This is a genomic window from Streptomyces abyssomicinicus (assembly GCF_008974245.1).
GTDB lineage: Bacteria > Actinomycetota > Actinomycetes > Streptomycetales > Streptomycetaceae > Streptomyces > Streptomyces abyssomicinicus.
The window spans coordinates 171,934-228,768 of the sequence record NZ_BBZI01000008.1; the positions used below are offsets into that span (position 1 = coordinate 171,934).

Annotated in this window: 51 protein-coding genes and 1 riboswitch (2 of these 52 cut by a window edge); of the genes, 23 read left to right on the top strand and 28 right to left on the bottom strand. The window is 74.0% G+C overall.

What is annotated here, in order from left to right; genetic code table 11:
• The 5 genes in view from GBN72_RS17720 to rsmH are tightly spaced (at most 46 nt apart) and all read right to left on the bottom strand, a layout consistent with a single transcriptional unit that may run on beyond the window.
• Window positions 1-1,158: the 5' portion of a UDP-N-acetylmuramoyl-tripeptide--D-alanyl-D-alanine ligase gene (locus GBN72_RS17720; protein ID WP_151772824.1), read on the bottom strand. It extends 261 nt beyond the left edge of the window; 1,158 of the gene's 1,419 nt are visible here — the first part of the coding sequence; it begins with the start codon at window positions 1,156-1,158; its stop codon lies beyond the left edge, outside the window.
• A 4-nt stretch (window positions 1,159-1,162) separates the two neighbouring features.
• The gene (locus tag GBN72_RS17725; RefSeq protein WP_174887155.1) at window positions 1,163-2,848 is read right to left on the bottom strand and encodes a UDP-N-acetylmuramoyl-L-alanyl-D-glutamate--2,6-diaminopimelate ligase; all 1,686 of its coding nucleotides are present in this window, start codon (window positions 2,846-2,848) and stop codon (window positions 1,163-1,165) included.
• A gap of 46 nt (window positions 2,849-2,894) precedes the next feature.
• Entirely contained in the window at window positions 2,895-4,901 is a 2,007-nt protein-coding gene (locus tag GBN72_RS17730) for a peptidoglycan D,D-transpeptidase FtsI family protein (protein ID WP_151772825.1), read from the bottom strand.
• On the bottom strand, window positions 4,898-5,458 hold the full coding sequence (gene ftsL, locus GBN72_RS17735; protein ID WP_151772826.1) for a cell division protein FtsL: 561 nt from the start codon (window positions 5,456-5,458) through the stop codon (window positions 4,898-4,900). Before ftsL ends, GBN72_RS17730 begins: the two co-directional genes overlap by 4 nt.
• Window positions 5,459-5,495: 37 nt before the next feature.
• Window positions 5,496-6,461 carry a 16S rRNA (cytosine(1402)-N(4))-methyltransferase RsmH gene (gene rsmH, locus GBN72_RS17740; RefSeq protein ID WP_151772827.1) on the bottom strand — a complete coding sequence of 322 codons (966 nt, stop codon included), beginning with the start codon at window positions 6,459-6,461 and terminating at the stop codon, window positions 5,496-5,498.
• Between the two features lie 428 nt (window positions 6,462-6,889).
• Between rsmH and GBN72_RS17745 the strand changes: the two genes are divergently transcribed.
• The 5 genes from GBN72_RS17745 (at window position 6,890) to GBN72_RS17765 (ending at window position 13,974) form a co-directional block, all read left to right on the top strand.
• Window positions 6,890-7,435: a beta-class carbonic anhydrase gene (locus GBN72_RS17745; protein ID WP_151772828.1), complete on the top strand. Its 546-nt coding sequence runs from the start codon at window positions 6,890-6,892 to the stop codon at window positions 7,433-7,435.
• Between the two features lie 267 nt (window positions 7,436-7,702).
• Window positions 7,703-8,686 (top strand): AAA family ATPase, encoded by a 984-nt coding sequence (locus tag GBN72_RS17750; RefSeq protein WP_151772829.1) that lies wholly within the window; start codon window positions 7,703-7,705, stop codon window positions 8,684-8,686.
• Window positions 8,686-10,074, top strand: a complete 1,389-nt coding sequence (locus GBN72_RS17755) for a DUF58 domain-containing protein (protein WP_151772830.1) — start codon at window positions 8,686-8,688, stop codon at window positions 10,072-10,074. Before GBN72_RS17750 ends, GBN72_RS17755 begins: the two co-directional genes overlap by 1 nt.
• On the top strand, window positions 10,074-12,410 hold the full coding sequence (locus tag GBN72_RS17760) for a transglutaminase TgpA family protein (protein WP_151772831.1): 2,337 nt from the start codon (window positions 10,074-10,076) through the stop codon (window positions 12,408-12,410). Before GBN72_RS17755 ends, GBN72_RS17760 begins: the two co-directional genes overlap by 1 nt.
• Before the next feature lie 337 nt (window positions 12,411-12,747).
• Window positions 12,748-13,974 (top strand): cytochrome P450, encoded by a 1,227-nt coding sequence (locus tag GBN72_RS17765; protein ID WP_151772832.1) that lies wholly within the window; start codon window positions 12,748-12,750, stop codon window positions 13,972-13,974.
• A gap of 236 nt (window positions 13,975-14,210) precedes the next feature.
• Here the strand turns inward: GBN72_RS17765 and GBN72_RS17770 are convergent, their stop codons facing one another.
• The 8 genes from GBN72_RS17770 to GBN72_RS36065 all read right to left on the bottom strand — a co-directional run bounded on the left by GBN72_RS17770 (window position 14,211) and on the right by GBN72_RS36065 (window position 23,440).
• Window positions 14,211-15,473, bottom strand: coding sequence for a cytochrome P450 (locus tag GBN72_RS17770; protein ID WP_151772833.1), 1,263 nt, complete (start codon window positions 15,471-15,473; stop codon window positions 14,211-14,213).
• A complete protein-coding gene (locus GBN72_RS17775) occupies window positions 15,470-16,087 on the bottom strand; it encodes a GTP-binding protein (RefSeq protein ID WP_151772834.1) in 618 nt (205 codons plus the stop codon). The genes GBN72_RS17770 and GBN72_RS17775 overlap by 4 nt, the downstream gene beginning before the upstream one ends.
• On the bottom strand, window positions 16,068-16,424 hold the full coding sequence (locus tag GBN72_RS17780; RefSeq protein WP_151772835.1) for a DUF742 domain-containing protein: 357 nt from the start codon (window positions 16,422-16,424) through the stop codon (window positions 16,068-16,070). The genes GBN72_RS17775 and GBN72_RS17780 overlap by 20 nt, the downstream gene beginning before the upstream one ends.
• The gene (locus GBN72_RS17785) at window positions 16,421-16,837 is read right to left on the bottom strand and encodes a roadblock/LC7 domain-containing protein (RefSeq protein ID WP_151773291.1); all 417 of its coding nucleotides are present in this window, start codon (window positions 16,835-16,837) and stop codon (window positions 16,421-16,423) included. The genes GBN72_RS17780 and GBN72_RS17785 overlap by 4 nt, the downstream gene beginning before the upstream one ends.
• 111 nt (window positions 16,838-16,948) lie before the next feature.
• Window positions 16,949-18,859, bottom strand: a complete 1,911-nt coding sequence (locus GBN72_RS17790) for an ATP-binding protein (RefSeq protein WP_151772836.1) — start codon at window positions 18,857-18,859, stop codon at window positions 16,949-16,951.
• A gap of 693 nt (window positions 18,860-19,552) precedes the next feature.
• A complete protein-coding gene (locus tag GBN72_RS17795; RefSeq protein ID WP_174887156.1) occupies window positions 19,553-20,164 on the bottom strand; it encodes a TetR/AcrR family transcriptional regulator in 612 nt (203 codons plus the stop codon).
• Window positions 20,165-20,175: 11 nt separating this feature from the next.
• Window positions 20,176-22,260, bottom strand: coding sequence for a YhgE/Pip family protein (locus tag GBN72_RS17800; protein ID WP_151772838.1), 2,085 nt, complete (start codon window positions 22,258-22,260; stop codon window positions 20,176-20,178).
• On the bottom strand, window positions 22,232-23,440 hold the full coding sequence (locus GBN72_RS36065) for an ATP-binding cassette domain-containing protein (protein WP_369695891.1): 1,209 nt from the start codon (window positions 23,438-23,440) through the stop codon (window positions 22,232-22,234). The genes GBN72_RS17800 and GBN72_RS36065 overlap by 29 nt, the downstream gene beginning before the upstream one ends.
• A gap of 223 nt (window positions 23,441-23,663) precedes the next feature.
• Here GBN72_RS36065 and GBN72_RS17810 point away from each other — a divergent pair, with 223 nt between their 5' ends.
• The 4 genes from GBN72_RS17810 to GBN72_RS17825 all read left to right on the top strand — a co-directional run bounded on the left by GBN72_RS17810 (window position 23,664) and on the right by GBN72_RS17825 (window position 27,356).
• The gene (locus GBN72_RS17810) at window positions 23,664-24,122 is read left to right on the top strand and encodes an SAV_6107 family HEPN domain-containing protein (RefSeq protein WP_164540708.1); all 459 of its coding nucleotides are present in this window, start codon (window positions 23,664-23,666) and stop codon (window positions 24,120-24,122) included.
• A gap of 75 nt (window positions 24,123-24,197) precedes the next feature.
• Window positions 24,198-24,959: a class I SAM-dependent methyltransferase gene (locus GBN72_RS17815; RefSeq protein WP_151772840.1), complete on the top strand. Its 762-nt coding sequence runs from the start codon at window positions 24,198-24,200 to the stop codon at window positions 24,957-24,959.
• A gap of 318 nt (window positions 24,960-25,277) precedes the next feature.
• Entirely contained in the window at window positions 25,278-25,679 is a 402-nt protein-coding gene (locus GBN72_RS17820; protein WP_151772841.1) for an SCO2097 family morphological protein, read from the top strand.
• A 168-nt stretch (window positions 25,680-25,847) separates the two neighbouring features.
• Window positions 25,848-27,356, top strand: a complete 1,509-nt coding sequence (locus GBN72_RS17825; protein WP_246212618.1) for a phytoene desaturase family protein — start codon at window positions 25,848-25,850, stop codon at window positions 27,354-27,356.
• 200 nt (window positions 27,357-27,556) lie between these two features.
• Here the strand turns inward: GBN72_RS17825 and GBN72_RS17830 are convergent, their stop codons facing one another.
• From GBN72_RS17830 to GBN72_RS17855, 6 genes are all read right to left on the bottom strand, one after another.
• Complete coding sequence (locus tag GBN72_RS17830) at window positions 27,557-28,411, bottom strand: hypothetical protein (RefSeq protein WP_151772842.1); 855 nt, start codon at window positions 28,409-28,411, stop codon at window positions 27,557-27,559.
• A 41-nt stretch (window positions 28,412-28,452) separates the two neighbouring features.
• The gene (metF, locus tag GBN72_RS17835; protein ID WP_151772843.1) at window positions 28,453-29,391 is read right to left on the bottom strand and encodes a methylenetetrahydrofolate reductase [NAD(P)H]; all 939 of its coding nucleotides are present in this window, start codon (window positions 29,389-29,391) and stop codon (window positions 28,453-28,455) included.
• Between the two features lie 203 nt (window positions 29,392-29,594).
• Window positions 29,595-30,290, bottom strand: a complete 696-nt coding sequence (gene thiE / locus GBN72_RS17840) for a thiamine phosphate synthase (RefSeq protein ID WP_151772844.1) — start codon at window positions 30,288-30,290, stop codon at window positions 29,595-29,597.
• A gap of 131 nt (window positions 30,291-30,421) precedes the next feature.
• Window positions 30,422-30,787, bottom strand: coding sequence for an Rv2175c family DNA-binding protein (locus tag GBN72_RS17845; protein ID WP_151772845.1), 366 nt, complete (start codon window positions 30,785-30,787; stop codon window positions 30,422-30,424).
• A gap of 181 nt (window positions 30,788-30,968) precedes the next feature.
• Window positions 30,969-32,189, bottom strand: a complete 1,221-nt coding sequence (locus GBN72_RS17850; protein WP_151772846.1) for an NAD(P)/FAD-dependent oxidoreductase — start codon at window positions 32,187-32,189, stop codon at window positions 30,969-30,971.
• Between the two features lie 42 nt (window positions 32,190-32,231).
• Complete coding sequence (locus GBN72_RS17855; protein WP_151772847.1) at window positions 32,232-32,582, bottom strand: avidin-fold protein; 351 nt, start codon at window positions 32,580-32,582, stop codon at window positions 32,232-32,234.
• Between the two features lie 49 nt (window positions 32,583-32,631).
• Window positions 32,632-32,744: riboswitch (TPP riboswitch) on the top strand.
• Here GBN72_RS17855 and thiO point away from each other — a divergent pair.
• The 7 genes from thiO (at window position 32,740) to GBN72_RS17890 (ending at window position 40,387) form a co-directional block, all read left to right on the top strand.
• Window positions 32,740-34,029: a glycine oxidase ThiO gene (gene thiO, locus GBN72_RS17860; protein WP_151772848.1), complete on the top strand. Its 1,290-nt coding sequence runs from the start codon at window positions 32,740-32,742 to the stop codon at window positions 34,027-34,029. It overlaps the preceding riboswitch by 5 nt.
• On the top strand, window positions 34,026-34,241 hold the full coding sequence (thiS, locus tag GBN72_RS17865) for a sulfur carrier protein ThiS (RefSeq protein WP_151772849.1): 216 nt from the start codon (window positions 34,026-34,028) through the stop codon (window positions 34,239-34,241). Before thiO ends, thiS begins: the two co-directional genes overlap by 4 nt.
• 1 nt (window position 34,242) lies before the next feature.
• The gene (locus GBN72_RS17870) at window positions 34,243-35,046 is read left to right on the top strand and encodes a thiazole synthase (protein WP_281371842.1); all 804 of its coding nucleotides are present in this window, start codon (window positions 34,243-34,245) and stop codon (window positions 35,044-35,046) included.
• A 71-nt stretch (window positions 35,047-35,117) separates the two neighbouring features.
• Window positions 35,118-37,046 (top strand): Stk1 family PASTA domain-containing Ser/Thr kinase, encoded by a 1,929-nt coding sequence (pknB, locus tag GBN72_RS17875; RefSeq protein ID WP_151772850.1) that lies wholly within the window; start codon window positions 35,118-35,120, stop codon window positions 37,044-37,046.
• Window positions 37,047-37,259: 213 nt separating this feature from the next.
• Window positions 37,260-37,529 (top strand): hypothetical protein, encoded by a 270-nt coding sequence (locus GBN72_RS17880; protein WP_151772851.1) that lies wholly within the window; start codon window positions 37,260-37,262, stop codon window positions 37,527-37,529.
• A complete protein-coding gene (locus GBN72_RS17885; RefSeq protein WP_151772852.1) occupies window positions 37,526-37,963 on the top strand; it encodes a type II toxin-antitoxin system VapC family toxin in 438 nt (145 codons plus the stop codon). The genes GBN72_RS17880 and GBN72_RS17885 overlap by 4 nt, the downstream gene beginning before the upstream one ends.
• A gap of 327 nt (window positions 37,964-38,290) precedes the next feature.
• Entirely contained in the window at window positions 38,291-40,387 is a 2,097-nt protein-coding gene (locus tag GBN72_RS17890; protein WP_246212619.1) for a TerD family protein, read from the top strand.
• Between the two features lie 294 nt (window positions 40,388-40,681).
• Here the strand turns inward: GBN72_RS17890 and GBN72_RS17895 are convergent, their stop codons facing one another.
• Window positions 40,682-41,644, bottom strand: a complete 963-nt coding sequence (locus GBN72_RS17895) for an extracellular catalytic domain type 1 short-chain-length polyhydroxyalkanoate depolymerase (RefSeq protein ID WP_151772853.1) — start codon at window positions 41,642-41,644, stop codon at window positions 40,682-40,684.
• Window positions 41,645-41,916: 272 nt separating this feature from the next.
• On the opposite strand from GBN72_RS17895, the gene GBN72_RS17900 reads away from it, so the two are divergent.
• On the top strand, window positions 41,917-42,285 hold the full coding sequence (locus tag GBN72_RS17900; RefSeq protein ID WP_151772854.1) for a VOC family protein: 369 nt from the start codon (window positions 41,917-41,919) through the stop codon (window positions 42,283-42,285).
• 103 nt (window positions 42,286-42,388) lie between these two features.
• A complete protein-coding gene (locus tag GBN72_RS17905; RefSeq protein ID WP_151772855.1) occupies window positions 42,389-43,261 on the top strand; it encodes a deoxyribonuclease IV in 873 nt (290 codons plus the stop codon).
• A gap of 7 nt (window positions 43,262-43,268) precedes the next feature.
• On the opposite strand, the gene GBN72_RS17910 is transcribed toward GBN72_RS17905, so the two are convergent.
• Complete coding sequence (locus GBN72_RS17910) at window positions 43,269-43,901, bottom strand: sulfite oxidase-like oxidoreductase (RefSeq protein WP_151772856.1); 633 nt, start codon at window positions 43,899-43,901, stop codon at window positions 43,269-43,271.
• Between the two features lie 169 nt (window positions 43,902-44,070).
• Here GBN72_RS17910 and bfr point away from each other — a divergent pair, with 169 nt between their 5' ends.
• Window positions 44,071-44,565: a bacterioferritin gene (bfr, locus tag GBN72_RS17915; protein WP_151772857.1), complete on the top strand. Its 495-nt coding sequence runs from the start codon at window positions 44,071-44,073 to the stop codon at window positions 44,563-44,565.
• A 124-nt stretch (window positions 44,566-44,689) separates the two neighbouring features.
• Here the strand turns inward: bfr and GBN72_RS17920 are convergent, their stop codons facing one another.
• Both GBN72_RS17920 and GBN72_RS17925 read right to left on the bottom strand, forming a co-directional pair.
• Complete coding sequence (locus tag GBN72_RS17920) at window positions 44,690-45,019, bottom strand: (2Fe-2S)-binding protein (RefSeq protein WP_151772858.1); 330 nt, start codon at window positions 45,017-45,019, stop codon at window positions 44,690-44,692.
• Between the two features lie 192 nt (window positions 45,020-45,211).
• Window positions 45,212-46,564 carry a class II 3-deoxy-7-phosphoheptulonate synthase gene (locus GBN72_RS17925; protein ID WP_151772859.1) on the bottom strand — a complete coding sequence of 451 codons (1,353 nt, stop codon included), beginning with the start codon at window positions 46,562-46,564 and terminating at the stop codon, window positions 45,212-45,214.
• Window positions 46,565-46,849: 285 nt separating this feature from the next.
• Here GBN72_RS17925 and GBN72_RS17930 point away from each other — a divergent pair, with 285 nt between their 5' ends.
• Entirely contained in the window at window positions 46,850-48,778 is a 1,929-nt protein-coding gene (locus GBN72_RS17930) for an anthranilate synthase family protein (RefSeq protein ID WP_151772860.1), read from the top strand.
• On the opposite strand, the gene GBN72_RS17935 is transcribed toward GBN72_RS17930, so the two are convergent.
• From GBN72_RS17935 to GBN72_RS17950, 4 genes are all read right to left on the bottom strand, one after another.
• Complete coding sequence (locus GBN72_RS17935; RefSeq protein ID WP_151772861.1) at window positions 48,721-49,740, bottom strand: 2-hydroxyacid dehydrogenase; 1,020 nt, start codon at window positions 49,738-49,740, stop codon at window positions 48,721-48,723. The genes GBN72_RS17930 and GBN72_RS17935 overlap by 58 nt on opposite strands.
• Before the next feature lie 113 nt (window positions 49,741-49,853).
• Entirely contained in the window at window positions 49,854-50,519 is a 666-nt protein-coding gene (locus GBN72_RS17940; protein WP_151772862.1) for a response regulator, read from the bottom strand.
• A 160-nt stretch (window positions 50,520-50,679) separates the two neighbouring features.
• Window positions 50,680-51,858 (bottom strand): MacS family sensor histidine kinase, encoded by a 1,179-nt coding sequence (gene macS / locus GBN72_RS17945; protein ID WP_151773295.1) that lies wholly within the window; start codon window positions 51,856-51,858, stop codon window positions 50,680-50,682.
• 84 nt (window positions 51,859-51,942) lie between these two features.
• Entirely contained in the window at window positions 51,943-52,713 is a 771-nt protein-coding gene (locus tag GBN72_RS17950; RefSeq protein WP_164540759.1) for a lysophospholipid acyltransferase family protein, read from the bottom strand.
• A 167-nt stretch (window positions 52,714-52,880) separates the two neighbouring features.
• On the opposite strand from GBN72_RS17950, the gene GBN72_RS17955 reads away from it, so the two are divergent.
• Together GBN72_RS17955 and GBN72_RS17960 are read left to right on the top strand one after the other, a co-directional pair.
• Window positions 52,881-53,675, top strand: a complete 795-nt coding sequence (locus GBN72_RS17955) for an alpha/beta hydrolase (RefSeq protein ID WP_151772864.1) — start codon at window positions 52,881-52,883, stop codon at window positions 53,673-53,675.
• Window positions 53,668-54,306, top strand: a complete 639-nt coding sequence (locus GBN72_RS17960; protein WP_151772865.1) for a hypothetical protein — start codon at window positions 53,668-53,670, stop codon at window positions 54,304-54,306. The genes GBN72_RS17955 and GBN72_RS17960 overlap by 8 nt, the downstream gene beginning before the upstream one ends.
• A gap of 178 nt (window positions 54,307-54,484) precedes the next feature.
• On the opposite strand, the gene GBN72_RS17965 is transcribed toward GBN72_RS17960, so the two are convergent.
• Window positions 54,485-56,284, bottom strand: a complete 1,800-nt coding sequence (locus GBN72_RS17965) for an AMP-dependent synthetase/ligase (RefSeq protein ID WP_151772866.1) — start codon at window positions 56,282-56,284, stop codon at window positions 54,485-54,487.
• Between the two features lie 326 nt (window positions 56,285-56,610).
• Between GBN72_RS17965 and GBN72_RS17970 the strand changes: the two genes are divergently transcribed.
• On the top strand, window positions 56,611-56,835 hold the start of the coding sequence (locus GBN72_RS17970; RefSeq protein WP_151772867.1) for a metallophosphoesterase family protein. 585 nt of this gene lie beyond the right edge of the window; only the first 225 of its 810 coding nucleotides appear in the window; the start codon lies at window positions 56,611-56,613; the stop codon falls past the right edge of the window.

The window sequence follows — 56,835 nt, forward strand, 5'->3', positions numbered from 1 at the left end:
GGCGTCGTGCTCGGCGAGCGCCTCGTCCCCGAGCTCGGCCATCTGGCCGAGCACCGCCCACGTACGGCCCCCCTTGGCCCGTGCGGACTCACCCATGGCGACGAGCGCGCGCAGGGCGGCTCGCATGGACTCGGGGTTCGCGTTGTAGGCGTCGTTGACGACGGTCACGCCGTCCGGGCGCTCGGTGACCTCCATACGCCAGCGGGAGAGGGAGTCCGCCTCGGAGAGCGCGATGGCGATCTCCTCCGCGGACATGCCCAGCTCATGGGCGACGGCGGCCGCGGCGAGCGCGTTCGACACGTGGTGCTCACCGTACAGGCGCATCGTCACATCGCTGCACCCGGAGGGTGTGTGAAGGCGGAACGCGGGGCGTCCGGTGTCCGTGAGTCGGACGTTCTCGGCCCGAACGTCCGCTTCGTCCGACTCGCCGAAGAAGACCGTCTTCGCCTTGGTCCGGGAGGCCATGGCCTTGACGTACGGATCGTCCATGTTGAGCACGGCGATCCCGCCGTCCTCGGCGGACGGCAGCGCCTCGACGAGTTCGCCCTTGGCCTGGGCGATCTGCTCCCGGCCGCCGAACTCCCCGATGTGGGCGCTGCCCACGTTGAGCACGAGGCCGATCCGGGGCGGGGTGAGCCCGGCGAGGTAGCGGATGTGGCCGATGCCGCGGGCGCCCATCTCCAGCACCAGGAAACGGGTCTCCTCGGTGGCGCTGAGCGCGGTGAGCGGCAGGCCGATCTCGTTGTTGAGCGAGCCCGGGGTGAAGACCGTGGGCGCCTTGCGGCGCAGCACCTGGGCGATGAGGTCCTTGGTGCTGGTCTTCCCGGCGGAGCCGGTGAGGGCGACGAGGGTGGCGCCGAGGCGGGTCACCACGTGGCGGGCGAGCGCGCCGAGGGCGGCCTGGACGTCGTCCACGACGATGGCGGGCACGCCGACGGGACGGGACGCCAGGACGGCGACGGCTCCCGCCTCGACGACCTGCGCCGCGTAGTCGTGGCCGTCGACGCGCTCGCCCGTGAAGGCGGCGAAGAGGCTGCCGGGCGTCACGTCCCGGGAGTCGCGGACGACGGATCCGGTGACCTTGACCGACGGATCCGGTATGTCGTGCGTCTGCCCGCCGACGGCTTCTGCGATCTCGGCGAGGGAGAGGGCGATCACTGGTTCATCCCTGGGTCTTCTGAAGTGCCTGGGTCTTCTGGACGGCTTCGCGGAGGACCTGGCGGTCGTCGAAGGGCCGGACGACCCCGGCGATGTCCTGGCCCTGCTCGTGGCCCTTGCCCGCGACGAGCACGGTGTCGCCGGGCCGGGCGAGCGCGACGGCGGCCTCGACGGCGGCGGCCCGGTCCTCGAAGACCCGGACCTCGCCGCGTTCGTGGGCGGGCACCGACGCCGCGCCCTCGAGCATGGCGGCGAGGATCGACAGGGGGTCCTCGGAGCGGGGGTTGTCGGAGGTCAGCACGGCGGTGTCGGCAAGCCGGGCCGCGGCGGCGCCCATCGGGCCCCGCTTGGTGGTGTCGCGGTCGCCGCCGCAGCCGATCACCACGTGGACGCGTCCCTCGGTGACCATGCGCAGGGCGCGCAGCACCGATTCGACGGCGTCGGTCTTGTGGGCGTAGTCGACGACGGCCAGGTAGGGCTGTCCGGCGTCGACGCGCTCGAGGCGGCCGGGGACGCCGGGCACCGCGGCGACGCCGTCGGCGGCGGTCTGCGGGTCGAGTCCGGCGGCGGCCAGGGCGACGATCGCGGCGAGGGTGTTGGCCACGTTGAACCAGCCGGGCAGCGGGGCGCGGGCGGTGATCCGCTCGCCCTGGGGGCCGACCGCGGTGAACGTGGAGTCCAGCGGTCCGGTCTCGACGTCCTCGGCGCGCCAGTCGGCGTCGGGGCTGCCGTCGGCGGAGTAGGTGATCACCGGGACGCCCGCCTCGCGGGCGAGGCGGCGGCCGTGCTCGTCGTCGAGGTTGACCACGCCCAGGCGGCTGCGTGCGGGGGTGAAGAGGCTCGCCTTGGCCCGGTAGTAGTCCTCCATGTCCGGGTGGAAGTCCATGTGTTCCGGGCTGAGGTTGTTGAAGACGGCGACGTCGAAGACGCAGCCGTCGACCCGGCCGAGCACCAGGGCGTGGCTGGAGACCTCCATGGCGACCGCGTCGACGCCGCGTTCGCGCATCACCGCGAAGAGGGCCTGGAGGTCGGTGGCCTCGGGGGTGGTGCGCTCGGACTTGATGCGCTCGTCGCCGATGCGCGTCTCGACCGTGCCGATCAGGCCGGTGGAACGCGCGGTGCGCAGTCCGCCCTCGACCAGGTAGGCAGTGGTGGTCTTGCCGGAGGTGCCGGTGATGCCGATCTGCAGCAGGGCGTCCCCCGGGCGGCCGTAGATCGTGGCGGCGAGTTCGCCCATCCGGCCGCGCGGGTCCTCGGTGACGAGGACCGGCAGGCCGGTGGCGGCGGCGCGGTCGGCGCCGACCGGGTCGGTGAGCACGGCGGCCGCGCCGAGGGCGGCGGCCTGGGCGGCGAAGTCCGCGCCGTGGGCGCGCGCGCCCGGCAGGGCGGCGTAGAGGTCGCCGGGGCGCACGGCGCGGGAGTCGTGGGTGATGCCGGTGACCTCGGCGCCGCTCGCGGGACCGGGGGCGCCGAGCGATCGGGCCAGCTCCGCGAGGGGGGTGGCGCCGGTCCGTTCGGGCCTCGGCGGCCCCGCGGGTTTCGCGGACGCGGCCTGCGTGTGGGGGGACTGATCAGCGTGTGGCACGGCGGTGAGCGTACCGGGCGCGGGGGTGCCGGAGCGAAGCGAGGGGCCGGGCGGGGCGTGGCCGGATCCGTCGGCGGGACCGGGGCCGGAGGTGATCGTCGTCACGGGCTTTCCTGGTGTTCTGGGCGGTGCTGACGGGGGACGCCGTGCCTCACGGCTTGCGGGCGGCTTCGGGGTCGAAGGTGACGGGCAGTCGGGCCGGTTCCTCTCCGGTGGGCGGGATCTGGAGGGTCTTCAGGGCGAATTCCATGACCTGCTTGTGCACGGGACCGCAGATCTGTCCGCCGAAGTGGCTGCCCTCGGTGGGGTTCTGGATGACGCAGTAGACGGTGATCCGCGGCTTGTCGGCGGGGGCGAATCCGGCGAAGGAGGACGTGTAACCGCGGTAGTTGCCGGTCTTGGGATCCACCCGGTTGGCGGTGCCGGTCTTCCCGGCCACCCGGTAACCGGGGATGCGCGCCTTGGTGCCGGTGCCCTCGCCGTCATCGACCACGGACTCCAGCATCCGGGAGAGGGTGCGGGCGGTCTTCTCGCTGATCACCCGCTTCTTCTCCGGCTCCTCGGCCGCGGTGAAGCGGCCGTCGGGGCCGCGGGTGCCGCGGACCAGGGTGGGTTCCACCCGCACGCCGCCGTTGGCGACCGTCGAGTAGACGGAGGCCGCCTGGAGGGCGTTGACGGAGACGCCCTGGCCGAAGGGGATCGTGTACTGCTGCGAGGTCGACCAGTCCTCGGGCCGGGCCAGGATGCCCGAGGTCGCGCCGGGCAGGCCGAGCCCGGTGGGCTGCCCGATGCCGAACTTGCGCAGGTAGGAGTGGAGGACCTTGTTGGCCTCCCGCTGGGTGTCGCCCAGCTGGCCGGTGGCCATGATGGTGCCGATGTTGCTGGACTTGGCGAGCACGCCGTTGAGCGTGAGGTGCCAGGTCTCGTGGTCGATGTCGTCGCGGAAGAGCCGGTCGCCGCGGTGCAGCCGGTTGGGCACCGTGACGTGGGTCAGCGGGGTGGCCACGCCCTCGTCGAGGACGGCGGCCATGGAGATCACCTTGGCGGTGGAGCCGGGTTCGTAGGCGTCCTCGACGGCGGCGTTGCGCAGGGCGGCGGGATCGGCCTCCGAGAGGTCGTTGGGGTCGAAGCCGGGGGCGTTGGCCATGGCCAGGATCTCCCCGGTGCGGGTGTCCTGGACGATGACGTAGCCGCGGTCGGCCTCGGACTTCGCCACCTGGTCGCTGATGGCCTTCTGCGCGGCCCACTGGATGTCGCGGTCGATGGTGAGCTCGACGGTGGAGCCGGGCACGGCGGGCTTCTCGCTCAGGCCCGCGGTGGGCACCTGGCGGCCGCCGGACTGCGCGTAGCGGATCTCGCCGTCGCGGCCGGCCAGGGTCTCCTGGAGCTGCCGTTCGATGCCGCCGCCGCCCTCGCCCTCGGCGTCGACCCAGCCCAGCACGGTGGCCGCCAGGTCGCCGTTGGGGTAGACGCGCTTGCTGCTGGGGGCGGAGAAGACACCGGCCAGCACGTTGACCACGCCGGAGCCCTCCCTCTCCTGGCGGGCCAGTTCGGCCTTGAGGTCGGCGATCTGCTGCCACTCCTGGGGGGTGCGGCGGCGGGCGAGCAGCACGTACATGGTGTTCTTCGTCCGCAGCTTGCGGGCGATCTCCGCCTGGTCCTCCCCGTCACCGCCGAGGACCTGGGTGAGCAGTTCGGCGGCCTGTTCGGGGGCGTCGTCGACGCCGGTGGCCTTGCGGGTGAACATCGTCGGGTCGGCGGTGATGTCGTCGGCGGCGACGCTGCTGGCGAGGGCGACGCCGTTGCGGTCGGTGATGGCGCCGCGCTCCGCCTCGACCTTCTGGTCCACGTAGCGGTTCTGCTGGGCCTTGGCGGTGTAGGTGCTCGCGTCGACCGCCTGGACCTGGAGCAGCCGCACCAGGAAGGCGGAGAGCACCAGGGTGAGGGCGAGGCCGATCAGGCGCAGCCGCGGGCGGGGACTGCCGAGCCGCAGCGGCTTGGCTCCGGAGGGGCGGCGCGGCGGCGTGGGCCGGCCGCCGCCCCGTGCGCCGCGGCCGCCGGTGCCGGACGGGCGGCGGCCGGCGGCTCCGGCGCGGCCCTGCCGGGCGGGAGCGGGGACGCGGCGTCGCTGGGCTTGCCTGTCGGGCACTTCCGTCACCTGCCGGGGGTCGGAGAACTCGGGTCGGACGCCGCGGGGCTGCCGGACGGCGTGGCCGCCGCGCCCGCGGATCCCGGCGCGGTGGGGGACGCGGCGGCGGAGCCGCGCGGTTCCCCGCTGCCGGAGGGGGCCTGGGTGCCACCGGGGCCGGCGGCGCCCGGTGAGCCGGACGCTCCCGCCGACGGGGGCGGCGCGGTGGCGGGGCCCGGCTCGCCGCGGACGGTTCCGTCGGGCTGCAGGAAGGCGGGGTCGCCGCCGGGCACCATGCCCAGCTCCTGCGCGCGGCGGGCCAGCGCGTCGGGCTGCGCGTAGGCGTCCACGTCGCGCTGCAGGGCCTGCTCCTCGTCGGTCAGCGTCTTGGTCTCGCCCCGCAGGTCCGACAGGCGGAACGACCCTTCGCTGAGCGCCGAGTTGAGCAGCAGCAGGGTGATCAGCCCGCCTCCGAGCAGGGCAACCACGAGCAGCACGAACGGGGTACGGGCGGCCTGGCTGGTCCCGGTGGGCAGCAGCGACGCGAGCCGTGCCGCCCGGCCCCTCAGGCGGGGTTCTCCGCTCATCCGCCCTCCCCGGGGTGCCTGGCGCGACGCCCGGCGCTCATTTGACGTCCTCCCTGATCCGCTCCGCTCCGCGGAACCGGGCGGGGGCGGCCCGCCGGTTCTCGGCGATCTCCTCGTCGGTGGGCAGTTCGGCACCGCGGGTGAGCAGCTTCAGCCGGGGCTGGTACTCCTCGGGCACGATGGGCAGGCCGGGCGGCGCGGTGGTGGCGGCGCCGGCCGCGAAGACCTGCTTGACCAGCCGGTCCTCCAGCGAGTGGTACGACAGCACGCCGATCCGTCCGCCGACGGCGAGCGCCTTCACGGCGGCCGGGATCGCCCGCTCGAGGACGCCCAGCTCGCCGTTGACCTCGATGCGCAGTGCCTGGAAGGTCCGCTTGGCGGGGTTGCCGCCGGTGCGCTTGGCGGCCTGCGGCAGGGCGTCGCGGATCAGCTGGACCAGGCGGGCGCTGGTGGTGAACGGCTCCTTCTCGCGCTCGCGGACGATCGCGGAGACGATCCGCTTGGCCTGCTTCTCCTCGCCGTACGCGCGCAGGATGCGGACGAGTTCGCCGGGCGGGTAGGTGTTGAGGACCTCGGCCGCGCTGATCCCGGTGGTCTGGTCCATGCGCATGTCCAGGGGGGCGTCCTGGGCGTAGGCGAAGCCGCGGTCGGCCTCGTCGAGCTGCATGGAGGAGACGCCGAGGTCGAACAGGACGCCCTGGACGCCGTGCGCGCGGGGGATGCCGAGGCGGTCGAGGACCTCGGGCAGCTCGTCGTAGACGGCGTGCACCAGGGTGGCGCGGTCGCCGAATGGGGCGAGCCGTTCACCCGACAGACGCAGCGCCTCCTTGTCGCGGTCCAGGCCGATGAGCCGGGCCTCGGGGAAGCGGGTGAGCATGGCCTCGCTGTGCCCGCCGAGGCCGAGGGTGCAGTCGACGACGACCGCTCCGGGCCGCTCCAGTGCGGGCGCCAGCAGATCCAGGCACCGCCGGAGCATCACAGGGACATGTCGGCTCTCGCTCAAGGGGCCCTCTCAGGTCCGCGCGGCGCCACGAGCAACCGGGTCCCCGCCCGCTCGCGAAGGGGAGGCCTGCCGGCGCCGGGAGCGTCGGCCGGCCGGGAGCGGGAGGAGGCCGAGCCGCACGTACGCGCCGCGCACGTGGGGAGATCCCGGGCGTGCTCGGCCCGGACTCTCCGGAATTCGGTCCAGCGGGGAGAGTCTCGCGTGTCTCGCCTCCCGCTTCGCGCCACTTTAGTCCACCCTGTCTGCCGGTCAATCAACTGCCCTGCGAGTCGCCCCGTGCCGAGGCGATGGTGCCTCGTTACGGAAGGAATCACCCGTGCGGCGCAATGCACTCCACCCCTGTGGGTTACCTCACACAGAAGATCGACGGCTCTGTTTGTCCTGTTCCGCAAGTGTCGGGACGGGAAGCGGCCAGTAACGTCTTCCCCATGTCGACTTCTGCTTCTGCCGGCTCCGCCTCCTCCGGGGCCGACGTCCGCGGCACCGTGACCGACCGCCTCGTCGATGCGAACCAGCGGTACGCCGCGGCCTTCACCGATCCCGGCATGGACGCCCGTCCGGTGCTGGGTGTGGCGGTCGTCGCCTGCATGGACGCCCGGCTCGACCTGCACGCCGCGCTCGGCCTCGACCTGGGCGACTGCCACACCATCCGCAACGCGGGCGGTGTGGTCACCGACGACGTCATCCGCTCCCTGACCATCAGCCAGCGGGCGCTCGGCACCCGCAGCGTGGTGCTGATCCACCACACGGGCTGCGGCCTGGAGTCCCTCACCGAGGAGTTCCGGCACGAGCTGGAGATGGAGGTCGGCCAGCGCCCGACGTGGGCGGTGGAGGCGTTCCGTGACGTCGACCAGGACGTCCGCCAGTCCATGCAGAAGGTGCGCACCTCGCCGTTCCTGCTCCACACCGACGACGTCCGGGGGTTCGTCTTCGACGTGAGGACGGGTCTGCTGCGGGAGATCGACGCCGCCTGACGGCCCGCGCCGCCGCCCTCCCGACACCGTCCGTCCGGCCCGGCCCGGGGTCCTCCCCCGGGGCCGGGTCTTCGTCGTTCACCTCCAGGGGTGACAAACCCCGCGAAAACCGCACGCGTCGTCCACAGGCCCCGCCGGGCGGCCCGGCCGGTTGTCCACAGGTCATGACAGGCGGGACCTCCGCCAACAACAATGCGGGCGGGGGGACACGGGACTTTCGCCGGCCCTCAGGAGATGTGACGGGGCTGAGGGCTGAGGAGGGCCGGGGTGACGACCTATGACGACCGAGAGAACCTTTTCGATCTGACCGCGACGGTGGAGCGGATACGGAACGCGGTCGAGCAGGTGATCGAGGGCAAACCGGAGGTCGTGCGGCTCTCGTTGACCGTCCTGCTCGCCGAGGGCCACCTCCTGATAGAGGACGTCCCGGGCGTCGGCAAGACCATGCTCGCCAAGGCGCTGGCCCGGTCCGTGGACTGTTCGGTGCGCCGCATCCAGTTCACCCCGGACCTGCTGCCGACGGACATCACCGGCGTCTCGATCTGGGACCAGCAGCGGCGGGACTTCGAGTTCAAGCCGGGCGCGATCTTCTCCCAGATGGTGATCGGCGACGAGATCAACCGCGCCTCCCCGAAGACCCAGTCGGCGCTGCTGGAGTCCATGGAGGAGCGGCAGGTCACCATCGACGGGCAGACGTATCCGCTGCCCAGCCCGTTCATGGTGGTGGCCACCCAGAACCCGGTGGAGATGGAGGGCACCTATCCGCTGCCGGAGGCGCAGCGGGACCGCTTCATGGCGCGCGTCTCCATCGGCTACCCCGGCACGGAGGCCGAGCTGCGGATGCTGGACGTGCACGGCGGGGCGTCCCCGCTGGACGACCTGCAGCCGGTGGCGCACGCGCACGACATCGTGAAGCTGATCGAGACGGTCCGCGAGGTGCACGTCTCGGAGCCGGTCCGCCGGTACGTGGTGCAGCTGGTCGCGGCGACCCGGGCCCACGCGGACCTGAGACTGGGCGCCTCGCCGCGCGCCACGCTGCACCTGCTGCGCGCCGCGAAGGCGTCGGCGGCGCTGGCCGGGCGGGAGTACGCGCTGCCGGACGACGTGCAGGCGCTGGCCCCGGCGGTCCTGGCGCACCGCCTCCTGCCGACCGCCCAGGCGCAGTTGGGCGGTCGGACCGCGGACGTCGTGGTGCGGGAGATCCTGGCGCACACGCCGGTGCCCGCCTCGCCGGGCCCGCGGGGTCTGTGATGGAGCCCGGGGGGCGGACCGCGCGGGGTCCGGCCGGGCTGCGGGTGGCGCTGGCCGGGCTGACCACCCGGGGGCGTTCGTTCCTCGCGGCGGGGATCGCCGCGGGGGTGTGCGCGTACGTGCTGGGCCAGGAGGACCTGCTGCGGGTGGGGCTGCTGCTGGCGGCGCTGCCGCTGCTGTGCGCGGTCGCGGTGCACCGGACCAGGCACCGGGTGACGTCCTCGCGCCGGCTGTCCCCGGCGCGCGTGCCGGCCGCCGCGGAGGCCCGGGTGCGGCTGCGGGTGGACAACGTCTCCCGGATGCCCACCGGGCTGCTGATGCTCCAGGACCGGGTGCCGTACGTGCTGGGCCCCCGCCCCCGGTTCGTGCTGGACCGGATCGAGCCGGGCGGGCGGCGCGAGGTGTCCTACCGGGTCCGGTCCGACCTGCGGGGCCGGTATCCGCTGGGTCCCCTGGAGCTGCGGCTGGCCGACCCGTTCGGGATGTGCGAGCTGACCCGCTCGTTCGCGGCGCACGACACGCTGACGGTGGTGCCCAGGGTGGAGCCGCTGCCGCCGGTGCGGCTGGGCGGCGGGACCCAGGGGTACGGCGACGGGCGGCGGCGTTCGATGGCGGTGGCGGGCGAGGACGACGTGCTGCCGCGTGGCTACCGGTACGGCGACGACCTGCGCCGCGTGCACTGGCGGTCCACCGCGCGCCACGGCGAGCTGATGGTGCGCCGTGAGGAGCAGCCGCGCCGGTCGCGGTGCACGGTGCTGCTGGACACCCGCCGGATCGCCTACCGCGGCGCGGGACCGGGGTCGGCGTTCGAGTGGTCGGTGTCCGGGGCGGCCTCGGTGCTGACGCACATGCTGGAGCGCGGCTTCTCGGTGCGGCTGCTGACCGACACCGGCAGCCAGGAACCCGGCGAGGGCACCGCCTCCTTCGGGGGCGCGGGCGCCGGGACGGCGGAGGCGGCGGGGCTGCTGATGGACACCCTGGCCGTGATCGGCCACTCCGACGGGGCGGGGCTGTCGCGCGCCCGGGACGCGCTGCGCCAGGGCGGTGAGGGGCTGCTGGTGGCGTTCCTGGGCGCGCTGGACGAGGAGCAGGCCCGGATCGTCGCGCGGATGCGGCACCGCGCCGGCGGTGCGGTGGCCTTCGTCCCCGAGGACGCCGACGACGCCGACGCGGGGGGCGCGGGGGGCGCGGACGACCCGGGCGACCCGGGCGGCGGGGGCCGGGTGGGCCCTCCTGTCGGTGGCGCTCCCGCGCCGTCCGCGGCCGAGCGGGTGTTGCGGGAGGCCGGCTGGACGGTGGTGCGGGCGCCGCGCGGCGTCGCGATGGCCACGGTCTGGGAGCGGGCGGAGCGGGAGCGCGTGGGCGCGGCGGGAGGCGGTGACCGGTGATGGGCGTCAGGACCAGGATGACGCTGGCCTCGGTGGCGGCGACGCTGCTCACGGCGACGGCGCTGCTTCCACTGATCGACAGGGGTTCCTGGTATCCGCGGGCGTTCCTGGCGGTCCTGCTGACGGCGGGCGTGGGCGCGGCGGCACGGCGGTTGTCGATGCCCCGGCCCACGGTGGTCGCCGTGCAGCTGGTGGCCTCGCTGGCCCTGCTGTCGTTCTACTTCGCCCGGCAGCAGGCGGTGGCCTGGCTGCTGCCCGGCCCCGACGCGGTACGCCGCCTGGCGGACCTGGCCGGGCAGGGCGTGCGGGACGTGGGCGAATACACGACTCCCGCTCCGCTGACCGACGGCATAGCGCTGCTGCTGATCGGCGGCGTGCTGGTGATCGCGCTGCTGGTGGACGCCCTGGCGGTGACCTACGGTCTGGCCGCCCCGACCGGTCTGCCGCTGCTGGCGCTGTACTCGGTCGCCGCGGGCCTCTCCGACGAGGGCACCCACTGGTTCACGTTCTGCGCGGCGGCGGCCGGGTACCTGGCGCTGCTGCTGGCCGACGGCCGGGAGCGGCTGACCCGGTGGGGCCGGGCGTTCGGCGGCGCGGGCTCGGTCTCCCCGGCCCGTTCCGGACAGCGGACCGGCCGCCGGATCGGTGCGGTCGCGCTCGGGGTTGCGCTGCTGGCGCCGGTCGCCCTGCCCTCCCTGGGCGGCAGCCTGATGGCGGGCGCCGGTTCCGGCGACGGCCCGGGCGGCTCCGGCCCGGTCGATTCCGTCGACCTGCTGGTGGAGCTGCGGGACAACCTCAACGAGACCGACGACCGCACGGCGCTGACCGTGCGCACCACCTCGCGGCGGACCGACGACCTGTACCTGCGGATCGTCTCCCTGGACGAGTTCGACGGGAAGACCTGGGAGGCGTCGCCGCGGCGGACCGTGGACCTGCCGGACCGCTTCCCCACGCCGCCGGGGCTGGGCCTCCAGGTGGACCGGCGTGAGGTGACCAGCCGGATATCGGCGGCCGGCTGGTACCGGCAGCGGCACCTGCCGATGCCCTACCCGGCGACCTGGGCCGACGCGGTCGGCGACTGGCGGCTCGACCCGGTGGGCATGACCGTGATCGGCGGGCGCAAGGACACCACCGCGGACAAGAGCTGGCAGGTGGCCAGCCTGGAGGTGCTGCCGACCCGCGAACAGCTGGCCGCCGCGCCGGCGCCGGGCCCGGAGCTGCGGAACCTCACGGAGCTTCCGGCCTCGCTGCCCGAGGAGGTCGGCGAGCGGGCCCGCGAGGTCACCAAGGGTTCGCGCAACGCCTACGAGCAGGCGGTCGCGCTCCAGGAGTGGTTCTCGCGGACCGGGAACTTCAGCTACGACACCCAGGTGGAGGTGGGCGAGGACTCGAGGGCGATCACCCGCTTCCTGCGTGATCGCAAGGGGTTCTGCATCCACTTCTCCTTCGCGATGGCGTCGATGGCGCGGTCGCTGGGCATCCCGGCCCGGGTGGCGGTCGGTTTCGCACCCGGCTCCGAGCAGGGCGACGGCAGCGTCGAGGTGACCCTGCGGGACGCCCACGCCTGGCCGGAGCTGTACTTCGAGGGTGTCGGGTGGACCCGGTTCGAGCCCACGCCGACGCGGGGCACCCAGCCGGAGTACACCCGGCCGGAGACCGCCCCGGGGGCGTCCGCCCGGCCCTCGGAGGCGGCGGTCGAGGACACCGCGTCGGCCGAGCCCAGCGCGCGGCCCTCCGCGAGCGTCAGCTGCACGGTGGAGCTGAAGCGGCTGGACGCCTGTCCCGAGCCGACCGATCCGGCGCTGGTGGCCGACGGGGGCGGCGGACCGCGCTGGCCCGGGACGCTGCTGTGGACGGCGGCCGGGCTGGCGGCGCTGCTGCTGCCCCTGACGCCGATGCTGTGGCGGCTGCGGGTGCGGGCGCTGCGGCTGGGCGCGCACGGCAGGGGCGAGGCGGACGTGCTGCCGCACACGCTGCGGGTGTGGCGCGAGCTCACGGACAGCGCCTGGGACCTCGGCCTGCCGCCGGACGACTCGCTGACGCCCCGTCGGGCGGCGGAGCGGATCGTGCGCGGCGGTCGCCTGGACCCGGCCACGGCGGAGGCGGTGCACCGGGTGGCGTCCGCGGTGGAACAGGTGCTGTACGCGCCGCGGGCGCGGGCGGCGCCGGGACTGGCCGCGGACGTGCGCGGCGTGTGTGCGGTGCTGCGGGGATCGGTCGGCCGCGGCACGCGGCTGCGGGCTCTCCTCGCCCCCCGCTCGGCCGCCCGCGTCCGCTGGGCGCTCGCGTCCTGGATGGCGGGGGTCCGGTCCCGGCTGTCGCGGCGCGCCGCCTGACGGCCGCCGGGGGCGGCGCCCCCGGCGGCGGAGGCCGGCACCGGGGCGCCGTACCGGCCACCGCCGTACCGGCCACCACCGCACCGGGCGCCACCGCACCGGGCGCCGGGCGGCCGGTACCCGGGGGAGCCGCCGCCGGCTCCCCCGGGTCCGCACGACCGGGCAGGCGGACCCGGGGAGGCCTACCCGGGGGTGCGGGCCCCGGAGAGGCGGGCCCCGGGCAGGCGGGTTCCTGATGCCGGGGGTGCGGTGCCGCTTCTGGGTCCGGGCGGACCTGTCCTTGCTGATGCTTCGTCAACTAGCTTGTGCGGGACCCGAATTCGACCCAGGGAGCTTCATGTCCACCGCGCAGCAGGTGCCCGACATCCTTTCGCCGGAGTTCGCAGCGGATCCCTACCCCGCGTACCGCGTCTTCCGGGACAGCGCGCCCCTCCTGTGGCACGAGGCCACGCGGAGTTACATCGTCTCGCGCTACGAGGACGTCGAGCGCGTGTTCAAGGACAAGCAGGGCCAGTTCACCACCGACAACTACGACTGGCAGATCGAGCCCGTCCACGGGAAGACGATCCTGCAGCTGAGCGGGCGCGAGCACGCGGTGCGCCGTGCCCTGGTGGCGCCCGCCTTCCGCGGTACGGACCTGCAGGAGAAGTTCCTGCCCGTCATCGAGCGCAATTCGCGGGAGCTGATCGACGCCTTCCGCCACAACGGCTCGGCGGATCTGGTGGCCGACTACGCCACCCGCTTCCCGGTCAACGTCATCGCCGACATGCTGGGCCTGGACAAGGCCGACCACGCGCGGTTCCACCGCTGGTACACGGCCGTCATCGCGTTCCTCGGCAATCTGTCCGGCGACCCCGAGGTGGCCGCGGCGGGCGAGCGGACCCGGGCGGAGTTCGCCGAGTACATGCTGCCGATCATCCGTGAACGCCGTGACCGGCCCGGCACCGACCTGCTGTCCACGCTCTGCGCGGCGGAGGTGGACGGCGTCCGGATGAGCGACGAGGACATCAAGGCGTTCTGCAGCCTGCTGCTGGCGGCCGGGGGCGAGACCACGGACAAGGCCATCGCCGGCATCTTCGCCAATCTGCTGCGCCACCCCGACCAGCTCGCCGCCGTCCGGGAGGACCGCGGCCTGATCCCCCGGGCCTTCGCCGAGACCCTGCGGTTCACCCCGCCGGTCCACATGATCATGCGTCAGTCGGCGCAGGACGTCGAACTGAGCGGCGGCACCGTACCGGCCGGCGCCACCGTCACCTGCCTGATCGGCGCCGCCAACCGCGACGACCGGCGTTACGCCGACCCCGACCGCTTCGACATCTTCCGTGACGACCTGACCACCACGACGGCGTTCTCCGCCGCCGCCGACCATCTGGCCTTCGCGCTCGGCCGGCACTTCTGCGTCGGCGCGCTGCTGGCGAAGGCGGAGGTGGAGATCGGGGTCGGCCAGTTGCTCGACGCCATGCCCGACCTCCGGGTCGCCGAGGGCTTCGAGCCGGCCGAGCAGGGCGTCTTCACCCGCGGTCCGGACCGCCTCCCCGTGCGGTTCACGCCGGTCTCCGGCTGACGCCGCGGTGCCGTGCAGGCACCCCGGCGCCTGCGCGGCACCGGGGGCCTGCGCGGGCCCGGGGCCGGAGCTGACGCCGCGGCGCGGCACCCAGGGCCCGGCCGCGGTGTCCGCGCGGCGCCCAGGGCCCGGCGGTGCCCGTGCGGCGCCGGGGGCCCGCGCCGCGGTGTCCGTGCGGCGCCGGGGGTGAGGCCGCGGGCCCCGGGCGCGGTACGGGCGCCGCGGCGCCCGCGGCCTCACCCCACGACCGGCGTGAAGTGCGCGGGGAGCGCGGTGAGGCCCCGCATCCAGATCGACGGCCGCCAGGTCAGCTCCTCCGGGTCCACCGCCAGCACCAGGTCGGGCAGCCGGTCCAGCAGCGTCTCCACCGCGGTGCGCGCCATGATGTCCGCCAGCAGCGGAGCGGGATAGGGGCAGCGGTGCTCCCCGTTGCTGAAGGAGAGGTGGGCGGCGTTCTCCGCGCCCACGTGCCCCTCCGGCCAGATCTGCGGGTCGCTGTTGGCCGCCGCGAGCCCCAGGACCAGGCAGTCGCCGGCCCTGATCTGCCGGCCGCCCAGCTGCACGTCCCCGACGGCCCATCGCCCGATGAAGTTCTGCGTGGGCGTGTCCAGCCACAGCACCTCGTTGAGCGCCTCGCCCACGCTGAGCCTGCCGCCCGAGACGTTCACGGCGAAGCGTTCGTCGGTCAGCAGCAGGCGCAGGGTGTTGCCGATCCAGTTGCCGGTCGGCTGCTGCGCGGCGGCGATCACCGAGATCAGGTCCTGGACGATCTCCTCGTCGGTCAGGCCCGCCGGGTGGGCGAGCATGCGGGAGGTGACGTCCGGGCCCGGCGCGGCCCGCTTCTCGTCGACCAGCCGCCGCAGCCGGTCGGCCACCCGGGCGTACGCGGCCACCGGATCGTCGCCCTCCCCCGCGTCCAGGGAGATGCGCAGGTCGTCCACCAGCTGCCGGGTGTCCGTTCCCGAAGCGGGCATGCCGCACATCTGCACCACGGCCCGCATCGGCAGGGCGTGCGCGTAGCCGGTCATCAGCTCGGCGCTGCCGCTCCCGGCGAACCGGGCGATCAGTTCGTCGGCGATCAGCCGGCAGTTGTGGGCGAGCTCGAACTGGTCGACGCCCTCCAGGGCCTCGGTGATCACTCCGGCGCGCCGGCGGTGCTCGTCGCCCTCGGTGAACAGCACCGAGGGCTGGTACCCGACGAACGGCAGCAGCGGCCAGTCCTGCGGGATCCTCTCCCACTGGTTCCAGCGCCGCGAGTCGCGCGCGAACAACTCGTCGTGGTGGGTCACGTAGGTGAGTTCGGAGTAGCCCAGCACCAGCCAGGCGGGGATGCCGCCCTCCAGCAGCACCGGCGCGACGGAGCCGTGCTCCCGGCGCAGGGCGCGGTACAGCTGTGCCGGTGACTGCTGGTACTCCAGCCCCGCCAGCGGGACCGCTCCCGGGTGCGCCGGGCACCCGGGCGGCGCGTCGTGCGGGAGCGGGTGTCCGGTTGCGGTCACGGTGTCGCCTCCTGGGCCATGGCCATGTCGTAGAGGTGGTCCACGAGGGTGATCAGCACGTCCTTGGCCGACTGGCGGTCCCTCGCGTCGCACTCGACCATCGGCACGTGCGCCGGGAGGGCGAGCGCCTGGCGGATCTCCCCGAGGGAGTAGCGGACCCCGTCCTGCTCGAAGCGGTTGACCGCCACCACGAACGGGGTCCGGTGGTGCTCGAGCCTGTCGATCGCGTACCAGCAGTCGTCCACCCGGCGGGTGTCCACCAGGACCACCGCGCCCAGCGTTCCCGCGAAGAGCCGGTCCCACAGGAACCAGAAGCGTTCCTGCCCGGGCGCTCCGAACAGGTACAGCACCATGCGGTCGTTGAGGCTGATCCGCCCGAAGTCGAAGGCGACCGTCGTCGTGCTCTTCCGCGACGCCGGATCGGGCTCGTCGATGCCGACGCCGGCCCGGGTCATCACCTCCTCGGTGTTCAGCGGCCGGATCTCGCTGACCGAGCGGACCAGGGTGGTCTTGCCGACGCCGAAGCCGCCCACGACGACGATCTTCAGCCCGGTCTCCGCCCGGTCCGTCAGCGGCAGGCGCAGGGAGGGCAGCTCAGATGTTGCGGAGCCCATGAAGCACTTCCTTGAGCAGTTGCGAATCGGGCAGGCCGGCGAGGGACGGCGCCGCCCGTGGATGGCGGGCCGTGACGCGGCCGGCGTCCAGCAGGTCGGCGAGGAGGATGCGCACCACCGTGATCGGCAGGCGCAGTTCCGCGGCGACCTCGACGACGGCTGTGGGGTGACGGCACAGCTCCAGGATCCGGGCGTGCTCCGACTGCATGCCCGCCGTCGGCTCGCACTCGCTCACGAGCAGGGTGACGAGGTCCAGGGACTCGCCGGCCCGGTGGCGTCCCCCGGTCACCGTGTAGAGCCGGTCGGGGTCGCCCGTGTCCACGGGTCTGCGCCTCATGAGGTGCCGTCCCCGGCCGGATCCCGTGGCTCGGCCCGCAGGTGCTCGCCGATCTGCTCGACCAGTTCCGTCATCTGGTGGCCCACCACGCCCGGGTCCGCGTCCTCGTCGGCGAGGACCGCCAGGTGCGCGCCCTCCCCGGCCTCCACGACGAACAGCAGACCACCGTGGAACTCGGTCATCGAGTGCCGCACGCCGCCGGTGCCGTCCCCGAACTCCACCGACGCTCCCTGGGCGAGGGCCTGGATGCCGGAACAGATGGCGGCGAGCTGGTCGGCCTGGTCGAAGGAGAGGTTCTCGCTCCAGCACAGCTTCAGTCCGTCCCTGGACAGGACCAGTGCGTGCCGGGTGCCGGTGGTGCGCTCCAGCAGGTTGTTCAGGAGCCAGCTGAGGCTGTTGTCGGTGGTCTGCATGCGGGTGTCGGGGCGGTGGTGCCGGGTGCGCCGGTCCACCGCCCCGGTCCTCCAATCTCACGGGGTCGAACAGGACGGCGCCGTCGTCCTGTTGGGGGGAAAGGCGTCGCGCTACGGGGCGACGGGGGGTTCGGTGCCGGCCGGTCCGGGGCCGGCGGTCTCGTCGGCCGTCCCGTCGGCGGTGTCACCGCCGGACCGGCGCGCGCGGTGGAACGCCCCGAACCGGGCGCCCGCGTCGCTCCCGGACCTCCGGCCGGAAGGGGTGCCGTCGGCCGGCCCGGCCGACCTGCGGCGTTCCCGCTCCCGCTCGGCGTCGGCCATGGTCCGGCCGGGGGCCCGGACGGGCAGCCCGTTGGGTGTGCCGGCGGCGTCCGGCCGGCGTCCGCGCTGCTCGGGCACCCGCGCGGTCAGCTCCCGCTCCGGACCGGCCGCGCGCCCCCGCGCGGCCTCCGGGGCGGGCTGCTGCGCCGGCCGGACGGGGAGCCGCTCGGCGGTCCCGGTACGCCGCGACGGTCCGGACCGTCCGTGCTCCACCGCGCCGGCGTCCCGCCCGAGTTCCTGGGTCGTGGTGTCCCGCGTGGTGGTGTCCCGGGTGGTGGTGTCCCGGGTCGTGACGTCCCCGCCGACGGGCAGGGCCGCGGTGGGCGCGACGGCCGGGACGGCGGGGCGGTCGTGCGTGACGGGTTCGCGCCGCTGCGCCAGCAGGTGGAGGGGCAGCAGGACGACGACTCCGGTGCCGCCGCGGGAAGACGGCCGGTAGTTGACGCTGATGCCGTGCTTCACGGCGAGGCGGCCCACGACGGCCAGGCCGACACGGGTGCCCTGGAGCGAGGCGAGGTCCGTGACGCGTCCCTCCACGGCCTCCTCCGCGCGGCGCATCGCGGCCGCGGCCATCCTCAGCCCGCTGTCCTCGACGGTGACGACGATCCCGGCGCTGTGGTGTTCGGCGTAGACGTGCACCTCGTCGATGGGCGGGGAGAAGTTCGCGGCGTTGTCCATCAGCTCGGCGAGCAGGTGCATCACGCCCTCGGCCGCGTGGCCGGAGATCGCCGCGGTGGTGGAGCAGTGCAGACGCACCCGCCGGTAGGCGGCGATACGGCCGACCGCGCCGCGCAGGATGCTCTCCATGATGATGGGCTTGTTCCACGCGCGGCTGGACCTGCCGCCCATGAGCAGCGCCAGCCGGTCGGTCATCAGGCCCAGCTGCGAGGTGCTGTGGTCCAGCTTCAGCAGGTCGCCGAAGACCTCCTCGCCGTGGCGTTCCTGCATCTCCCGCAGGTCCGCCAGCATCCGGACGGCCTTGGCCTGGACGCGGCCGAGTGCCTTCGCCGAGGCCGCCTGTGCAGCGGCGGCGCGGCGTTCGCCGACCGCGAGCGCGCGGATGGACGTCTCGGCCGTGGCCCGCACCACGGGGTGCGCCGGCAGTTCGACGCCGGCCAGCACCGTGTCGGCCGACCGCCCCTCGCGCAGTGCGGTCACCGCGGCCGGCAGCGTCTCCTTCTCCAGCCTGTCCAGGTCGGCCAGCACCCCGTCCAGTGCGGACCGGGTCTCCTGGTACCTGGCCTCCACGTGGGCGGCGTGCTGGGCGCTCCGGCCGACCGCGACGGCCACCGCGTGGGCGAGGCGGCGGGTGTGCGGGTCGGGCCAGGCCCGGGGATCGTTCAGGTCGACGGCGGCGTTCGGGTCGTCGGTGAGGGCCGGCAGCGTCACCAGGAGCAGGTGGGAGACCTGCGCGGTGAGCAGCTCGGCCTGTGCCCGGGCCCGGGCGCTCTCCGCCTGCGCCTCGGCCACCGCCTTCGCGGCCCGTGAGGCGAGCCGGCGGCCGACGAGGACCGTGAGGCCCAGGACCACCCAGGCCGCACCCCCCACGGCCAGGGTCCACGGTAAGGCGTCGCCCGGAGCGACGACCGCCGTCGCCGCGACGGCCGCGGCGGTCACCCCGAGCAGCGCCGAGCAGGCGGCCGAGGACGGGAGGAAGGCCTTGCCCCGGTCTTGCTGGCCGGGTGGAACAGGCACTGACATCAGACGGGTCCCTCGGTCAGGGGGATCTGGCGGTGAGCGGGGCGGCCGCTGCTCGACGGCATCGAGGCCGCTGCGCGAGAGGAACGGAGTGTTTCGGCCGCACGAGCGTCATGCTAGCCATCCCTCACGGCGCGTTGATCCGCTCGACGGAACTGATCGCGCGGATCGGGAGTTCGTCGCGATGTCACCGGAAACGCGCGGCCCCGTGGTACATGCGGACCGAGCAGCGCGCCCCGCCCGGACACGCACGGGAATGGGGCACAACGCAAGATGACGGATAGTCAATTCTTGTACTACACAAGCCAGTTGACGGCGGGTGAGTGTCGCCTGCACCGAATCCGGTCGACTTTCGGCCAAGTTACGGGACCGCACGGCCTGAACGCCCCGCCCGGGACGGCGCTGGAGGCGGGCACGGGGCCGGGGGACAGGGCGGAGGAACGGAAACGGGAAACGGGGAACGGGAAACAGGGAACGGGAAACAGGGAACGGGGAACGGGGCCAGGTACTCAGATCGGGAATGAGTATCCGAGCGGATGTCCCGGGCGGGCCGCTCCGGCAGAGTCGTGGCACGGGGGAGCGGGGCACCGCGCCACCGGTACCGCCGGCACGGGGCTGCGGAACCGGTGCGCGTGCCCGCCCCGCGGGACGCGAGGCGCGCGAGGAACGCGAGGCTCGGCCCCGCCCGCGGCGGGGTCAGCGGCGCCCGGCCACCCGCCCCTGGAGCAGCAGCGAGAGCGCCCCGTGCACGTCGTCCAGCGACCGCTCCGGCTGGAACGACAGCCAGTCCAGCGCCGCCACCAGCACCATGCCCACCAGTGCGGCGGCCGTCAGCGAGACGTCGATCTCGTCGCTGAACTCCCCGGCCTCGACGCCGTCCCGCAGCACTCCCTCGACGACCGCGACGGCCTCCTGGCGGACCACCATCAGGGTTTCCTGCCAGGCCCGGTTGGTCCGCCACAGCTCGGCCACGTAGAGCTGGGTGAAGGCCGGGTAGCGGTGGATGAAGACCAGGCCGGCCCGGATCATCGCGTCCAGCGCGTCCACCCGGCTGCCGCCGCGTCGCGCGGTCACCTCGGCGGCCTCGCGCAGCGAGGCCGTGAGGAGTCCGACGCCGTGCCGCAGCAGCTCCTCGAAGAGCACGGACTTGCTCGCGAAGTTGTAGTAGACGGTGCCCTTGGCGACCCCGGCCCGCTCGGCGATCTCGTCCACCGTGGTGGCGGAGAAACCCTGCTCGGCGATGAGGGTCACGGCCGCCTCGTAGAGCTTCTGCTTGGTGGCGGCGCGGCGGCCGGTGCTGCTCTTCATGCCGTCGATTGTCACAGACTCACCTCCGGTCGCAGCCGGTCGAAGGTCCATACCTGCTTGCGCCGGGCCGCCACCGTGGTCAGCGCCAGGGCCCCCGCGGTGTAGGCGAGGAGGACGGCGCAGGCCTGGACGACCGGGGCCGTGTCGCCTCCGGTGATCAGCCGTCGCAGCGCCTCCACCACATGGCTCATCGGCAGGTACGGGTGGATCGCGGCGAAGAAGCGGGGGCTGGTCTCCACCGGGTAGGTGCCGCCCGCGGAGGTCAGCTGGAGCATCAGCAGGGCGAGCACCAGGATCCGCCCGGCCGCGCCGAAGCGGGCGTTGAGCCACTGGACGATCGACGTGAAGCAGAGCGTGACGAGGAGCAGGAAGCCGACGGTGGCGGCGGCCCGCACCATCCGCAGCCCGATCCCCCAGTGCAGGACCGACATCAGCGCGGCCACCTGGAGCACGCCGAGCGAGGCCACCGGCAGCCAGCCGGCCACCGCGATCCGCCAGGCGGGCGCCCCGGCGGCCAGGGCACGGCGGTTGAGGGGCTGGATCAGCATGTAGGCGACCATCGCGCCGACCCAGAGGGCGAGCGGGATGAAGTACGGCGCGAAGGCGGTGCCGTAGTTGGCGGCCTCGTGCAGCGGGGAGCCGGCGAGCCGGACCGGGTCGGCCATCACGTCGGTGCGCCGGTCGCGTTCGGCCTTGTCGAGGTCGGGGATCTTCGCGGCGCCGTCGTGGAGGCCGCCGGCGAGTTCGCCGGAGCCGTCGACCAGCCGGTAGATGCCGCCGTCGAGGTCGTCGGCGCCGGTCTTGAGGGCGTCGACGCCGTCGTCCAGGTCACCGGCTCCCGTCCTGGCGGCGCCGAGGCCGGTGCGGAGCTCCTCGGCGCCGGCCGCGACCGCCGCCGCGCCGCGGTTCAGCTCGTTGATCCGCTCCACGGCGTCACCGAGGTCCTCGGAGAGGCGCGGGGCGCGTTCGGCGAGCGCGTCCGCCTGCTTCTCCAGGGCGGCCAGGTTCTCGTCGAGCCCGGACAGGTCGCCGTTCTGGTCGCCGATCAGCGTCTCGACGTCGGCGGCGACCGCGGCCACGTCGGCGGCGGCGTCCTTGGCCTTCTCCAGGTCGGGGCAGGCGGGGTCGGGCAGCGGGGACGTCTCGCAGCGGGTGCGGTGGATCCGGGTCAGCGCCTCGGAGGCGGTGGCGGAGGCGCGGGCGGCCTCCGGGGCGGTCTCCGCGAGGGTGCCGAGGTTGCCGCGGACCGCGGCGGCGGAGTCGGCCACCAGGCGGGCGGTGTCGGCGATGGTCTGCTCGTTCTTCTCCAGGAACGGGCGGACGGTGTCCGCGACGCCGTTGACGGTGCCGGCCAGTTCGTCGGTGCCGTCGGCCACCTGGCGGGAGCCGGTGGCGAGGTCGACCGCGCCGGTGTGGAGCCGGCGCAGGCCCTTGAGCAGGTCCTCGCTGCCGGTCTGGGCGTCGCCGAGGCCGCCGGCCAGGTCCTCGGAGCCCTTCTTCGCCTTCTCGATGCCGCCCGCCAGGTCGTCGGCGCCGGTGGCGGCCTTCTCGGTGGCGTCGTGGAGGCCGGAGAAGGAGACGAAGATGCGGTCGAGGAAGGTGCGGGTCGCCTTGTCGGCGGCGGCGGTGCGGACCTCGGAGAAGACGGTGCGGGACATCTGGCCGACGATGTAGTTGTTGGCGTCGTCGGTCGTGACCTCCAGCGCCCCGGCCCGGGGGTCGTCGCCACCTCCGGAGGCGATGCGCTCGCTGAAGTCGGCGGGGACGGTGAGCGACAGGTAGAACTCTCCGCTCTCCACGCCCGCGCGGGCCTCCTGCGGGCCGACCTCGCGCCAGTCGAACACGCCGCTCTCGTGCAGCCCTTCGGCGATGTCGTCGCCCGCCGTCAGCCGCTCACCGTCGGCGGTGGCACCGCGGTCCTGGTTGACCAGGGCCACGGGGACGCGGCCGAGGTTCCCGTAGGGGTCCCAGAAGGACCACAGGTACAGCGCGCCGTACAGCAGCGGCAGCAGCACCATGGAGACCAGTGCGGCCCGGGTCAGCCGGCTCCGGCCGAATCGCCGCAGCTCAAGCGCGGCCAGTCGCGGCGTGCGCATCCGCGTCCTCCTCAGCGGTACGGGCCTCGACGGCCTCTTCCTCGACGCCGACGGCCCCGTCGGCCCCGTCGGCCCCGGCTTCGGCGCGGGCGCCGTCGACCGGGCCGGGCTCCTCCCCCGCGCCGCCCCCGGCACCCCGGCCGGCCACGGCGGCACGGGGCCTCCCGGCCGCCGTCCCGCCCCCGGCCACGCCTTCGCCCCGGCCGCTGCCACTGCCGCTGCCGCTGCCGCTGCCGGCAGGGTCACCGGCCTCGTCGGCCCGCGCGACGGACCCGCCGCCCCCGGAGGCCCGGGCAGCAATCCCGTCGGCCTGCGCCGCGACCCGGGCGGCCCCGGCGGCCGGGGCGGTGGACCCGTCGTTCGTGACGGCGGTCCCGGAGGCCCGTGCGGCAGCCGCATCGGTGCGGGCGGCGGCCGCATCCGCCTGGGCGGCGCCCGCGACGGCGGCCCCGCGCGGGCGGGGCGTGCCGCGGCGGGTGAGGCGGGCGAGCGGTTCCGGCCGGAGCGGCCCGGCGGCGCCGTCCGCGTCCGCCTCGCCCCGGGACGCCGTGGAGACCGTCACGTCCGCCTCCGGCGGTGCCTCGCGGAAGGCGGCCAGGACGGTCATGCCGGAGGCGGCCAGGGACCGCAGCAGGGCGGCCGCCTCCTCCCGCTCGCCCGCCGACAGGCCGAGGTCGGCGTCGTCCACCGCCACCGCGGCGGGCCGGTCGGGCCGCCCCAGCAGGGCCAGCGCCACCGACAGCCGCAGTTCCTGCGCCCGGGACAGGTCGCGCACCGCCGTGCGGCCGCCCTTCGGCAGGCCGGCGAGGTCCAGCCCCGCGTCCCCGAGCGCCTCCTCGGCGCGGGCGGCGTCCCCGGCCGCCCGGGCCCGCGGCGGACGCAGCAGTCCGCGCACCACGTCGGCCGCCGGTCCCCCGTACCGGCGGCCGACCAGCGCCCGCTCCCGCAGGTGTTCGGCCACGGTGAGGGCGGGGTCCAGGTCGGTCACCCCGGGCACGTGCGCCACCCCGGTCACCCGGCGCACCGCCGCCATCCGCCTCGGCAGCGCCAGCCCCGCCACCCCGGCCGAACCCTCGGAGGGCTTCATCCGCCCGGTCAGGGTCAGCAGCAGCGCCGTGCGGCCGGAGCCCGAGGGTCCGGTCACGGCCACCAGCGCGCCCGGCCCCGCCTCGAACGTCACGTCGCGGAAGGCCCATCCCCGGGGCCCCCGGACCCCGAGTCCCCGGGCGGTGACGCCCGGTCCGGGCCGCGGCCCGTCCCCCTGCCGGCTCACGGCATGCACCCCAAACCTTTTTTGCACTGACTGGTCAGTGCAAAAACTAGCCCGAACCGCGGCCGGAGACAAAGCCGCAGGTCAGCCCAACTGTCAGTGGCAACCCCCAGGATGGGACCAGACAGGACAGATGCTGTCGTACGACGACAGGAGGTTCGCCATGACCCACCCGGTGGCCCGCCGGGCGTCCGCACCGCCCGCCGGCCTCGACCTGCTCTCCCGCGCCCGGACGGGCCTGGACCGCGCCCTGCTCCTGACCACGCCCAACGAGCGCTACGCCGCGGCCCACCTGGCCGCGCTGCGCGGCGCCGCGGCCGTCCTCGCGGTCCGCGCCGACCCTCTGCCCGAGCCGCGCCGTCGCCGCCGGGCGCCGATACGCAGCGCCTGGGAGGTGCTGGCCGAGACGGCGCCCGAACTCGCGGAGTGGGCGGCCTTCTTCGCCGCCGGCGCCGACCGCCGCGCCCGCGCCGAGGCCGACCTGCCGCACGCCGTCTCCGTGCGGGAGGCCGACGACCTGATACGCGACGTGGCCGCCTTCCTGCGCCTGGTGGAGCGGGCGACCGGGCTGACCGGCGGGGACGCGCATTAGGGTGGAGGCGTTCGCCGGCCCGTCCCGTTCCTGTGGGCGGGCGGCCCCCGATCGCCCGTCGAGGAGTCAATCGCCGTGTCGGACCCGATGCGCCCCCGCGCTTCTCTCCGTACCGCCGTGGTCTGGGAGGTCCTCAAGGACGCCCTGGACCGCCACGCCAAGGCCGGTGACGGCCGGCTGCTCGACGTCCTCGACACCGGCGGCGGCAGCGGAAACTTCGCCGTGCCCGTCGCCGCGCTGGGACACCGGGTCACCGTCGTCGACCCGAGCCCCGACGCCCTCTTCGCCCTGGAGCGCCGCGCCGCCGAGGCGGGAGTGGCCGAACGGGTGAGGGGGGTCCAGGGAGACGTCCACGGACTCTTCGACGTGGCGGACCGTGCCGCCTACGACGTGGTGCTCTGCCACGGCGTGCTGGAGTACGTGGAGGACCCCGCCGAGGGCCTGCGCAACGCGGCGGCCGCGCTGCGCTCCGGCGGCCTGCTCAGCCTGCTCGCCGCCGGGCTGGGCGGCGCGGTGCTCTCCCGCACCCTCGCCGGCCACTTCCACGAGGCGGCGCGGGCGCTGGAGGACCCGGACGGCCGCTGGGGCGACGGCGACCCGGTGCCGCACCGCTTCACCGTGGACCGGCTGACCTCCCTGGTCGAGGGGAGCGGCCTGCGCGTCGGCGCGGTGCACGGCGTGCGGGTCTTCTCCGACCTGGTCCCCGGCGTCCTGGTGGACACCGAGCCGGGCGCCCGGGAGGCGCTGCTGCGCCTGGAGGCGGCGGTGGCCCCGATGGCCGAGTTCCACTCGGTGGCCACCCAGCTCCACGTCCTCGCCGAGGCGTCCGGGGCGTGACCGCCGCGCACCGGAGGCCCGGCGTCCGGTGCGCCGGGCCCGGTCCGTGGCGGCATCCCCGCCGTGATCAGCGGCGCGGCGTCGCACGGAGTACACCGTGAGCCCTGCCGACCGGCCGCGCGACCCGTATGATCGAGGACAGACCGCCGGGCATGACGGGCGGGCCCGCGGGGAATGACAGTTCCAGCGGGCCGGCCGGCTGTGACCGGAACCGGTTGCCAAATGGCGTAGAGGGGCGGGTTTCACGGGGGCGATTCCCTGCCTATCCTGGAGGGGACCCCCGGTCGCCCCGGCGACTGCACGATGAGGAGGACTCCCGTGCCGCTCTCGGAGCACGAGCAGCGCATGCTCGAGCAGATGGAGCGAGCGCTGTACGCCGAAGATCCCAAGTTCGCGACAGCGCTCGAGGGAAGCGGGCTGCGCACGTACACCCGGCGACGGGTCTACCAGGCGGTGGCGGGCTTCCTCGTAGGTATCGCGCTCCTCATGACCGGAATGGTCGCCCAGCAGATCTGGATCGGCGTGGTGGGCTTCCTGGTCATGCTGGGGTGCGCCGTGCTCGCCGTCACCGGCTGGCGCAAGGGCCCCAAGCCCGGTGAGCAGCCGCCCGCCGACGCCCCGGGTGCTCCCGGTGCGGCCGCGCAGGCCCGCAAACGGTCGGTGATGGACCGGATCGAGCAGCGCTGGCAGCGCCGCCGGGACGACCAGCCGGACCGGTAGCCCGAAAAGCTTCAGGGGCGTCCGCCTGGGCGGGCGCCCCTCTTGGCGTGCCTGCGGGAAGTTCGCGGGGTGTTCCCGGCCCGCCGCGCACGCCAGGTCCTCGTTCCTGCCCCCCCCGTCGCATACCCGTCGATATGCGCCGGTCCGGGCGGTCATAGACTCCCCGCCATGGGACGGGTTGCAGTGATCGGCGCCGGGATGGGCGCCATGGCGGCCGCCGCGCGTCTGGCCGTGGCCGGCCACCGCGTGACGGTGTTCGAGCGGACGGACACCTACGGGGGCGCCCTGCGCCGCCGGGAGCGCGACGGGTTCGCCTTCGACACCGGGCCGGGCCTGCTGCCGCTGCCCGCCGTCTACCGCGACCTGTTCGTCAAGACCGGCAAGCAGCCGCTGGAGGAGTGCGTCGAGCTGGTCCAGACGGACCCCTCGGCCCGCCACCTCTTCCCGGACGGCACCCGGGTGGACCTGCCCAACGCCTCCCGGGCCGGTGTGGTGGCCTCTTTGGAGGCGAGCCTCGGCGAGGGCGCCGGGCGGCGCTGGGGCGACTTCCTGGTCCGGGGCCGGGAGGCGTGGGACCGCACCCGCCGCCCGCTGCTGGAGGAGCCCCTGTGGCCGAACTGGGAGGTGCTCGCCGACCGTGAGCCGTACCCGTCGGTCCCGCACCGGCGTCTGCTGCGCACCCGGCGGGCCGCCACCCTGGCCCAGGTGGGCGAGTGGGAGCTGGGCGATGCCCGGCTGACGCGCCTGCTGGAGAGCCACGCCCTGGCGTACGGCCTGGACCCGCGGACCGCTCCGGCGAGCGCGGCGGTGCTGCCGTACATGGAGCACGCCTTCGGCGTCTGGTACGTGCGCGGCGGCATGCGCGAGCTGGCCCGCGCCCTGTACGAGCGCTGCCTGGCCCGGCGGGTCGAGTTCCGCTTCGGCGCCGAGGCCGTCCGCGTCGTGGAGAAGGACGGCCGGGCGGCGGGCCTGGAACTGGCCGACGGCACGGTCGCCGAGGCGGATCACGTGGTGGCCGGTGTGCGCCCGGGGCTGACGGAGACCCCCCGCGAGGCCGCGGCCGGGGGCGGGGTGCCGCCGCGGCCGGCCGGTGCGGCGGTGCCGGGCAGGCTCACGGTGCTGCTGGCCCTGCGCGGCGCCCGGGAGGCGGACGCGGTGCACCGGACGGTCGTCCACTCCCCCGACCGCGACGCCGAACTGGACGTCCTGGCGGGCGTCGCCCGCTCGCCGGGCACGACCGCGCCCGCCACCGCCCCGACGGTCACCGTCCTGCGCCCCGGCGACCCGGCACTGCGGCCTGACGACGACCACGAGTCGGCCGTCCTGACCGCGTCCGTGCCCCCCGGGACGGGCCCCGGGGAGGCGGAGCGGCTGGCGGAGTCGATGCTGACGGCCGCGGAGGCCGCCGTGCCGGGGCTGCGGGGGCGGCTGCTGTGGCACGAGGTCCGCACGCCCGAGGACACCCGGCGCGAGACCGGCACGGCGGGCGTCCCGGCCCCCGCCCTCGCGGGCGGCGGGGCCGCGCTGCTCCACCCGGGCAACGCCACGCGCCTGCCGGGGCTGTACCGGGTGGGCGGCTGGTCCCACCCGGGCGGCGGCCTGCCGCACGCCGGCATGTCCGGCGCCCTGGTGGCGGGCCTGGTGGTCGAGGGACCGGACTTCCGCGGCTCACAGTGAGCGCCGCCGGGCGGGCGACCGTGAGCCGACACCGTGAGCCGACACCGTGAGCCGGCGACCGCTTGCACCCGCGCGGGAGGCCCGCCGGAAACTGAACCTGGCGGTGTCCGCTCCCCCGCGCGGGCGGTCCTCACGAGGCCCCGGCGAACGGAACGGCTGAGGGCCGGCCCCCCGCGGGGGGCCGGCCCTCAGCCGTTCGTTCAGTACCGGTACTGCTCGTCGTAGCCGTACGGGTAGGGCTGCTGCTGCGGCTGCTGCGGCGGCGCCTGTTCCGCCCCGTACGGATCGTCCGCACCCCGCTGCTGCGGGACCCAGACCCCGCCGGGCGGCGTGGTGTCGCCGTAGCCGGCGTACGACGAGGTGTCGTAGCCGCCCTGCTGCCCGTAGCCCTGCTGCTGGCCGCCGTACGTACCGTCGTAGCCGTAGCCCTGACCGCCCTGGCCTGCCTGACCGCCCTGCGTCGCGTAGGGGTCGGCGTAGCCCGGATACTGCTGCTGGTCGTAGCCGGTTCCGGCGTACGTGTCGTAGGAGCCGTAGCCCTGCTGTCCGTCCGCGCCGGTGGGCACGACGGTGGGGTAACCACCGGTGTCGTAGCCGGAGTTGTCGTAACCGCCGTAGGAGTTGGGGTCGTCCTGCGCCGTCTGCGGCTGGTATCCGGCGGTGTTCTCCGCGCCCTGGTACTCCTCCGGGGAGGGAGCGGCCGGCTCGTCCTCGCGGCGGGCGCCGCGGTCGTCCCGGCCGTCGGCGCGGTCGTCGTCGTACTCCTCGTACTCCTCGTCGTCCCGTCCTGCCCGGCGGCGGGCCTGGGGCAGCGCCCAGCCGCCCGAGAAGCCGCTGCGGAACGACAGGGTGACGAAGGTCTGCCCCACCGCGAACGCCAGCGCGCCCAGGCCGATGACGGCGACCGAGGCGAGGAGCACGCCGATCACCACGCCGAGGAAGCCGGCGAACGCGAGGACACGCCACCGCAGTTTCGCCTTGTACTGCAGCAACACCTCGCCCAGCAGCCACAGTGCGACGATGCCGAACGCGATGTAGAGGACCGTCCAGCCCATGTAACGCCCCTCTCCCGTAAGACCGGGGCAGTCTGACGGACTCAGACGCTCCCGGTCCAGCCCTGCACTGGGTGGTGCAGGCCCAGGTTCTCGTAGATCTCAAGTGTGGCCGTGGAGTTGTTGAGCGTGATGAAGTGCAGCCCGGGCACACCCTCGGACAGCAGCCGCGCACAGAACTCCGTGGCGAAGTCGATTCCCAGGGAGCGTACAGCGGCCGGATCGTCTTTGGCTGTGAGGATCCGCTCTTTCAACCGGGCGGGAATCACGGCGTTGCTGAGAGTCGGCAGCCTCTCCAGCATACGGACACTGGTGACGGGCAGCACCTCGGGGATGATCGGCGTCTCGCAGCCGGCCGCCGCCGCCTTGTCACGGAACCGCAGGTACGACTCGGGCTGGAAGAACATCTGGGTGATCGCGTAGTCGGCCCCGGCACGGCACTTGTCCGTGAAGTGCCGGATCTCCGTCTCCCAGTCCGGAGAGCGCGGATGCAGCTCGGGGAAGGCCGCCACACCTACACAGAAATCGCCCGACTCCTTGATGAGTTCGACGAGTTCGGCGGCGTAGTGCAGGCCCTTGGGGTGCGCGACCCACTCGCCCATCGGGTCGCCGGGCGGATCGCCGCGCAGGGCCAGCATGTTGCGGATGCCCGCGTCGGCGTACTGGCCGATGATGTTCCGCAGTTCGGAGACCGAGTGGTCCACGGCGGTCAGGTGCGCGACCGGGGTGAGCGTGGTGTCGGAGACGATCTGCTCGGTCTCCTTGACCGTGCCCGCGCGGGTCGACCCGCCCGCGCCGTAGGTCACCGAGACGAAGTCGGGGGTGACGGCCTCGACGCGGCGGAGCGCGTTCCACAGGTTCCGCTCGCCCTTCTCCGTCTTGGGCGCGGAGAACTCGAACGAGACGGTCTGCCGCCCGGAGGCGAGCATGTCACGCACGGTACGCGCGCGGTCCGTCCGGGTGGATGCGGTTCCTAGGGCCATGCCTCGCAGGTTAGCCAGGCGGCGGCCCCGCTCCCAAAGACCGTCCGCCTTCCGGACAGCCGCGCCGCCGTCGACCTGCGGGAACCGGTCCGCTCTGCCTGCGGGGACCGGTCCGGCCGGCCTGCGGGCACCGTCCACCCGGCCTGCGGGCACCGTCCGCGCGGCCTGGGCGGCCCTGTCCGCGCGCCCTGCGCGACCTGGGGTCAGCGGGCGCGCAGGCGCTCGGCGAAGGCCTTCGCGGCGACGGCCGGGTCGGCGGCCTCGGTGAGCGCCCGGACCACCACCACGCGGCGGGCCCCGGCGTCCATGACCTCGTCGAGGGTGGCCAGGTCGATCCCGCCGATGGCGAACCAGGGGCGGTCCACGCCCAGCGCGGCGACCCGGCGGACCGCGTCGAGTCCGGCGGCGGGGCGGCCGGGCTTGGTGGGGGTGGGCCAGCAGGGGCCCACGCAGAAGTAGTCCACGCCCTCCTGCACGGCGGCGGCCTCGGCCTGCGCGGCGGAGTGGGTGGAGCGGCCGATCAGGACGTCGGGTCCGAGGATCGCCCGGGCCGCGGGCACCGGCAGGTCGCCCTGGCCGAGGTGCAGCACGTCGGCCCCGGCGGCGTGCGCCACGTCGGCGCGGTCGTTGACGGCGAGCAGCTTGCCGTGGCGGGCGCACGCCTCGGCCACGGTACGCAGGTGCTCCAGTTCCTCGGCGGCCTCCAGGCCCTTGTCGCGGAGCTGCACGATGTCGACCCCGGCCGGCAGCACGGCGTCCAGGAACCCGGCGAGGTCGCCGCGGTCCCGGCGGGCGTCCGTGCACAGGTAGAGCCGTGCGTCGGCGAGCCGGGCGCGGGCCTCCGGGGCGGCTGACGCGGCGGGGACAGTGGTGGCGGCGGTGGCGGCGGTCTCGGGCACGGTGCGGTTCCCCCCGGGGAGCGGTGATGACGTGAGGACGTGGGGCGGCGGGGGCACGGAGGCCCGGAGCGGCGGTGGCGGCACACGGCGGCCGCCCCCGTGAGCGGGGACGGCCGCCGGTTCCGCGTCGGTCAGACGGCGAGCGCCTGGGCGCGGCGCTTCACCTCCGTGCCACGGTTCTCGCTGAGGGCCTGCGCGGGCGTGCCCGGCAGGGAGTCGTCGGGGGTGAAGAGCCACTCCAGCATCTCTTCGTCGGTGAAGCCGTCGTCCCGCAGCAGCGTCAGCAGGCCGGTGAGGCCCTTGACCACCTTGTCCCCGTCGATGAAGGCGGCGGGGACGTGCAGCGCGCGGTTCTCACCACGGCGTACGGCGATCAGCTGGCCTTCCTTCACCAGCTGCCGCACACGCGTCACCTCGACGTCGAGCTTCTCGGCGATGTCGGGGAGGGTGAGCCACTCGGGAACGAGAGCATCGGTCTTCGCGTCAATCTCGGTCACGGGACCAAGCGTGCCATCCGGGACCGGGCGGGGGAAGTCGGGCCCCCTCCCAGTGGTCCTTCCGTGCGTCCGGCCTTGCTCCTTCCGTGCGTCCGGCCGTGGTCCTTCCGTGCGTCCGGCCGTGGTCCTTCCGTGGCGTCCGCCGGGCCGCCTTCGGTGGCCCGGGCCGCGCCGGGCCGCCTCAGGCCACGGCGGACTTCAGCGGACGGCCGGGGTCGCGGGCCAGGCCGGGGTCGACGAGGGCGCCGGACGCGATCAGGCGGCGGCCCTGCGCCAGGTCGCGGGGCCGGCCCACGGCCAGCAGGGCGACCAGGCGTCCCTCCCGCAGCCAGCACACGCTCCAGGCCGCGTCCCGCGGGCTGCCGCGCCACAGCAGCGTGTCCGCCGCCGCGTGGTGTCCCGCGTACTGCACGAACCGGCCGAACTGCTCGGACCAGAAGTACGGCACCGGATCGTAGGGGGCCGCCGCCGTCTCGCCGAGGATGCTCCCGGCGACCGTCCGGGCGCCCTGGAGCGCGTTGTCCCAGTGGTGGATCAGCAGCCGTTCGCCGTAGCGGGCGGAGGGGAACGAGGCACAGTCGCCGACCGCGTAGACGTCGGGGGCGGAGGCACGCAGCCGCTCGTCGGCCAGCACCTCGCCCTGTGGCCCCAGTTCGACCGCGCCGCCCAGCCAGGCCGTGTCGGGCCGGGCGCCGATGCCGACGACCACCGCGTCGGCCCGCAGCCGCCGCCCGTCGGCCAGCAGCACCGCGCCGGGCTCCACCCGCTCGACCCGGGCGCCGGTGTGCAGGGTCGCGCCGCTCTCGGCGTACCACGCGCCCATCGGCACGGCCACCTCCTCGGGCAGCGCCCCGGACAGCGGCCGTCCGGTGGCCTCGACCACCGTCACCTCGCAGCCGGCCTCCCGCGCGGCGGTGGTGAACTCGGCGCCGATCCAGCCGGCCCCGACGACCACCACGGACTCCCCGCGCTCCAGGACCGGCCGCAGCCGCAGGGCGTCGTCGAGGTTGTGCAGGACGTGGACGCCCGCGGCGTCCTCCGTGCCGGGCAGCCTGACGGGGCGGGCGCCGGTGGCGGCCACCAGCACGTCGTAGCCGACGGGCCCCTGGTCGGTGTCGGCCTCCTTGTCGGCGGGGCGCACGCCGGTGACCCGGCGGCCCAGCCGCAGGTCGATGCCGAGGCCGGTGAAGTCGACGTCGAAGGCGGCCTCCTCGCCCTTGCCGAGCAGCACGCCCTTCGACAGCGGCGGCCGGTCGTACGGCGGGTGGGGTTCCGCGCCGATCAGCGTCACCGGACCGTCGAAGCCCTGCTCGCGCAGCGCCACCGCCGTCTGGACCCCGGCCATGCCGGCGCCGGCGATCACCACCCGCCGTCCGGACCGTTCCCGCGTCTGCTCGCTCACGCCCTCGCTCACTCCCTCACCATAGACACCGCGGCGCCGGACTCACGGACGGATCTCCTCCACGACACTGGTGCCGCTGCCCGCCCGGGACTCCCACTCCCAGGTCTCCTCCAGCCGGATCCGCCCGTCGGGCAGCTCCACGACCCGCGAGACGCAGTGCCCCGAGGCGGTCGAGCCGTCCCGGGTCAGCTGGACGTAGCGGAAGTCGACGCGGTCGTCCTCGCGGGTGCCGACCAGGTACCCGCGGGTGATGTCGCCACCCTGATAGGTGGCCCACACCTGCCCGTCGCGCTCGTGGTAGTCGAACCGGGTCGCGGAGCCGACCTGGCCGGGCACCTGGGTGGTCTCATCGGCGATCGGGGCCATCAGCAGGCCGTCGAGGGAGCGGGGCACGGGTGACTCTCTTTCAGCGTCGCGGAACCGCGGGTTAGGGTGGCGACGGTAAGGCACTCGCGGGAGCCCGGACGCACCGGGCTGAGAGGGAGGCTGGCGGCCTCCGACCGTACGAACCTGATCCGGGTCATTCCGGCGAAGGGAGGAGCGGGACGTCATGACGTCCGACGTACTGGTGGTGGGCGGCGGCATCGTGGGCCTGGTGACCGCCTGGCGGGCCGCGCAGCAGGGCGCGGCCACCGCGGTGGTGGATCCGGAACCGGGCGGCGGGGCGGCCTTCGTGGCCGCCGGGATGCTGGCCGCGGTGACCGAACACCACCACGGCGAACAGGACTTGCTGGCCCTCAACCTGGAGTCGGCGCGCCGCTGGCCCGCGTTCGCCGAGGAGCTGACCGAGGCGTCCGGCACGGACGTGGGGTACCGGGAGACGGGCACCCTGGCGGTCGCCCTGGACGCCGACGACCGGGCTGAGCTCCGCGAACTCGCCCTGCTGCACCGGCTGCACGGCCTGTCGTCGGAGTGGCTGACCGGCCGGGAGTGCCGCCGGCTGGAGCCGATGCTGGCGCCGGGCGTGCGGGGCGGGCTGCGGGTGGACGGCGACCACCAGGCCGACCCGCGCCTGCTGGCCGCGGCGCTGCTGCGGGCCTGCGAGCGGGCCGGGGTGGTGTTCCACCGGCGGCGCGCGGCGCGGCTGGAGGTCGCCGGCGGACGGGCCGCCGGGGTGGTGCTGGAGGACGGCACCGCGCTGCCCGCCGGACGCGTGGTGCTGGCCGCGGGGAGCCGCAGCGGGGAGCTGGACGGGGTGCCCGAGGAGGTCCGGCCCCCGGTGCGGCCGGTGAAGGGGCAGGTGCTGCGGCTGACCGTGCCGCCGGTGTACGCGCCGTTCCTGTCCCGGACGGTGCGCGCGGTGGTGCGCGGCGGGTCGGTGTACCTGGTGCCGCGAGAGAACGGGGAGGTGGTGGTGGGGGCGACCAGCGAGGAGCTGGGCTTCGACACCACGGTCACCGCCGGCGGCGTCTGGACGCTGCTGCGCGACGCCCGTGAACTCCTCCCGGGGATCACCGAGTTGCCGCTGACCGAGACCCTGGCGGGGCTGCGTCCGGGCTCCCCCGACAACGCGCCGCTGCTCGGTCCGACCGCGCTGGAGGGCCTGCTGCTGGCCACCGGCCACTACCGCAACGGGGTGCTGCTCACCCCGGTCACGGGGGACGTGATGGCCGAGACGCTGGCCTCGGGGACGCTGCCCGCCCGGGCCCGCGCCTTCGCGGCGGACCGTTTCGCCGCCCGGAGCCGGACGGACCGCCCGGAACCCGCCGCCGCGTCGGCGGCCCGGGGGTCGGAGGCGGCCCGGGCGGCCGGGGGGTCCGAGGCGTCGGAGGCGGCCTCCGGCGAGGCGGCCGACGCGGCCCGGACCCCCGCGTCCGACGGCGAGGGGGTCGCCGCATGAGCGCGCCGCTGATCACCGTCCGCCTCAACGGCGGCCCCCGCGAGCTCGCCGCCGGGACCGCGCTGGAGACCGCCGTCGCACTGCTGACCCCGGCCCGCTCGGGAGTGGCCGCGGCGGTCAACGAGACCGTGGTGCCGCGTGACCGCTGGGCGGTCACGGTGCTCGCCGACGGGGACCGGGTCGAGATCCTGACCGCCGTCCAGGGAGGCTGACGTGACACACGGGAAGAACGACGTGCTGGTGCTGGGCGGCCTGGAGCTCACCTCCCGGCTGATCATGGGCACCGGCGGCGCGAGCGGCCTCGACGTGCTGGAGCGCGCCCTGGTGGCCTCCGGCACGGAGCTGACCACGGTGGCGATGCGGCGGGTGAACCCCGCGAGCCACGGTTCGGTGCTGTCGGTGCTGGAGCGGCTGGGCATCCGGGTGCTGCCCAACACGGCGGGCTGCTTCACCGCCGGGGAGGCGGTGCTGACCGCCCGGCTGGCCCAGGAGGCGCTCGGCACCTCGCTGGTCAAGCTGGAGGTGGTCGCCGACGAGCGCACCCTGCTGCCGGACCCGGTGGAGCTGCTGGAGGCGGCCGAGACGCTGGTCGACGACGGGTTCACGGTGCTGCCGTACACCAGCGACGACCCGGTGCTCGCCCGGCGGCTGGAGGACGTGGGGTGTGCGGCGGTGATGCCGCTGGGCTCCCCGATCGGCTCCGGCCTCGGCATCCGCAACCCGCACAACTTCGAGTTGATGGTGGAGTCCGCCGGCGTCCCGGTGATCCTGGACGCCGGCGCGGGCACCGCGTCCGACGTGACCTTCGCCATGGAACTGGGCTGCGCCGGTGTGATGCTCGCCTCGGCGGTGACCAGGGCGCGGGATCCGGAGCTGATGGCGCTGGCGATGCGCCACGGCGTGGAGGCGGGCCGGCTGGCCCGGCTGGCCGGGCGGATTCCGCAGCGCCGCTTCGCCCACGCGTCCTCCCCCGCGGAGGGGCTGGCCGAGCTCGACCCGGAGCGCCCGGCGTTCTGAGGGGCGCCCGGCCGGCGTCCCGCGTCCGCCGGGCGGCTCCGGGCCCGCCGCGCCCCTCGTAGACTCGCTCCGTGGACACGACCCTTCAGGACCCGCTCCTCGGCCGCGTGCTCGACGGCCGCTACCGGGTCGACGCGCGGATCGCGGTCGGCGGCATGGCGACCGTCTACCGCGCGCTGGACACCCGCCTCGACCGCGTGCTCGCCCTCAAGGTGATGCACCCGTCGCTGGCGCAGGACGCCGGTTTCGTCGAGCGGTTCATCCGTGAGGCCAAGTCGGTGGCCCGGCTGGCGCATCCCAACGTGGTGCAGGTCTTCGACCAGGGCGCCGACGGGGGCTACGTCTACCTGGCGATGGAGTACGTCGCCGGCTGCACCCTGCGGGACGTGCTGCGCGAGCGCGGGGCGCTGCAGCCGCGGGCCGCGCTGGACATCCTGGAGCCGGTGCTGGCCGCGCTCGGGGCCGCCCACCGGGCCGGGTTCGTGCACCGCGACATGAAGCCGGAGAACGTCCTGATAGGGGACGACGGCCGGGTGAAGGTCGCCGACTTCGGCCTGGTCAGGGCGGTGGACACGGTCACCGACAGCTCGGGTTCGGTGCTGGGCACGGTCTCCTACCTGGCCCCGGAGCAGATCGAGCGGGGCACCATCGACCCGCGGGTCGACGTCTACGCCTGCGGCATCGTGCTCCACGAGATGCTGACGGGCGCGAAGCCGCACCAGGGCGACTCCCCCGCGCAGGTGCTCTTCCGCCACCTCAACGAGGACGTGCCGCCGCCCTCGGCCCTCGTGCCGGGGCTGGCCGGACCGCTGGACGAGCTGGTCGCGGCGGCCGCCGCGCGCGTCGCCGCGGACCGTCCGCCCACGGCGGCGGAGCTGCTGGCCCGGGTGCTGGCGGCCCGTGCGGCGCTGACCGCGGACCAGCTGGACGCCGTGCCGCCGATGGCCCGCGCCGAGGGGCACGACCGCTCCGAGGACCGCACGTCGGTGATCTCCCGCCCCGTCGTGCGGCGGCCGCTGCCGGTCGGCGGCGACGAGCCCACGGCCGTCGTCCACCGCACCACGCGGCTGGAGACGGGCGGCCTCTCCCGTTCCTCCTCCCGCCGGGGCGCCCTGGCCGGGCGGGGGCCGCTGGCGCTGGTGCTGGGGCTGCTGCTGGTGCTCGGCCTCGGCGGCGGTGTCTGGTACATCAACTCCGGGCAGTTCACCGAGGTCCCGCCGGTGCTCGCCAAGACCGAGGCGCAGGCCAGGGACCGGCTGACGAAGGCCGGGCTCGAGGTCGGCGACGTCTCGCGCCGGTTCAGCGACACGGTCGAGCGGGGCACGGTGATCAGCACCGACCCGGCGGCCGGTGACCGGGTCCGCGGCGGCGCCGGGGTGTCGCTGGTGATCTCCTCGGGACCCGAGGTGGTGAAGGTTCCCTCCCTGGAGGGCCGTCCGCTGGACCAGGCGCGCAAGGCGCTGGAGGATCAGGGGCTCGAGCCGGGCATGGTGACGCGCGCCTTCAGCGAGGACGTCCCGCGGGGCTCGGTCATCGGCACGGAGCCGGCCGCCGGGTCCGAGCGGCGCGCCGGCACGGCGGTGGCGCTGGTGGTCAGCAAGGGCGCGCCGGTGGACGTCCCCGACGTCACGGGGGCCGAGCTGGACGAGGCCCGCGCGGCGCTGCGGGCGGCCGGGCTGAAGGTCCGCATCGACCCGGAGGAGATCCACTCCCCGCACGAGCGCGGCCAGGTCGCGCGGCAGTCCCCCGAGCCGGGGGGCCGCGCGGGCGAGGGCGACACGGTGACGCTCACCCTCTCCAAGGGCCCCGAGATGGTCGAGGTCCCCGACGTCGTCGGGCAGAGCGTCGACGAGGCCACGGAGGCCCTCGAGGCGGCCGGCTTCGAGGTCGACGAGGACCGCGGCCTGCTCGGCATCTTCCGCGACACGGTGAAGTCCCAGTCCCCCTCCGCGGGCGACAAGGCCCCCAAGGGTTCCACGATCACCATCGAGATCCGCTAGCGGACGGCACGGCGGCCAAGAAGCACACCGCCACGCTTCCGGAAGAGCCGGCCGCGGTCGGCCCCAGCGGCTTCAGCCACGCTGCGGACCGACAGCGGGGGCAGGACCGGCTCGCGGAGCTCGTCAACCGGCTGGAGACGGCGTGCGGCACCGTCACCGAGCAGGGGCTGGCCGCCGCCGAGGCAATTGGTACAGGACATGTACCATCAAGGCATGGCTCTGAAGCGCACGAACGTCTACGCCGAGGACAGCGATCTGGAGCTGATCAAGGAGGCCGCCGCCCGGGTCGGGAAGCCCGAGGCCGAGATAATCCGTGAGGGCATCCACCGCATCGCTCTCGCCTACCGGGTGTGGGAGGAACCGTTCGTCACCGACGAGGAGACCTACGATCTCGGCGGCCCCGTCACAGCCGAGGACATCCGCGACGCCGTGGTCCGAGGTCACGAGTCACGGGAACGGCGTAACACGGGGGACCCGGCGTGATCGCCGTCGCCGACACCTCCGGCTTGCTGACGCTCTTCAACCGCTCCGATCCGGCCCACCTGGCGACGAGGAAGGCGGTCGACGAATGCGCTCTGCTCGTCGCCACACCCTTGGCCCTCACCGAGGTGCATCAGGTGGCCACCAGCCGCGCGGGCCGGCGGGCGGCGGACGGCATCCTCCGCTCCCTGGTCGCCCGGAACCGACAACTACGCCTGGTCCTCGTCCCGCCCACCGCCGACATGCTCGACGCCGCACTGGCGGTGCGTGCCCGGTACTCGGCACTGGACCTCGACCTCGTGGACGCCGTCAATGTCGCCCTGGCCGCCGAGTACGACACGGACGCCGTGGTCACCCGCGACATCCGCGATTTCCGAACCGTCCGGCCGTTGGGCGGCCGGTACACCCACTTCCGCGTCCTCCCCGACGACCTCTGAAGCCCCTCCGGTCCTGCGCCGGTCTCGCGGCACTCCCCTGGCTGCCCTCCGGCGTAGCCATGCGCGCCACGCCTTGCCCGCGCCGTCCGCGAGACCTGCCGTAGCCGGCCCACCGAAGCCGGAGCCACACGGGCTTCGCCATCCTTCCACTCTCACGTACGCCGTACATCCGCAAGCTACTCGGAGGTAGGGCGGCGCCCACCGGATCCGGGGTGGTACGAATGCCGGATCCGAATTTTCAGCACGGCGTGGGGACGCCGTGTGTACCGACGGGTCGGCACGGATCAGGGGGAGAGTCGCGCCGGCCAGTACGTGGGGGGACCACACATGCAAGAGATGACCAAGGGTGCCAACGTCGCGCTCTCCTCGCTCAGCGAGGACACCGACTCCGTCGTCGTCAGCCTCGGCTGGTGCAGCACGTCCGGGGACGGCGACGCCGACGTGTCGGTGCTGCTCCTGGACGAGAACGGCAAGGTCGGCGGAGACCAGGACTTCTTCTTCTACAACCACCTGGCCGCCCCGGACGGCAGTGTCCAACTGCTCGGCAAGACGCCCGCGGGCGACGGCAGCGAGGACCGCATCAGCCTGGACCTCACGGCCGTCCCGGAGCGGGTGGAACGCGTCGTCATCGCCGCCAGCCGGTACGAGGGAGCCCTCTTCGGCGACCTGGACGACCTGCGGCTGACGATCACCGACCGGGCCGGCGAGCCGCTGCTCGGTTTCTCCATCCCCGACGCGAGCGTCGAAAGCGCGTTCCTCTTCGGCGAGCTCTACCGGCGGGCCGGCGAGTGGAAGTTCCGCGCCATCGGGCAGGGCTACGAGACGGGCCTCGGCGGCCTGGCCACCGACTTCGGCATCGACATCGACGACAGCCCGGAGGACCACCCCGAGGAGCCGGAGCAGCCCTCCGACGCGTCCGTCGACGTCGCCGCCGCGCAGACGGCGACCACAGCCACCCCCGAGGCCGACGCCACCCCGCTCCCCGCCCCGCGTACGGAAGAGCAGGCCTCCCCTGCCTCGGTCCCCGCGACCACGCAGGCCGCACCCACCGCACCCGTCACTCCCGCCGCGAAGCCCGCCGTGACGCGCCGCCCGCGGACGGCGAAGCGCAAGGTCACGATCCCCGAGACGATGCGCAAGTCGCTCGCGGAGAACGAGAACTGGCAGCAGTCCCGCCTGTTCCCCGCGTCCTCCGTGAAGAGCGACCGGGAACGCGAGATGCGCGCGACGTCCGTGCTCCTCTCGGTGATGGCGCAGGTCCCGGAGTTCGGCCGCCGGCTCACCGCCGCATTCGGCGCCCCGGCCGGCCGGATGGAGACCTTCACCGAGGTCACGCTGCCGCACGGTGAGACCCCCAAGCGCCCCGACGGCGTCATCCGCGTCGAGCGCGCGGGCCGGATCTGGACCGCGCTGGTGGAGACCAAGACGAACGGCAACCCGCTCAGGCCCGAGCAGGTGCAGGCCTACGCGGACATCGCCGCCCGCCGCGGCTACGAGGCCGTGATCACCCTGTCCAACGACGTCGCCCTGGACGGCCGCCCGGTCGTCGAGGTGAAGATCGACCGGCGCAGGAAGAACAAGGTCGCCCTCTGGCACCTCTCCTGGACGGAGGTCGCGCACCAGGCGCAGATGCTCATCCGCCACGAAGGCGTCGTCAACGCCGCCCACGCCTGGCTCCTCCAGGAACTCCTCCACTACCTCCGGCACGAGAACTCCGGCTGCCACGGCTTCCAGAACATGGGCCCGGCGTGGGTGCCCGTGCGCAAGGGCATCGACGACGAGACGCTCGTGACCGGCGACAGCCGCGCCGTCGCCGTCGTCGAGAGCTGGGAACGTCTCATCCGGCAGATCTGCCTCCGACTGGGCGGCGAACTCGGCCAGAAGGTACTGCCGGTGCAGCGCGCCAAGCGCGGCGTCGACCCGGACGGCCGGCGCGCCGCCCTCGCCGACGACCTCTGCGCCCAGGGCCGGCTCCACGCGGAACTCCGCATCGACGGAACGCCGGGCGTCCTGACCGTCACCGCCGACCTGCGCACCGCGAAGCTCCGCACGTCGATGGACCTGCCGGCGGACGACCAGGGTTACCCCCTCGCCCGCGCCAAGCGCCTGGTCAAGCAGCTCGCCGAAGCCCCCGCCGACCTGCACATCGAAACCCTCCTCGACGGGGATGGCCCCGGCCCGCGCAGCACCCTCGAACGCCTGCGCCCCGAGCCCGGCGACCTGCTGCCGGGCAACGGCGCGCGCATCACCGGGTTCCGGCTGTCGCTCCTGAAGAGCATGGGCAGCGGCCGGGGCAGCGCCGAATCCGGCTTCATCCGCAGCGTCGACGAGGCCGTCGACCGCTTCCACCAACACGTCGTCACGCACCTCGACGCCCGCCCCGCAGCCCGCCGACGCCGGACCCCGGAGGGCGCGGACGCCTGACCGGCTTCGGCCGCCGACGCTGGGCCCAAGGCCTGTGGCCGTCCCTTCGGGGGGTGGCCACAGACGTGCTGGGATTCGGCGCACCCGCGCTACATCCACGAGGCCGGCCACGGGCCGCCTGCCGGGCCCGCCGCACCATCGGACAGGGCGACGACATGGGGAGCGCAGCGTGGCGTGGGACGAGTGGGAGCAGCTCGAAACAGCAGCGGTCGAACGGAGGCGCTGCCGCCGGCACGTACCGCGGAACGCCGCGATGTTCCGCTCCAGCGCCGCGCCCCGGCCCGCGAGGCCGCGTCACCCTTGGGTGCCGCTCCGGTCAAGACCGAGGAAGGAGATGGCCATGGTCTCCATGCCGGAGTTCGGGAAGTCGTGCTGCCCGCCTTCGACGCTGATCACTTCGAGGGGCGGCTGCTCGCCGTCGTCGTCGTAGCGGGTGCGGGTCCAGCCTGACTTCGGCTGGTCGGTGAGCACCGGCTCCGGGTTCACCCCCAGCACGTCGGTCCACTGTTTGATCTCTTCGCCGAGGTTCTTGTGGTTCAGCGTGTCGTCCTCGGTTCCGTGCCACAGCTGCACCCGCGGCCGGGCGCCCTTGTAGCCCGGGTACGCGTCGCGCACCAGGTCACCCCACTTCTGCGGGGTCTCGGTGTGCCGACCGCTGGAGCACTCCCTCCACCCGTCCGACCCGTAGTCGTCGATGGGGAAGCAGCCGAACGGCACGCCCATGAAGACCGACCCGGCCTTGAAGAGATCGGGGTGGTCGGCCAGGAGCACGTTGGTCATGTTCGCCCCGGACGAGGCGCCGGTGACGTACACCCGCCCGGCATCGGCCTTGTGGTGCTCTTCGGCGTATTTCACCATGGAGGCGACGCTCGTCGGATCGCTGTCGCCGTCGCGCTTCAGCGCCTGCGAGGAGGCCGTGTCGAAACACTGACCCTCGGAGTTGGCATCCGGGTACACGACGATGAACCCGTACCGGTCGGCCAGCTCGGCGAACGCCGTGCCCGCGTGGAAGCCGGGCCCCGAGCCGGTGCACGGGTGGATCGCCACCAGCACCGGCGGATGCGCCCCGGCGCTGTTCGGCACGTACTCGTACATGCGCAGGCCGCCCGGGTTCCTCCCGAAGTCGGTCACCTCGGTGAGGGAGGCGGGTTTCCTGCCCGGTTCCACCGACGCCTGACAGGCGGCGAGCAGGGTGACCACCCCGGCGAACGCCGCCAGCAGGGCGACGCCTGCGCGTGATCTCCGTCGGACCGTCATGTGGCCGCCCTCTCCTTGTCGGGAACGTTGGATCGACGCGACCAACGCGGCGGGGGCGACGAGCTCTTCGACCTCGAAAGTTTCCGGATTGATCACGAATGACGCGCACACGGTAAGGGCGTCACCCGGAACCGACAACAACCCTGCCGCACATGGGAGTCGGCATTCCTCTACTCCCCACCCGGAACGCTCAGCTGTCGAGCGAGTCGCCGATGAGTGCACCGTCCTCGAACGGTCTACCCGGCGACAAGACCGTCCTCGACAGGAGTGCCGTGTCCACCGTCCAGCCAGTGATCTTGACCGCTCAGCAGGACGTGCTGATCGGCTTCTACACGGAACTGTTCGGCGCCGAGGAGGTTTTCCGGACGCCGGCGAAAGGCCCGGCCTTCTACGTCGGCCTGCGCATCGGCGACACCGACCTCGGCCTGGTGGCCAAGGCGGACCCGGGGGACCGGGAGGCACCGCGGATCCTGCTCAGCATCGGTGTCGAGGACGTCGACGAGACACTCAGCCGGGTGGAGGCGCTGGGCGGGACCGTCGGCAGCGGCGCCAACGACATGCCGTGGGGACAGCGCGTCGCCCACATCCAGGACCCCGACGGCAACCCGGTGAACCTGACTCAGCCGGTCACGGCCCGATGACGGTGTTCCGGGCCACGGTGGCGACCAGCCGCACGGCGTGAAGACGGCCACACGGCACGGGGCGACCACAGGGGCCGGGAAGGGGCCGTGGCACCCTGGGTGGGTGAAGTTTGCGCAGCGCAACCCCGTCGGCGGGCACGTCCCCGTCGCCGGCGGCCTCAGCACCGTCGGCCTGACCTACGCCAGGGAGCTGGCCGCCGAGACCGTGCAGGTCTTCGTCGCCAACCCCCGCGGATGGGCCACGCCCACCGGGAACCCGGCCCAGGACGAGGCGTTCCGCGCCGCCTGTGCGGAGGATTCGATACCGGCGTACGTGCACGCCCCGTACCTGATCAACTTCGGGTCGCACACCGAGGCCACGGTGGAACGCTCCGTGGACTCGCTGCGGCATTCCCTCCGCCGCGGCCGCGAGATCGGCGCGCTGGGCGTCGTGGTGCACACCGGCAGCGCCACCGGCGGGCGGGAGCGGGCCGTGGCGCTGAAGCAGGTCCGCGAGCACATGCTGCCGCTGCTGGAGGAGCTGACCCACGACGACGACCCGTTCCTGCTGATCGAGTCCACCGCCGGCCAGGGCTCGTCCCTCTGCTCCCGCGCCGAGGACTTCGGGCCCTACTTCGAGGCCCTGGACGCCCACCCGAAGCTGGGGGTCTGCCTGGACACCTGCCACATCTTCGCCGCCGGGCACGACCTGACCGGCCCGCACGGCATGCGGCAGACACTCGACGAGCTGGTGGCGACGGTCGGCCCGGGCCGGCTGAAGCTGATCCACGCCAACGACTCCAAGGACGTCGTCGGCGCGCACAAGGACCGGCACGCCAACATCGGCGAGGGCCACATCGGCGAGGACCCGTTCGGGGAGCTGCTGCGTCATCCGGCGACGGAGGGCGTGCCTCTGGTGATCGAGACGCCGGGCGGCAAGGAGGGCCACGCCGCGGACGTCGAGCGGCTGAAGAAGCTGCGCGAACAGAAGGGCTGAGCCGGAGCTACAGGTCCGGGCCCTCGCCCGGCTGCTCCTGGTAGGAGAAGCGCTGCTCCTTCCAGGGGTCCCCGACGTTGTGGTACCCCCGCTCCTCCCAGAAGCCGCGCCGGTCCGCCGTCATGTACTCCACGGCGCGGACCCATTTGGGGCCCTTCCATGCGTACAGGTGGGGGACGATCAGCCGCAGCGGGAACCCGTGCTCGGCGGTGAGGAGCTCGCCGTCCTTGTGGGTGGCGAAGATGGTGTGCTCGGCGGCGAAGTCCGCCAGGCGCATGTTGGAGCTGAAGCCGTACTCGGCCCAGACCATCACATGGGTGACGTCCGGCGCGGGCGGCGCGGCGTCCAGGACGACCTGGGCGGGCACGCCGCTCCACTCGGCGCCCAGCATGCTGAACCGGGTGACGCAGTGCAGGTCGGCGACGACCGTGCTGCGCGGCAGGGCGCCGAACTCGCCGTGGTTCCAGGAGTGCTTGAGGCCGTCGGCGGTGGCGCCGAAGACCTGGAACTCCCAGCGCTCCGGCCGGAACCGCGGCACCGGCCCGTAGTGGGTCACCGGCCAGCCCCGCTGCAGACGCTGCCCCGGGGGAAGTCCCGGCTGTGCCGCTTCCCCGGACGCGTGTTCCTCCGGCTGACCCATGTCACCCATCCTGACAGACCCTCTCCGGGCCGGAGGAGCCGCCTCGGCCGACCGAGGGGCAAAAAGGAACAAGACGGGTAAGTGTGCACTTACTGGACGTGGCGGCGGCTGGTTGCCATCATGCGGGCGCAGCAATCACATCCGATCCGCGCCTGGAAGGACCCGCCGCATGCAGGGCGACCCCGAGGTCATCGAGTTCCTCAACGAGCAGCTGACCGCCGAGCTGACGGCGATCAACCAGTACTTCCTGCACTCCAAGCTGCAGGACCACAAGGGCTGGACCAAGCTGGCCCGCTACACCCGCGCGGAGTCCTTCGACGAGATGCGGCACGCGGAGGTGCTCACCGAGCGCATCCTGATGCTGGACGGCCTGCCGAACTACCAGCGGCTCTTCCACGTCCGCGTGGGGCAGACCATCACCGAGATGTTCGAGGCGGACCGGCAGGTCGAGGTCGAGGCCATCGACCGGCTGCGGCGCGGCGTCGAAGTGATGCGGGCGAAGAACGACATCACCTCGGCCAACATCTTCGAGGCGATCCTGGCCGACGAGGAGCAGCACATCGACTACCTGGAGACCCAGCTGGAGCTGATCGAGAAGCTGGGTGAGTCGCTGTACATCTCGACGGTGATCGAGCAGTCCCAGCCGGACGCGGACGCGGGCTGAGCGGAGGACGGAGCCCGGGCGGCGCCCAGGCGGCGTCGACACGGAGCCCGGGCGGCGCCCAGGCGGCCTCGGCACGGGGCCCGGGCGGCGCCCAGGCGACCTCGGGACGGAACCCGGGCGACGCTCAGGCGGCCTCGGGACGGGCCGTCGGCGCCGGCCCCACGGCCCCGGGAAGCCCAGGCGGCCCGGGCAGCCGGGGGACGCCGACGGCTCCGGCGGCCGGCGCCGGCAGCGCCCGGCGCGGGGCCAGGGCTTCGGCGGGGCGACCCTGTTCGATCAGCTCGCGGCGGGGGCAGGCGCCCCGGCCGAGGATGGCCTGGATCCGCTTGACGCAGCCACCGCAGTCGGTGCCGGCCTTGCAGGCGGAGGCGATCTGACGGGGGGTGCAGGCGCCGGCCTCCGCGTGGCGCTTCACCTGCTCCTCGGTCACGCCGAAACAGCTGCACACGTACACGAAGGTTCACCCCCGTCCTGGGTTCGCTCGCTCGGATGGACCTCGACCGGAACCAGAGGTTCCGCTTGGTGAGGCAAACCTAACCTAACCCACCTCGCGGTGCCCGGGAAGACGGATGGGGCGCGGATCCCTGTGATCCGCGCCCCATCGTCGGGCCCGTCGTCGCGCCGTGTCAGGCGCCCGCTCGGAGCGTCACTGCGAGCGGTACATCTCCGCCACCAGGAACGCCAGGTCCAGCGACTGGCTGCGGTTGAGCCGCGGGTCGCAGGCGGTCTCGTAGCGCTGGTGCAGGTCGTCGACGAAGATCTCGTCGCCGCCGCCCACGCACTCGGTGACGTCGTCGCCGGTCAGCTCCACGTGGATGCCGCCGGGGTGGGTGCCGAGCTCCTTGTGGACCTCGAAGAAGCCCTTGACCTCGTCGAGCACGTCGTCGAAGCGGCGGGTCTTGTGGCCGGAGGCGGCCTCGAAGGTGTTGCCGTGCATCGGGTCGGTCACCCAGGCGACCGTCGCGCCGGAGGCGGTGACCTTCTCCACCAGCTCCGGGAGCCGGTCGCGGACCTTGTCCGCGCCCATGCGGACGATGAAGGTCAGCCGGCCCGGCTCACGGTCCGGGTCGAGGCGCTCGATGTACTGGAGCGCGTCCTCCGCGGTCGTGGTGGGGCCGAGCTTGATGCCGATCGGGTTCTGGACCTTCGAGGCGAACTCGATGTGCGCGTGGTCCATCTGCCGGGTCCGCTCACCGATCCAGACCATGTGGCCGGAGACGTCGTAGAGCTTGCCGGTGCGCGAGTCCACCCGGGTGAGGGCGGTCTCGTAGTCCATCAGCAGCGCCTCGTGGGAGGCGTAGAACTCGACGGTCTTGAACTCCTCGGGGTCCGTCCCGCAGGCCCGCATGAAGTTCAGCGCGTTGTCGATCTCCCGGGCGAGCTGCTCGTAGCGCTGGCCGGAGGGGGACGACTTCACGAAGTCCTGGTTCCAGGCGTGCACCTGCCGCAGGTCGGCGTAGCCGCCGGTGGTGAAGGCGCGCACCAGGTTCAGCGTGGAGGCCGAGGCGTGGTACATCCGCTTCAGCCGCTCCGGGTCGGGGATCCGGGAGGCCTCGGTGAACTCGAAGCCGTTCACCGAGTCACCGCGGTACACCGGCAGCGTGACGCCGTCGCGGGTCTCCATCGGCTTGGAGCGCGGCTTGGAGTACTGGCCGGCGATCCGGCCCACCTTCACCACGGGCACGGAGGCCGCGTAGGTGAGGACGGCGCCCATCTGGAGCAGCGTCTTCAGCTTCGCGCGGATCTGTTCGGCACCCACGCCGTCGAAGGACTCGGCGCAGTCGCCGCCCTGGAGCAGGAACGCGTCCCCCTTGGCCACGGCCGCCAGCCGGGCCTTCAGCTGGTCGCACTCGCCGGCGAAGACCAGTGGCGGGTAGCTCTCCAGCTCCGTGACGACCTTGCCCAGGGCTTCCTGGTCGGGATACTCCGGCTGCTGGGCAGCGGGCAGGTCTCTCCAGGTCGGCACGAAGGCGGCGGGGCTCTCAAGGTTCACGGTCACGCCAGCAAGAGTAAGGGCTCCCTTCCTCGGTTCGGATGAAAAGCCCAAAGTGTGGGATGGACCATCCGAACCCCGTACACCCGCCGACACGGTGCGGTACTGTTCCCGGCATGTTCGCGCACCCGCACCAGACGCTCACGCACCGCAACTGGTGGTGGACCGCTCCCTCGGCGGCCCACTGACTGCGCGTACCCACACTTCGCGAAGGCCGCCCGAGGGGCGGCCTTCGGTGTTTTCGCGACCGGGCCGCTCCTCCCCACCACTTCCCACGGAGGAGCACCCGCCATGGACCTTTCGCTGCTGCCCGGCGACGGACGCCCGTTCGCCCTGCTGCGCCGCCGCACCCCCGGCCGTGACCAGGATCTCGTCGAGCTGCTGGTCGGCCCGGTCGCCGAGTACGCGACGCTGGCCGAGCTGCCCGACCGGGCGCTGGCCCTGGTGCCGTTCCGGCAGATCCGCGAGCGCGGCTTCGACGTCCGCGACGACGGCACGCCGCTGCTGGCCCTGACCCCCGAGGAGACCTACGAGATCCCGATGGCCGGGGCCCTGGCGCAGCTTCCCGCGCACCCGGTGCGGGTGGAGGACGGCGGCTTCGACCAGGACGACACCACCTACGCGGCGACCGTGGAACGGGTGCTGCGGGAGGAGATCGGGCGCGGAGAGGGCGCCAACTTCGTGATCCGCCGCACCTACCGGGGCCGGATCGACGGGTTCGGCGCGGCCGACGCGCTCGCCCTGTTCCGGCGGCTGCTGGAGGGCGAGCGGGGCGCGTACTGGACGTACGTGGTGCACACCGGGGACCGCACCCTGGTGGGGGCGAGCCCCGAGGTGCACGTGCGGATGTCGGGGCAGGCCGTGGTGATGAACCCGATCAGCGGCACCTACCGCTACCCGGCCGGCGGGCCGACGCCGGAGGACCTGCTGGAGTTCCTCGGCGACGCCAAGGAGACCGAGGAGCTGTCCATGGTGGTGGACGAGGAGCTCAAGATGATGTGCACGGTCGGCGACATGGGCGGTGTGGTGGTCGGCCCGCGGCTGCGGGAGATGGCGCACCTGGCGCACACCGAGTACGAGCTGCGCGGCCGTTCCACGCTGGACGTCCGTGAGGTGCTGCGGGAGACCATGTTCGCCGCGACGGTGACCGGCTCGCCGGTGCAGAACGCCTGCCGGGTGATCGAGCGGCACGAGCCGGAGGGGCGCGGCTACTACGCGGGCGCGCTGGCCCTGCTGGGCCGGGACGCGGGCGGCGCGCAGACCCTGGACTCCCCCATCCTGATCCGCACCGCGCACATCCGCGCGGACGGCCGGCTGCGGGTCGACGTGGGCGCGACGCTGGTGCGCGGCTCCGACCCGGCGGGCGAGGTGGCCGAGACCCATGCCAAGGCGGCCGGGATCCTGGCCGCGCTGGGGGTCCGGCCGGGCCGTCCGCGGGAGGAGCGGGCGGCGGCCCGGCTGGCGGACGACCCGCGGGTGCGGGCCGCGCTGGACGCCCGCCGCGGTGAGCTGGCGCCGTTCTGGCTCCGGATGCGGGGGCCGGCCGACGACACCGCGCGGGCCCGGTCGCTCACCGGGGACGCGCTGGTGGTGGACGCCGAGGACACGTTCACCGCGATGCTCGCCCACCTGCTGCGCTCGCTCGGCCTGACGGTCACCGTGCGCCGCTTCGACGAGCCGGGGCTGCGCGAGGCGGTCCTCGCCCACCGGGGCCCGGTGGTGCTGGGCCCCGGCCCCGGCGACCCGGGCGACGGGGCGGACCCGCGGATGCGGTTCCTGCGGTCCCTGGCCGCCGAGGTGCTCCGGGGGCACCGGCACGGGGTGCTGGGCGTCTGCCTGGGCCACGAGCTGATCGCCGCCGAGCTGGGGCTGGAGATCGTCCGCAAGCGGGTGCCGTACCAGGGCGCGCAGACCACGGTCGACCTGTTCGGTCGCCCGGAGAAGGTCGGCTTCTACAACAGCTTCGTCGCCCGCTGCGACGACGCGGCGGCGGCCGGACTGGCCGCGCGGGCGGTGGAGGTGAGCCGGGCCGCGGACGGCGAGGTGCACGCGCTGCGCGGGCCCGGGTTCGCCGGGGTGCAGTTCCACCCGGAGTCGGTGCTCACGGTGCGCGGGACCGAGGTCGTGCGGGAGCTGCTGGCCGGGCTGGTGCGGGACGCCGGTCAGGGGGCGGGCAGCCTGGGCACCAGCACGTTCTCCGAGCGGCGGCCGGCCAGGTAGTCCACCACGTTCGACGCGGTGGTGTGCGCGATCTGTCCCACCGCGTCGGACGTGTAGTAGGCCTGGTGGCCGGTGACCAGGACGTTGGGGAAGGTGACCAGCCGGGCCAGGGTGTCGTCCTCGACGAAGTCCAGCGACTTGTCGAGGAAGAACAGGCCCTCCTCCGCCTCGTAGACGTCCAGGCCCACTCCGGCGAACCGGCCGGCCCGCAGTTCGGCGACCAGCGCGGCGGTGTCCACCAGGCCGCCGCGGCTGGTGTTCACCAGGATCGCGTCGTCCCTCATGACCCGCAGCGCCTCCGCGTCGATGAGGTGCTCGGTCTCCGGGATGAGCGGCACGTGCAGGGTGATCAGGTCCGAGCGGGCCAGCAGTTCGGCGGTCGGGACGTAGGCCATGCCCAGCTCCAGGCACTCCGGGTTCTCGCGGACGTCCCAGCCGAGGAGCTTCATGCCGAAGCCGTGGGCGATGCGGGCGAAGGCGGCGCCGATCTTGCCGGTGCCGATCACCCCGGCGGTCCGGCCGTGCAGGTCACGGCCCATCAGGCCGCTGATCCGGAAGTCGAAGTCCCGGGTGCGCCGGGCGGCGCGGGCTATCCGCCGGTTGCACGCCAGGGCCAGCGCCCAGGCGTGTTCGGCGACCGCGTACGGCGAGTAGGCGGAGACCCGCGCCACGGTCATGCCGAGGCGTTCGGCGACGGGAAGGTCGATGTTGTTGAAGCCGGTGGAGCGCTGGGCGATCAGCCCGGTGCCGCCGACCGCGAGGGTCTGCAGCACCTGGCGGTCCAGCTCCGCGTTGACCGGGCTGACCACCACCTCGTGGCCGAGGGCGAGGGCGGCGGTGTCCGCGTCCAGGTTGACGTCCAGGCAGCGCAGTTCGTGCCCCAGCGGGCCGACCGTGGCGGCGAAGGCCTCCTCCAGGAGCGGCTTCTCGTCGTACTGGACTCCGAACGCGAGGATCTCCATGCAGCCGACGATACGAGCCCCGCCGCCCGCCCGCGAGCGGCCGGAAGGCCCTTTCGCCGGGCCGCGGGGCCCTTGCGCCGCGCCGGGCCGGTGGGCCCTTGCGCCGGCCGGGGTCAGTCCTCGTCGAGGCCGGTCTCGATGGCGTACCGCACCAGCTCCACCCGGTTGTGCAGCTGGAGCTTGCCCAGGGTGTTCTGGACGTGGTTCTGGACCGTGCGGTGGGAGATCACCAGACGCTCGGCGATCTGCTTGTACGACAGGCCCTTGGCGACCAGGCGCAGCACCTCGGTCTCCCGGTCGGTGAGCCGGGGCGCGGGCGTCGCGGGTGCCGGCCCGGACGGTCCGGCGGCGAGCCGGCGGTACTCGCCGAGCACCAGTCCGGCGAGGCCCGGGGTGAACACCGCCTCGCCGACGGCGGTGCGGCGGACCGCGTCGAGGAGTTCCCCGGTGGACGCGGACTTCACCAGGTAGCCGGTGGCGCCGGACTTCACGGCCTCCAGCACGTCGGCGTGCTCGCCGCTGGCCGAGAGCACCAGCACCCGCAGCGCCGGGTCGGCGCCCACCAGTTCGCGGCAGACGGCCACGCCAGGTTTCAGCGGCAGGTTGAGGTCGAGCACCAGCACGTCGGGCCGGGCGGCGCGGGCGCGCCGGACCGCCTGTTCGCCGTCGCCGGCGGTGGCCACCACCTCGAAGCCCGCGTCCGCCAGGTCCCTGGCCACCGCGTCCCGCCACATGGGGTGGTCGTCGACCACCATCACCTTCAACGGGCTCTCCCCCATCGGTTCCTTCTCCTCCAGCTCTTCGGTTCCCGCGTTCCCGGGCTCGTACGTTGTTCCGCAACTCCGCGGGCCCAGGGTCCGCGGCTGCGCGGCTCCGCGGGCCCCCGCGGCTGCGCGGCTCGGCGGGGTCCCCGCGCGGCTGCGCGGAGCCGCGCCGTGGTCAGGTCTTCGGCACCCGCATCTCGACCTCGGCGCCCTGGCCGGGGACCGAGAACAGCTCGGCCGTGCCGCCCAGGTCGCGCAGGCGGCCCCGGATGGACTGGGCGACGCCCAGCCGGCCCTCGCTCTCGGCGGCCTGGAGCCGGCCCGCGGGGATGCCGGGGCCGTCGTCGCGGACGGTGACGATGACCTGGGCGGGTTCGTCCTCCAGCAGGATCCAGGCCCGCGCGTCCTCCCCCGCGTGCGCCCGGACGTTGTCCAGCGCGGCGCCGACCGCCGCGGCCAGTTCGCGGGCCGTGTGGCCGGGCAGTTCCACCGGGGTGCCCGGTTCGGCCAGGGCGATCCTGGGGCCGGTGGCGTGGCGGGCCAGCAGGGCGCGCAGGTCGAGGGGACCGTCGGACTGCTCCCCGCCGGGCTCCGGGCCGCCGTCCGGGACGTCCTCGCGCCGGTGGGCGTCGCGCGGGCCGGGCAGGCCCCGGGAGATCAGCGCGCGCAGCGCGGACTCCTGCTCGCCCGCCAGCCGGACCAGCTCGGCGGTGTCCGCCCCGCCGCCGGTGGCGCCGTCGGCGGCGCGCCGCCGGATCATGGCGAGGACCTGCAGCACGCCGTCGTGGATGTCACGGGCCAGCCGCTCGCGTTCCCGGGTGGCGGCCTCGATCTCCAGGGCACGGGCCAGGGTCCGCTCGGAGGCGCGGGCCACCTCGACGACGTAGCCGATGGCGATGGCGGCGACCCAGACCAGGATCACGTTGTGCACCGTGTCGCGGGTGGGGGCGCCGCGCTCCACCAGGTTGGCCGCGGCCACCAGGGTGGAGGCGAAGGCCGCCCAGCGCCAGCCGCCCTTGACCGCGAAGGCGAGGACCGAGCCGGCCGTCCATATCGACGGCAGGGTCGGGCCGCCGGCGTGGATGCGCGCGGCGGAGTCGGCCAGCGGTGTCAGCAGGATGCCGACGACCGCGACCGTCAGGTCGACGCCGAGGAAACCGCGGGTGCAGCTGCGCGCGTCGGAGACCCGGCGGACGGTGGCCAGGGTCCACACCATCAGGACCGCGAGGTAGCCGACGGCCACCTCCGGGCGGACGAAGTGCCGGTGCGCCGACGCGAACAGGGCGACGGCGTACAGCATCGTCAGCACCCGGTAGGCGGTCAGCGCCCGCCAGAGCGGCTGCTCGACCGACATCCGGCCGCGTGTCTCCCGGGCCACCTCGCCCCTCCCCCGTCTCCCCCTGGTGTCCCCGCGTACGGCGGCGTGGGCCGCCCGGGGTCAGTGGCCTTCCGGCCCCTTGGAACCGGCCGCGGCCGCTTTGGCCTGCTCGGCGGCCTTCTCGGCCCTGGCCGCCTTCTCCGCCTTGGCGGCCTCCGCCAGCTGGCGCTTGGCGGCGGTGGCGTACATGTCGACGTACTCCTGGCCGGAGAGCTTCATCAGCTCGTACATGACCTCGTCGGTCACCGCGCGCAGCACGAACCGGTCGTTGTCCATGCCCTGGTAGCGGCTGAAGTCCAGCGGCTTGCCGATCCGGATGCCGGGGCGCATGAGCTTGGGCATCGCCCGGCCGGGCGGCTGGATCTTCTCGGTGTCGATCATGGCGACCGGGATGACGGGGGCGCCGGTGGCCAGCGCCACCCGGGCCAGACCGCCGGGCTTGCCGCGGTAGAGCCGGCCGTCGGGCGAGCGGGTGCCCTCGGGGTAGATGCCGAAGAGGCCGCCGTTCTCGATGACCTTGATGCCGCTGCGGATCGCCGCCTCGCCGGCGCCGCGGCCGCCCTCGCGGTCCACCGGGAGCTGGCCGACGCCCTTCATGAAGGCGGCCGTCAGGCGCCCCTTCACACCGGGGGTGGTGAAGTACTCCGCCTTGGCGATGAAGGTGACCTTGCGGTCGAGCATCACGGGAAGGAAGATCGAGTCCGAGAAGGACAGGTGGTTGCTCGCGAGGATCGCGGGCCCCTCGGCCGGAATGTTCTCCAGGCCCTCGACCCAAGGTCTGAACGCGACTTTCACCGGTGCCCCGATGATCACCTTCATTATTTCGTAGATCACCCGACTGCCCTCCTGTGCATCGGGTCCGAACCTTATCCCGAGGCCGCCGCAAACGCTCGACGCCCCTGGCCGGTGCAGGCACGGTCGCGTACGGTGAAGTACCCACTCCACCCTTGTGCCGTGCGGGTACCCGTCGGCACGACTCAGTCACGAGGAGACCGAAGGTGCCGGTCCTTCCCGGAGCCGAGCCGTTCCGCCACGACGGCGGGGAGATCGGCGTGCTGCTCTGTCACGGTTTCACCGGTTCGCCGCAGTCGATGCGCCCCTGGGCGGAGTACCTGGCCGAACGCGGGCTGACGGTGTCCCTCCCCCTCCTGCCGGGTCACGGCACGCGCTGGGAGGACATGCAGGTCACCGGCTGGCAGGACTGGTACGCGGAGGTGGACCGCGCGCTGCGGGAGCTCACCGCGCGGTGCTCGGCGGTCTTCGTCTGCGGGCTGTCCATGGGCGGCGCGCTCGCCCTGCGGCTGGCCGCGAGGCACGGCGACGCGGTGAGCGGGGTGGTCCTGGTCAACCCCGTCAACAAGGTGCACGGGGCGGCCGCGCGGGTGCTGCCGGTCGTGCGGCACCTGGTGCCGACCACCAAGGGGCTGACCGGCGACATCAAGAAGGCCGGCGCCCTGGAGACGGGGTACGCCAAGGTGCCGCTGCACGCCGCCTACTCGCTGGCGGTCTTCCTGCGGACCCTCGACCGCGAACTGCCGCAGGTCACCCAGCCGCTCCTGCTGCTGCACAGCACCGAGGACCACGTGGTGGCCCCGGCCGACTCGGCGCGGATCCTGGCGCGGGTCTCCTCGGTGGACGCCACCGAGGTCCTGCTCGAGGACAGCTATCACGTGGCGACGCTGGACAACGACGCGGAGCGGATCTTCGCGGAGAGCCTGGCCTTCGTGGAGCGGCTGGCTCCCGGCGCGGGCGTCTCCCGGTCCGACCGGGAAGGGACGGCCTCCGTTGGCTGAGAACGGCGCCGGGCGGGACCCGGACCACGAGGAGCAGGAACCCGAGCTTCCCGCGTTCGACGAGAAGGCGGCGTGGGAGGCGATCGTCGCCTCCTACGGCGAGGAGCCGCCGGACCCGCCGGGGGTGAGACCGTTCCGGGCGGTGGAGGACCTGGCGCTCCCGGAGGAGGACGTGCGCCCCGGTGACGCGGAGGGCCCCGGGGGCGCCGACGGCCCCAAGGCCGACGCCGAACCGGTGGCGGAGCCCGGGCCGGAGCCGGAGCCGGAGGTGCGGCCACTGGGCGGGGCGGTGACGTTCGCCCCCGGCGTGGGCGCGGGCGCCACCGCGACGGCGCCGCCGGCCGGGCCGCGGGACTTCGAGCTCGCGGAACCGTCGGAGGAGGAGGACCACTTCGTCCCGCCGGAGCCGCCGCCGCTGCCGGAGACGGACGCGACCGCGAAGTTCGCGTGGCTCGGGATCGTCGGCGGTCCGGTGCTGCTGCTGCTCGCGGTGCTGCTGGGATGGCACATGTCCTGGTGGCTCACGACGGTGTGCGTCGGCGGTTTCCTCGGCGGCGCGGCTGCGCTGGTCCTGCGCATGGACCCCGACGGGGACGACTTCGACGACCCGGGCCGCGGCGCGGTCGTCTGACCTCCGCGCGCGGCGCGCCGGCGCTTCCCGCACAAGCACGCAAGCACACAGGCGCACAGGCGCACGAGCGCGCCGCCGCGGGACGCGGGGCGCGCGCCGACGACGCACGAGGGCGGGGCCCGGGTCGCTGCGACCCGGGCCCCGCCCTCGTCCACGCCCGCCCCGCGCGGGGGTGGCGTCAGCGCTGGTAGAGCGCCTCGATCTCGTCCGCGAAGTCCTTGGCGACGACGTTCCGCTTCAGCTTCAGCGACGGCGTGAGGTGCCCCGACTCCTCGGTGAACTGGCTCGCCAGCACGCGGAACTTGCGCACCGACTCCGCCTTGGAGACCGCCGCGTTGCCGTCGTCGACGGCCGACTGGACCGCGGCCAGCAGGTCCGCGTCGTCCCGCAGCCCCGCCGCCGTCGTCCCCTGCGGCTTGCCGTTCTCCGCGCACCAGCGGCCGAGGAACTCCTCGTCCAGGGTGACCAGGGCGCCGACGAACGGACGGCCGTCGCCGACCACCATGCACTCGGCGACCAGCGCGTGCGCCCGGATGCGGTCCTCGATCACGGCCGGGGCGACGTTCTTGCCGCCCGCCGTGACGATGATCTCCTTCTTCCGGCCGGTGATCCGCAGGTAGCCGTCCTCGTCGAGGGTGCCGAGGTCGCCGGTGTGGAACCAGCCGTCCTCCAGCGCCTCGGCGGTGGCCGCCTCGTTGTTCCAGTAGCCGGTGAAGACGTGCTCGCCGTGGAGCAGGACCTCGCCGTCGTCGGCGATGCGGACGACCGAGCCGGGCAGCGGCTGGCCGACCGTGCCGATCTTCTGCTTGTCCCACGGGTTGAAGGCGGTGGCCGCGGCGGACTCGGTGAGGCCGTAGCCCTCGAGGATGGTGAAGCCGATGCCGCGGAAGAAGTGGCCGAGGCGCTCACCCAGCGGCGCGCCGCCGGAGACCGCGTACTCGCCGCGCCCGCCGAGGACGGCGCGCAGCTTGCTGTAGACCAGCTTGTCGAAGACCTTGTACTTGACCCGCAGGCCGAAGGACGGGCCGGAGGGCTCGTCCAGGGCGCGGCTGTAGGCGATCGCGGTGGCGGCGGCCTTGTCGAAGATCTTGCCCTTGCCGTCGGCCTGCGCCTTGGCGCGGGCCGAGTTGTAGACCTTCTCGAACACCCGCGGGACGCCGAGGATCAGCGTCGGGCGGAAGGACGCCAGCTCGCCGGTCAGGTTGGAGATGTCGGGGACGAGGCCCAGCCGGATCGGCGCGAGCATCGCCGCGACCTCGACCAGGCGGCCGAAGACGTGGGCGAGCGGCAGGAACAGCAGGACGGAGCAGCGGCCGGTGTCGAAGAGCGGGCCGAGGCGCTCGACGGCGTTGCCGGCCTCCGCGAACCAGTTGCGGTGGGTGAGCACGCAGCCCTTGGGGCGGCCGGTGGTGCCGGAGGTGTAGACGATGGTCGCCGGGTCGTCGGCCCTGGCGGAGCGGGCGCGCTCGTCGAGGGTGTCCTCGGAGACGTCCTGGCCGAGCCGGCCGAGCTCCTCGAGGGCGCCGTCGTCGATCTGCCACACGTGCTTCAGCGCGGGGAGCTGGGAGCGGACCTGCTCGACGCCCGCGGCGTGGGCCGCCGTCTCGACCACCACGGCGGTGGCGCCGGAGTCGCCGAGTATCCACTCGATCTGCTCGGGCGAGCTGGTCTCGTAGACCGGCACGGTCACCGCGCCGGCGCTCCAGATCGCGAAGTCCAGCAGCGTCCACTCGTAGCGGGTGCGGGAGATCAGCGCCACCCGGTCGCCGGGCTGCACGCCCGCGCCGATCAGGCCCTTGGCCGCGGCGTTCACCTCGGCGAGGAACTGCCGGGCCGTGACGTCCTGCCAGGCGCCGCGGTCGTCCTTGCGGGCGATCACCGCGGTGTCGGGGTGCTGCGCGGCGTTTCTGCGGACCAGATCGGTCAGGTTGCCGTCCGCAGGGACTTCGTACAGAGCCGGAAGGCTGAACTCGCGCAAGACTGCTGCTCCTCATTGGCGCCGACGCCACGACGTTGTGTGGGGTGCGACGGCGGTGCGGTCCGTGGCCGGGCGCCTGCCCGGACGGGGTGCGGACACGATCCGCCCCGGACCCGGCACGCCCTGGACCTGACACTTCTTGGACCGAACGGACGTTACCCCTGGGTAGCTTTACTCCGGAAGGGCATCCGGTTCGGATGTTCGCCGCGTCACACGACTGGTGTTCCATTGCGCACAGTAGTCCACGCCTTTCTTGTGAAGCCAGAGTAACCGCAGGTCCGACCGCCTCTGTTCACGGTCCCACCGCACGCCTAGGCTTCGTCGGCATGGCAGCGACCCCCCTCCGTGACCGTGCCGTCCGGCCCGGCACCCGCATCCATGTGGTCAGTGACGTGCACGGCAACGCCCGCGATCTCGCGCGGGCCGGGGAGGGCGCCGACGCCCTGATCTGTCTGGGCGACCTGGTGCTGTTCCTCGACTACGCCGACCACTCGCGCGGGATCTTCCCCGAGCTGTTCGGCGAGGAGAACGCGGACCGCGTCGTCGAGCTG

What these genes read in the sequence shown, in the direction of transcription:
- ftsL (WP_151772826.1), bottom strand. Translation starts at nt 5,458, where the DNA reads ATGAGCGGAGAACCCCGCCTGAGGGGCCGGGCGGCACGGCTCGCGTCG.
- GBN72_RS17745 (WP_151772828.1), top strand. Translation starts at nt 6,890, where the DNA reads ATGTCGACTTCTGCTTCTGCCGGCTCCGCCTCCTCCGGGGCCGACGTC.
- GBN72_RS17755 (WP_151772830.1), top strand. Translation starts at nt 8,686, where the DNA reads ATGGAGCCCGGGGGGCGGACCGCGCGGGGTCCGGCCGGGCTGCGGGTG.
- GBN72_RS17760 (WP_151772831.1), top strand. Translation starts at nt 10,074, where the DNA reads ATGGGCGTCAGGACCAGGATGACGCTGGCCTCGGTGGCGGCGACGCTG.
- GBN72_RS17765 (WP_151772832.1), top strand. Translation starts at nt 12,748, where the DNA reads ATGTCCACCGCGCAGCAGGTGCCCGACATCCTTTCGCCGGAGTTCGCA.
- GBN72_RS17775 (WP_151772834.1), bottom strand. Translation starts at nt 16,087, where the DNA reads ATGGGCTCCGCAACATCTGAGCTGCCCTCCCTGCGCCTGCCGCTGACG.
- GBN72_RS17780 (WP_151772835.1), bottom strand. Translation starts at nt 16,424, where the DNA reads ATGAGGCGCAGACCCGTGGACACGGGCGACCCCGACCGGCTCTACACG.
- GBN72_RS17785 (WP_151773291.1), bottom strand. Translation starts at nt 16,837, where the DNA reads ATGCAGACCACCGACAACAGCCTCAGCTGGCTCCTGAACAACCTGCTG.
- GBN72_RS17790 (WP_151772836.1), bottom strand. Translation starts at nt 18,859, where the DNA reads ATGTCAGTGCCTGTTCCACCCGGCCAGCAAGACCGGGGCAAGGCCTTC.
- GBN72_RS17795 (WP_174887156.1), bottom strand. Translation starts at nt 20,164, where the DNA reads ATGAAGAGCAGCACCGGCCGCCGCGCCGCCACCAAGCAGAAGCTCTAC.
- GBN72_RS17800 (WP_151772838.1), bottom strand. Translation starts at nt 22,260, where the DNA reads ATGCGCACGCCGCGACTGGCCGCGCTTGAGCTGCGGCGATTCGGCCGG.
- GBN72_RS17810 (WP_164540708.1), top strand. Translation starts at nt 23,664, where the DNA reads ATGCTGTCGTACGACGACAGGAGGTTCGCCATGACCCACCCGGTGGCC.
- GBN72_RS17825 (WP_246212618.1), top strand. Translation starts at nt 25,848, where the DNA reads ATGGGACGGGTTGCAGTGATCGGCGCCGGGATGGGCGCCATGGCGGCC.
- GBN72_RS17830 (WP_151772842.1), bottom strand. Translation starts at nt 28,411, where the DNA reads ATGGGCTGGACGGTCCTCTACATCGCGTTCGGCATCGTCGCACTGTGG.
- metF (WP_151772843.1), bottom strand. Translation starts at nt 29,391, where the DNA reads ATGGCCCTAGGAACCGCATCCACCCGGACGGACCGCGCGCGTACCGTG.
- thiO (WP_151772848.1), top strand. Translation starts at nt 32,740, where the DNA reads ATGACGTCCGACGTACTGGTGGTGGGCGGCGGCATCGTGGGCCTGGTG.
- thiS (WP_151772849.1), top strand. Translation starts at nt 34,026, where the DNA reads ATGAGCGCGCCGCTGATCACCGTCCGCCTCAACGGCGGCCCCCGCGAG.
- GBN72_RS17880 (WP_151772851.1), top strand. Translation starts at nt 37,260, where the DNA reads ATGGCTCTGAAGCGCACGAACGTCTACGCCGAGGACAGCGATCTGGAG.
- GBN72_RS17890 (WP_246212619.1), top strand. Translation starts at nt 38,291, where the DNA reads ATGCAAGAGATGACCAAGGGTGCCAACGTCGCGCTCTCCTCGCTCAGC.
- GBN72_RS17895 (WP_151772853.1), bottom strand. Translation starts at nt 41,644, where the DNA reads ATGACGGTCCGACGGAGATCACGCGCAGGCGTCGCCCTGCTGGCGGCG.
- GBN72_RS17910 (WP_151772856.1), bottom strand. Translation starts at nt 43,901, where the DNA reads ATGGGTCAGCCGGAGGAACACGCGTCCGGGGAAGCGGCACAGCCGGGA.
- bfr (WP_151772857.1), top strand. Translation starts at nt 44,071, where the DNA reads ATGCAGGGCGACCCCGAGGTCATCGAGTTCCTCAACGAGCAGCTGACC.
- GBN72_RS17930 (WP_151772860.1), top strand. Translation starts at nt 46,850, where the DNA reads ATGGACCTTTCGCTGCTGCCCGGCGACGGACGCCCGTTCGCCCTGCTG.
- GBN72_RS17935 (WP_151772861.1), bottom strand. Translation starts at nt 49,740, where the DNA reads ATGGAGATCCTCGCGTTCGGAGTCCAGTACGACGAGAAGCCGCTCCTG.
- GBN72_RS17940 (WP_151772862.1), bottom strand. Translation starts at nt 50,519, where the DNA reads ATGGGGGAGAGCCCGTTGAAGGTGATGGTGGTCGACGACCACCCCATG.
- macS (WP_151773295.1), bottom strand. Translation starts at nt 51,858, where the DNA reads ATGTCGGTCGAGCAGCCGCTCTGGCGGGCGCTGACCGCCTACCGGGTG.